The sequence below is a fragment of the Polynucleobacter parvulilacunae genome, from assembly GCF_018881715.1.
Taxonomy (GTDB): Bacteria; Pseudomonadota; Gammaproteobacteria; order Burkholderiales; family Burkholderiaceae; genus Polynucleobacter; species Polynucleobacter parvulilacunae.
On record NZ_JACVPW010000001.1, the window covers coordinates 229,155 to 283,817 of the forward strand.

Genomic DNA, 54,663 nt, shown 5'->3' on the forward strand with positions numbered 1-54,663 from the left:
TTTACCAACCCGAATTTTAGGTCCTTGCAAATCAGCCATGATGCCCACCTCTTTGCCAGCCTCAGCAGAGATGGTGCGCACTAAATCATGGCGTGCTTTATGGTCAGCAACAGTACCGTGAGAGAAATTCATGCGCACTACATCAACACCCGCACGAATCATGTCACGCAACACTTCAGACTTTTCAGAAGCAGGCCCTAAGGTTGCAATGATCTTTGTTGCTCTCAACATATTTAGTCTTTCGCTCTTTCAGCAAGTACTGCAAAGGCTGGCAAGGTTTTGCCTTCTAAGAATTCTAAGAAGGCGCCGCCGCCAGTAGAGATGTAATCCACTTGATTTTCAATACCGTACTTCGCTATCGCTGCCAATGTATCCCCACCACCAGCAATCGAGAATGCAGGTGAGTGCGCAATCGCAGCAGCCAACATCTTGGTGCCACCGCCAAATTGATCAATTTCAAACACGCCCAATGGACCATTCCATACAATCGTGCCAGCGTGAGCAAGCATGATGGATAAACGCGCAGCAGTCTTTGGACCAATATCCAAAATCATATCGTCTTCTGCAACCTGATCAGCAGGTACTCGGTTTGCACGGGCTAATGGAGACAATTCATTGGCAACCACCACGTCTTCAGGGATCGGAACATGGGCGCCACGCTTTTCCATGATCTCCATAATCTCTCTAGCTTCATCAACTAGATCAGGCTCAGCCAGTGATTTACCAATTGGCAATCCTTTGGCCAACATGAAAGTATTGGCAATACCGCCGCCAACGATGAGCTCATCGACTTTCTCAGAGAGCGCTTTCAGAATCGTTAATTTAGAAGAAACTTTAGAGCCAGCAACAATCGCAACTAAAGGACGCTTTGGACTTGCTAATGCACGACTTAGCGCATCCAATTCGGCAGCCATCAAAGGACCGGCGCAAGCTACTGGCGCAAACTTTGCTACTCCATAAGTAGTGGCTTCAGCACGATGTGCAGTTCCAAATGCATCGTTGACATAAACATCACACAAGGCAGCAATCTTTTTTGCCAGTTCGTCGCTATTTTTTTTCTCACCAACATTTAAGCGACAGTTTTCTAACAACACCAGCTCACCTGGATTCACTTCAAAGCCACCATCAACCCAATCACTAATCAAAGGAACTTTGCGATTGAGTAAAGAGGCAATGCGATCAGCCACTGGAGCCAAACTATCTTCAGGTTTAAATTCGCCCTCCGTAGGGCGGCCTAAATGCGAAGTCACCATTACTGCTGCCCCGGCATCCAAACACATCTGTACCGCTGGCATCGATGCCCGAATACGAGTGTCTTCCGTAATATTTCCAGCTTCATCCTGAGGGACGTTGAGGTCAGCACGGATTAATACCCGCTTACCCTTTAATTGACCAGATTGGGCTAATTCGCTTAAACGCTTAACTTTAAATAAGGATTCCGGCATGAGTTTGGGTAAATAAGTAGTTTATGGGGAATGTTCCATTCTAAATGCTCCAGCCTATCCAATCCCGAGGATCCGAGCCGACAGACAGCCTTGCCTGCTCTACAATAAGGACTTAAATACATTCTGGGCCGGAAGACCAAACACTGCCAGCCCAGTACCCTGCTTAAACCGCTTTTACAGATACTTAATAGACACAAAAGGTAAAGAAAATGTCGATGTCCGACCGCGATGGCTTTATTTGGACTGATGGGAAGCTAATTCCTTGGCGCGAGGCCAATGTTCACGTGTTAACCCATAGCCTACACTACGGAATGGGTGTATTTGAGGGCATCCGCGCCTACAAAACCCCCCAGGGAACAGCCATTTTCCGCCTTCCAGAGCACGTAAAGCGCCTTTTTAACGGCACTAAGATCTTTCAAATGAACATGCCCTTCAGTCCTGAAGAGGTCACCAAGGGCATTATTGACACGGTAAATAGCAATAAGCTTGAAGCCTGCTATATCCGCCCAATCATCTTTATTGGCTCCCAAAAGCTTGGAATCTCCCCCAAAGGCAACAGTATTCATACCTCGATCGCCGCCTGGGAATGGGGTGCCTATTTGGGTGAAGATGGCCTAAATAAGGGTATTCGGGTTAAAACATCCTCATTTACACGTCATTTCGTCAATTCTTCACTCGTTCGTGCCAAGGCATCGGGCTACTACATCAACTCCATTTTGGCCAACCAAGAAGTGACCGCCAATGGATATGACGAGGCTTTATTGCTTGATACCGAAGGTTACGTATCTGAAGGCTCAGGCGAAAACCTCTTCATGGTTCGCAACGGCATTGTTTATACGCCAGACTTAGCATCATGCTTAGACGGAATCACACGTGACTCTGTCATTCAGATTGCAAAAGATCTCGGTTACGAAGTTCGCGAAAAACGAATTACCCGTGATGAAGTCTATTCTGCTGATGAAGCGTTCTTTACTGGTACTGCTGCTGAAGTAACTCCTATTCGTGAACTTGATGACCGCACCATTGGTGATGGCAAGCGTGGTCCTATCACCGAGAAAATTCAGAAGACTTATTTTGATGCGGTGTACGGTAGAAACGATAAATACAAATCTTGGCTCACTTACGTTAAGTAATGCATTAAGTAATCTTAGTAATTAGGAAAAGCAAATGACTCAAGCTCAAGCGGTAATGGTGGATGGCAAAGATTTACCTCTGCATTGCCCCACCAATAAAACTCCAGCATGGAATTCGCACCCACGCGTTTTTCTAGACATCACTAAAACCGGTGAAGCTAAGTGCCCTTACTGTGGCGCAGAGTACAAACTCATTCCCGGTACTGAACCACACGGTCACTAAACCCTATCAGCACCTCACCATGAGGTGCTGAGTCGGGATACATTACATGCACAGTATTCTGATCATTGCTCCAAACTGGATTGGGGACGCGGTAATGACCCAGCCTTTACTGGCAGCCCTTAAGAAGCAATATCCAGAATCAAACATTGATGTACTAGCCAGCACTTGGGTAGCACCTATCTATCGCGCTTGTTCTGAAGTCAATCAAGTGATTGAAGCAAAGTTTGAGCACAAACAATTGCAATTGGGATTACGCAAACAGCTTGCTAAAGAACTGGCAGCAAAAAAATATCAGGCCTGCTTTGTATTGCCCAATAGCTTTAAGTCGGCAATCATCCCTTGGCTTGCCAATATTCCCTTTCGAGTTGGCTATCGCGGTGAATTACGCTTTGGCTTGATTAACTTATCGCTAGATAATCCAAGCAAGGTGAATCGTGCGCCTATGGTCGAGCACTATCTTGCATTGAGTCAGCTTCTGAGTGAAGAGAAAATTGCTTCATCATTTAAAAACATCGAGCCCAAGTTAAATATTTCGACTACAGCCAAGCAATCTGTACAGGCTAAGTTACTTAGTAGCAATATTGATCCCACTAACATCTACGTAATGTGCCCTGGTGCCGAATATGGCCCAACCAAACGCTGGCCTACCAGTCACTTTACAGATTTAGCACAAAGACTCATTGCCAGCGACCCAGATACTCAGATCATTCTTTTGGGCAGTAAAGGTGATCACGCGCTTGCTCAAGAAATTACATCCCAAGCTAAACAAGATGCGCATATCCACAACTGGTGCGGCAACACCTCTCTAGATGAAGCCATTGCCTTGATAGGCATGTGCAAAGCGGTTGTCAGCAATGATTCGGGCTTAATGCATATTGCGGCAGCCCTTAAAACACCTCAAGTCGCTATTTTTGGCTCGAGTGACCCAGCGCATACTCCACCACTATCCGATAAAGCTAAAGTTATTTGGCTAAATCTGCCATGTAGTCCTTGTCATAAAAGAGTGTGCCCCCTGGGTCACCTGAATTGCTTAAATGACATCTTGCCAGAACAAGTATTCGCTACACTGAACACATTGCAATAAAACTCAGGAACAGTAAGCTATGCCAAAACTTGCCAGACTCTTTCACAGTGCAGATGATGTAGTTGAAGCATGGCGAGATGCCCTGAGACATCGCGATGTTCAAAGCGCTTTAGATATTTGGCTCGATGATGATTCCATCACCTGCGTTCTTCCCGAAGGTCACCGCCTGAGTGGTCATACAGAAATACGTGAAGGCCTAGAAAGACTGCTTGCTAAGCAGCCGTTATTTCTGGAGCCCATTGCCTGCATCAGTCACTCTGTCCTGGGTGCTGCCGTATACGACACCACTGAAGCGGTTCATCTGAGAGCCGATCAAGTAGAAGCCGAATTTTTTCTCAATATCACTCTCGTTCTATTACAAGATAGCCAGGGCTGGCGCATTGCGCACTTGCATGCCAGCCACTCCACCGAAGAGACCTTCAACGCACCCTCCACCCCACACGGATTACATTAAGCGCTATGGATGATCAAGTACTACGGTCACTTATGAAGTGGCCTAATGTGCCTGATTGTTTTGGTTGGCTTGCTTTAGATCGTCGTGGTCAATGGCGTATGCGGGACGAGTTCACGCAACGAAGTAAACTCCCAGGCCAAGTCATTAAGCACGCCGCCTTAAATGAATATATTGCCCGTAACTATGCATGCGATGAGCTCGGGAGATATTTTTTTCAGAATGGGCCACAACGGGTTTTTATTAACTTAGATGCCACACCTTGGATAGTCAGAATCATTCCGGGCGCAGAGAATCCAGCTCTCATCAACCAATGCCATCAAACCATGGAACCCACTGCTGCATTAAGCGATGAAAAGGGCAATATTTATATTATTGGCACAGTAGATCAAATGATTTATGGAGGCAATAAAAACAATAGCAATCACAATCACAATCAATTTATTAAAAGAGATGGCCAAACAATCGCCTTATTGCATGACCATGATTTAGACCATTTTTCTGAGCTGGCCAAACTGCGAGAAGAGGCCTGCAGCTTTGGAGGGTCATGGGTTTGGCAAGACAAACAATTGCCATTGGATCCCATCCATTCTGAGGAGTTAGCTCCTCGCTTTAAATTCATAGCAAACCCGCTGCCCTTAATTCCCTAACCCGGCATTTGTTTGCCCTGCTCCCTAAGCTCATCTTGATATTGACGCTGCATTTCACGCAAGCGAGCATCAATACTAGAGCCCTGATAAAAATCTGCCCCGCCAGCAGAACGGGCAATACGCAGTTGTTCGATCGCCGAAGGCCAGGCCCCCTCAAGCGCATACTTTTCACCAAGCGCGTAATGACGCATCGGTATATTGCCCGCCTGATCATAAGATTTAGATAACAAATTCCACCACACCACTTCGTTAGGCTGAGCTCTTGTGCGGGCCTTTAACCAAGTGATGGCGTCATTGGTGCGACCAAGCTTTAACTCAGCATTAATCATGGCAGCACCAGCGGCGTATGACTGTGGATAAGCACGTAAAGTAGCTTGTGCAATTTGTAATGCCTCTTCACCTTTTCCTTTTGCTAGTGCAAGTTCAGAAGCGGTGATATCTAAAGATAGACTTTGTCTTTGGATGGGTGAGCCTGGAGCACTCGCCTTCTGGGCTAAGTTGCGAGCTTGCTGTAAATCTGCCTCTGCTTGATCTATTTTTCCTTGACGCTGCGCTATTAAAGCCAAACCATAAAAACCCTCCAACTGTTTTCCAATTGGCTGCTGCTTACTCAAGCTCTCAAAGGTATTTTTTAAGTCGTACATCCCGCTAGAGGTGCCTGATTGCTCCATGCGAGCCCGAGCTTTTATGAAATAGAACTCTACTGCCGTAGGTACATTACGTGATGCAACAGTACGCGCTCTATCTTGCATATCTGCAATACGGTCCGTTGTCAGAGGATGGGTGCGCACATAGGCTGGCACACCTTTATCCATAATGCCAGTGACCTTTTGTAAACGCTGGAAAAATCCAGGTGCGCCATTCACATCGTAACCACTGGCATCCAGGATCTGAAAGCCCACTCGATCTGCCTCACGCTCCGCATCCCTTGAATAGGAAAGTTGATTGTTGATAGCGGCAGCTTGCCCACCCTGCATCAGACCAGCTCCCGCCTGTGGATTGCGAGACATCGCTAAAGCACCCAGCACCATACCGGCAATCGCAATCATCATATTGGTTGTTTGCTTGTCCATTTGACGTGCTAAATGACGCTGTAATACGTGGCCTGTTTCGTGACCCATTACGGAAGCGACTTCCGAATCAGACTCAGCACTCACAATCAAACCCGTATGAAAACCAATAAATCCACCAGGTAATGCAAACGCATTAATACTGCTGTCTTTTACGGCAAAGACTTCGAAGTTATAGGCTCCACTACCTTGCTCATTGGCACCGCCAAGCTGCAATTTTCTTGCGGCTTGCAATAAGCGACGTTCCATTTGATTTAAATAGTCGTAAAGCGGCAAATCATTTGAGTAGTCAGGATCCGGACGAATCTGGCGCATGATCATTTCGCCATACTTGCGCTCATCCACTCGACTTAAGGCATCGCCACCTGGATCACCCATATCCGGCAAAACAATAGTAGGTTGACTCTGCATGGAGCTGCGTGTAGGCGCATTAGCAGGACGCGCATCGGGTGACTGCATTGCCCTACCAATATTCTGAATAGCAGCTGAGTTACCTTCTACTGACACATCACCAGCAGGAGTAGCAGCATACGCAGGAAACCCAGAGCAAGCCAAGCCCAGCATCAGCTGAACAGCCAAAGTACGGCGCAAAAAAGAGGTTTTTGGAACTGCCTTTATGTATTGCATCTCTATATGGTAAAACTTATCCCATGAACAAACTAACTCATTTTGATGCCAGCGGGCAAGCCCACATGGTAAACGTTGGTGACAAGCCTTACACCCATCGTATCGCTATTGCCACCGGCAAGATCACAATGCTTCCTGGGACCTTCGAAATGGTTGAAGGCGGAACCCATAAAAAAGGGGATGTTTTGGGGATTGCTCGTATCGCAGGAATACAGGCATCCAAAAGAACATCAGACCTCATTCCTCTTTGCCATCCATTGGCATTGACCCATGTGAGCCTGGAATTTCAAACCAATTCCAAAGAAAGTAGCATTACCTGCCAAGTCAGAGCAGAAACCACCGGCCCCACCGGAGTTGAAATGGAAGCCCTCACCGCAGTCCAGGTCGCCCTCCTCACAATCTACGATATGTGCAAAGCTGTAGACCGTGGCATGGTGATGGGTGACGTAAAACTACTTGAGAAGAGTGGAGGCAAGAGCGGTACTTGGGCAGCAGATAAGTAAACGCTTACCAAAGTAGCATCCAGAGTGCATCACCTAAACAATGAATCATTAGGATCTTATGAGAACGCGTCTTAATATACTGTTTTATCTGATCCTTGGATTGTTTTTGCTGCCATCTGTATCTCAAGCAGAGCTTGGCGGTAATGCAGCCTCCATTCTTTCCGAACAACAAGAGTTCAACTCCCAGCTCTCCAATACCCAACAGGGTGGGGTTGTTGTTTGCACACAAACACTGCCCTCAGGTATTGTTATTCAAGAGTATCTATCGGGCAATGGCACTGTATTTGCAGTGACTTGGTCTGGTCCGGCACTACCCAATTTACAAATTTTATTGGGTAGCTACTTTAAAGACTATCTAGCAGCCATCAAAGAGGCTCGCAGATCTATTTACCTGAATAATGAAAATGTCATCATTCAATCATCCGGAATGATGGGTGCATTTCAAGGCTTTGCCTTTCTGTCAAAGCAAGCGCCTGCAGGCTTCACACCCAGCAATCTAAGTCAATGAATTTCAATCGCTACACTCGCCCCCTAGTTGCCGGGTTATTACTGTTGCTGATATCTGCATGTGGCGGCGGTGGCAGTAGCGGATCAAGCAGCTCAGATAACGGTACGCCCACAAACACTACACCGGTGCCACAGGATTACTTTAGCCAAAACGTAGCCTCTAATGCCATTAGTTACAGCATCCAAAAAATACCAGGGGGAGGAAATGTAAATGCCCCTTATGTGAGCGTAGAGGTATGTCAGCCTGGAACTTCTACTTGCCAAATTATCAGCAATATATTGCTAGATACCGGATCAACAGGGCTACGTATATTTTCTAGTAATTTAAGCTCCCTGCAACTACCAAATCAAACACAGAATAGCTCTTCAATATTGGAGTGCGCTTCATTTATATCTGGCGTAACCTGGGGACCCGTTAAATTGGCAGATGTCAAACTTAGTGCAGAAACTGCGAGATCAATTCCTATTCAGGTTATTGCTGACCCCTTGTATTCTTCAGTGCCTACATACTGCAGCAATGGATTGCCTACCCTACAAAGTCAATCGTCGTTGAGGGCAAATGGGATCTTGGGGATTGGTTTATATGTTGCGGATGGCCAGAATTACTACACCTGCAGCTCTGGCCAAGCCACCAATTGCACTCCAGCCACCGTTCAAGCAAGTTCACAGGTCCAAAATCCAGTCGCTTCATTTCTCGTAAACAATAACGGGGTAGTTCTTCAAACGGATAAAGTGAGCAGCGCAGGTGCAGTATCTGCATCAGGCATTCTTTATTTTGGCATAGATACACAAGCTAACAATTCCTCCACCGGCACAAACGTGATTCCGACCAATTCTTCCGGTCGATTCACCACGGTTTTTAATGGCACCACCTATAGCAGCAGCTTTATTGATAGCGGCAGTAATGGTCTTTACTTCCCTGCCGGAAATTTAAGTTCAACCCTAAAGTTATGCGTTAGCAACATTAGCTTCTATTGCCCGGCCACTACTCAATCCTACTCTGCGACAGTAAGCCTAAAAAACAGTCAAACTAGCACCATTGCTTTTTCAATTGCTAATGCCGAATCGTTAGCCCTATCGAGTAACTATGCCCAACCCTCTCTCGGCGGAACGCTTCTAGGGCAATTTGACTGGGGTCTTCCATTCTTTTACGGAAGAAATGTATATATCGGTATCACTGGCAAATCGAGCAACGCCGGCACCGGCCCCCTATATGCCTATAAATCAAATTAATTCATGATGAATGAATGGCCTACTTGAGTAAGTAGGCCATTAAAACTGGCCAAGGAAACTACCTTGGCTTTAAAAACTGAATATACAGTTCTGATGCTGCTTTTGGATTCTCAAGCATCAACAAATGACCGGCATCCCGGAGAACAAAATGCCGGCTTTTAGGAAACTTTTGCTGCACCTTGGGCATATCTTCAACCTCAAAAATTGCATCCTCTTTACCCCAGATAATAAGGGTAGGTTTAGGAGAAGGTGGAGTTTTCTCAAACTCATATAGGTACAAATTAACGATGTCCCAAACTTGTTGATACCTTCTATTAGACTTTTGATAATCGGCAATAAGATCTTGCTGTATTGACTCTGGTACTGCGGGTGGCTTATAAAACAGAAGTTGCATTGCTAAATTAAATTGCTCGTTCGAGATGGGAATGAAGGGATTAATTCCCTGATAAAGGGCGCCTCTAACAGCAGCACCCCAAGCACTTGCCCCCATTGGCGCACCAATAAAAGCGAGTGATCGGACCTGCCCTGGGTAAGCATGCGCATACATACTCGCTATTGCACCCCCCATAGAGCTGCCGGCAATATCGAGCTTCTGAATATCTAACGATTTCGTAAATTGATGAAGTATTTCTACCTGCCTTTCCAATTTATGATCTGCGATTGGAAAGTTAATACTCATTGCATATCCAGGTAAATCTGGTGCAATTACCATATAGCCGGCAGCCGATAAATAACATGCCATCTCCGCCCATTGTTCTTTTTGAGCAAACAGACCGTGCAACAAAAGTATCGGGGCGCCCTTACCCACCCGAAAATACTCAATAGATCCACCACCAATCTGAGCTTTTTTTATTTCACTTTTACATAAGTTCGTATTTGTCTGAGCCCCTAAAGGAGCGCTAAACAAGAATAAAGTAGCAATACAAATGATGGGCTTGAGAAATACATTTTTCATAACCCTACTATACAAAAAGCCACCCGTAAGGTGGCTAATTATTTTCTTATTTTCCGATCCTGCATTCTGAAGGAAGTAGCTGTGTAATCAGATTTGTTTCTGTGGATCTGCATGACCAACCGCCTGCCCAAGTCGAGCCCTCAGGCTTTGATAAATCTACTGGCTTAGGCACATTAGCGTCTGGCTCGTTTGTTGGAATAAGATGCAAGGTATTCTTACCCTCTGGCGCAACGCTGATTTGGTAATCGATTGCGATAGCACCTGATGGGGTAATTTCAATTAACTTCACACTACGTGTTGGCGTAAAGGTAAAAGATCCGTTTGTAGCATCATCCATAGGTACTGTGCCGCGACTTGCAAAAGCCTCTGTTACGGCAAGCTTGGCACTTGAAGATAAATTCATACCCTCAACCACACGACTGCGGGCGATGTAATCCTGATATTGCGGTACCGCCACCGCAACTAAGATTCCAATGATTGCCACAACCACCATCACCTCAATCAAGGTAAAGCCGGCCTCTTGATCGACCTCCATATTTTGATGAGCCTGAATATCTTTACTAAGCTTCTGCATATCTTTTATCTCCCCAGGTGAAATACCTGATCATCCAGTCTAGGCCTTTAATCCTCAAGACACTTAGTCGTAAAAAAGCCAGCTTTTATCGCTGGCTTTTCTGATTCATGAGAAGGCTGACGAAGCTTATGCTTTAGCGCGATTCTTTTTCTTCAAGTAAGTGCCTAGCAAGATGACAATTGCTACTCCAATACCCTCAAAAATCATGTGTGCATCTTCAAACGCAGCTTGCATGGATTCTTTGATTGCTGGATCTTCCACCAACATACCGCCAGCCAATAGACCTAATAAACCAGCGCCCAAAGTAATGATGACTGGGAAGCGATCCATTACTTTGAGAAGCATGGTGCTGCCAAAGATGATCAACGGAATAGACAGACCAAGACCAATGATTAAAAGGGCTAAACGAGTTTCTTCAGGACCCTTTTGAGCAGCTGCAGCTACAGCGATAACGTTGTCCAAACTCATCACCAAGTCCGCTACCAATATTGTACGTATTGCACCCCAGATATTGGAGTGGCCATCCATCTCTGCTTCATCATCGCTATCAGCTAATAATTGCACGCCAATGTAGACCAGCAAAATAGCGCCAACGATTTTTAGATAAGGAAGGCTGAGGAGTTGTACTGCAGTGATTGTCAAAACTACACGCAAAATAATAGCTGCTGCACTACCCCAAAAGATTGCTTTCTTTTGTTGATTTGCTGGCAAATTACGTGACGCAAGAGCGATCACCACTGCGTTATCACCAGACAACAAAATGTTAGCAACAATAATTGATAGAAGCGCAGCCCAAAAAGCTGGTCCTGAAAATACTGAAAAATCCATGAGTTGTCTCCCTACGATATTTTTATTTTTTAACTACAGACACTTTAAAAAAGGATGCCGGGTTAACAGCATCCTTTTCCTTATTACCAATTACAACATTGCCTTTAATAAAGCAGCCATTTCTGAAGGGTTCTTCGTTACTTTGAAGCCACACTCTTCCATTACAGCAAGCTTGGCATCAGCAGTATCAGCACCACCAGAGATCAAAGCACCTGCGTGACCCATACGCTTGCCTGGAGGCGCTGTTACGCCGGCAATAAAGCCAACCACTGGCTTTTTCATATTGTCTTTGCACCAGCGAGCAGCTTCAGCTTCGTCTGGACCGCCGATTTCACCAATCATGATCACAGCATCAGTTTCTGGATCTTCATTGAACATTCTCATGATGTCGATGTGCTTCAAACCGTTGATTGGGTCGCCACCAATACCAACCGCTGTGGACTGACCTAAACCAATGGCTGTCAACTGCCCAACCGCTTCATAAGTCAATGTACCGGAACGGCTAACAACCCCGATACGGCCTTTCTTATGAATATGGCCAGGCATGATGCCGATCTTGATTTCGTCAGGAGTAATGATGCCTGGGCAGTTAGGGCCTAGCAATAAAGTCTTCTTGCCGCCAGCAGCTTCTTTAGCATGCATCTTGTTACGCACTTCAAGCATGTCACGGACCGGAATACCTTCAGTAATACAAATTACGAAGTCGAGGTCTGCTTCAACAGCTTCCCAGATTGCAGCAGCTGCGCCTGGAGGCGGGACATAAATCACGGAAGTGGTTGCACCAGTTTGCTGAGCAGCTTCTTTAACAGTTCCGTAAATTGGAATGTTAAAAATGGACTCGCCCGCTTTTTTAGGATTTACGCCAGCAACAAAACAGTTTTTGCCGTTTGCGTATTCCTGACATTTTTCAGTATGGAACTGACCGGTCTTACCAGTAATACCTTGTGTAATGACTTTGGTGTTTTTATTGATCAAAATAGACATATCGAAATTCCTGGATTATTTGTTTTTGGCAACAGCAGCAACTACCTTGGTAGCAGCTTCAGCCATTGAATCGGCGCTAATAATTGGCAAACCAGAGTCCGCAAGAATCTTCTTGCCCAACTCTTCGTTTGTACCCTTCATGCGCACAACCAAAGGTACTGTGAGGTTTACTGCTTTACATGCAGTAACAACACCATCAGCGATCACGTCGCAACGCATAATGCCGCCGAAAATGTTAACCAAAATCGCTTCAACACTCTTGTTCTTCAACATGATCTTGAATGCTTCAGTTACTTTTTCTGCTGTAGCGCCGCCACCTACGTCCAAGAAGTTCGCAGGCTCGCCACCGAACAACTTAATAGTGTCCATAGTCGCCATCGCCAAGCCCGCACCGTTTACTAAACAGCCGATATTGCCGTCCAATGAGATATAAGCTAGATCAAATTTTGACGCTTCAATTTCAGCAGCATCTTCTTCATCGATATCGCGGTAAGCAACGATTTCTGGATGACGATACAAGGCATTTGGATCGAAATTGAACTTAGCATCTAATGCCTTGATCTTGCCGTTGCCTTCAAGAATTAATGGGTTGATTTCAACCAATGAGGCATCGGTATCCCAATAAGTCTTGTACAAGTTTTTAAATACGTCACGCGCCATTGGAATAGACGCTTCTGGAACGCCGATACCTTTAGCAACGATGTCGCAATCTGCATCTGTCAAACCAACCATTGGATCAACAAATACTTTGATAATTTTTTCTGGGTGAGATTCTGCAACTTCCTCAATATCCATACCGCCTTCGCTAGAAGCCATGATCACATTCTTCTGTGTTCCGCGGTCTGTAACGATACTGAAGTAGTACTCTTTTTTAATATCAGCGCCATCTTCAATGAGGAGGCGATTAACTTTTTGACCTTCTGGTCCAGTTTGATGCGTCTTGAGCTGCATGCCCAAAATTTCTGAAGCATATTTCTTCACTTCGTCCATGCTTCTTGCTAATTTTACGCCGCCGCCTTTACCGCGACCACCAGCATGAATCTGCGCCTTCACAACCCACACCGGGCCACCGAGTTTTTCAGCAGCTTTCACTGCCTCATCAACACTAAATGCAGGAATGCCATTAGGAACTGGCACATTAAATTGGCGAAGAAGTTCTTTGCCTTGGTACTCGTGAATTTTCATAATTACTCCGAAACGGTATCTTTTTTAGCAAGCGATGAGGATTAGTAAAACCGATGTCGCCACAATCTCATACTTACTCTAGAACTGGCTATAAATGCCAAATTTGAATAAATGCGAACGGCTTGACCGACTCCATAAGTCTATCATGCTGCAATGCCGCAAATAGCGTTTAGGCATCCGTAATTGCCCTAATCAGGGCTTTGACCACCCAGCACTTTACCCACAACTTCTGAACTAAAACCCTTGGAAGCTAAAAACCGATATTGCCTGGCTTTCTCTTTTTGGTCCTGAGCTCGGACACCATATTTTCTTGTCCAGAGGTCAAAAGCCCGCTGAAATTCAGTTTCCTTGAGGGCACCAAGAAGTTTGGCTGACTGCTTGGAATCCACGCCTGCCCGCTCGAGCTCATCAGCAATCTTTCGCATGCCGTAGCGCTCACTGCGTCGACGGACCAAGGATTCAGCAAAACGTTCGTCCGAGAGCCAGCCCCTGGACTCAAAATCATCCAAAACTGCCTCAATCTGAGAATTTCTGGATTCCGGAGTCTGTTCCGCCTGATCGCCTCCTAGCTTGCTCCACCTAGCCTCGGATTCAGCCAGTTTTGCAGCCAGGCCTTTGCGGCTATATTCCCGCAGCGACAAAAGGCGCAAAGCCCGAGCTTTGAGACTCGGGCTTTGTTTGACCTTCTTATTGCTACTTAATTCTGACATTGAGTTATTCAACGCGCTTATTCGACTTCCTCTTCGCTCAGCACATCAGTCACTACCGCTGAACCAGACTTGACGCCCAACTTTTGACGAATTTTTGCTTCGATATCTTTAGCAATGGCTGGATTCTCTTTCAAGAACTCACGCACATTATCTTTACCCTGACCAATACGATCGCCGTTATAGCTGTACCAAGAGCCAGACTTTTCAACGAGGTCAGCTTCAACACCCATATCAATGATTTCGCCTTCTCTAGAAATACCAGCGCCATACATAATGTCAAAGATGGCTTCGCGGAAAGGAGGAGACACTTTGTTCTTCACAACCTTCACGCGGGTTTCATTACCAACAACCTCATCACCTTTTTTGATGCTGCCGATACGGCGGATATCTAAACGCATAGAAGCGTAGAACTTCAGCGCATTGCCGCCAGTAGTGGTTTCTGGGGAACCAAACATCACACCAATCTTCATACGAATCTGGTTAATGAAGATCACGGTAGTGTTCGTACGCTTGATCGCGCCAGTTAACTTACGCAAGGCTTGGCTCATCAAACGCGCCTGCAAGCCAGGCAATGAATCCCCCATATCGCCTTCGATCTCTGCACGTGGAACCAATGCGGCCACTGAGTCGATTACGATCAAATCAATAGAGCCAGAGCGCACCAATGCGTCTGCAATTTCTAAAGCTTGTTCGCCGGTATCGGGCTGAGAGATTAAAAGATTATTTACATCTACACCGAGACGTGATGCGTACTGCACATCTAAAGCATGCTCCGCATCAATAAATGCGCAAGTGCCGCCAAGCTTTTGCATTTCTGCAATCGCGTGCAAGGTTAAGGTTGTTTTACCTGAAGATTCTGGGCCGTAGATCTCAATCACACGACCACGTGCAAGACCACCAACTCCAAGTGCGATATCTAATCCGAGTGAACCGCTAGAAACCACTCCAATATCTTCGCTAATTTCAGCATCGCCCAATCTCATGATTGAACCTTTGCCAAACTGTTTCTCAATTTGCGCCAGTGCTGCAGTTAATGCTTTTTGCTTGTCTCCGCTCATTCCTTCAAATTCTGAAGAGGCTGATTGCTTTTTGTTATCCAAGGCCATTTTTTAATTCCTTTTCGCTATGTACTGGGCTTTTTCCCGAAGTTTTATCTACTGTGTAACAACTTAGGAGCTACTGTATATAAAAACAGTGGTCTTTGCAAGCGACTTTTAAACTGAATTTACAGATTCTTTACTAGGCTGGGCTTGATTAGCTCGGTCCCAATAGAAAAAGAGGGGTATAGCCACAGCCCAAACCACCCCTACCAAGATAAATCCAGTGATTTGACCGCCCGGAGCCCATCCGCCAGCCCCCATCCGAATACCAGCCTCGTAGGACATTGGACCAGCAATACCTCCCAAAACGGTCCCTAAAACAGGCCTACCACGCAACCAAGTCAATGAGCCATTAATCGTGGTTGCCACCAATACCCATAAAACCCACATCCAGAGAGGAGATAAATAAGGCGATGGCCAATCATCCCCAAAATTTAGGTATCCCAAATGCATGATGAGGGTGTCAGCGACCAAGCCAAAGATAAAGGCTTTCAATAAAAGGCTTATTTCTGTTTTAGGAGAAGGTGAACGCCAGGCATGGAAGGCGATATAAGCCAGAGTAGCAATCACCGCCCAAAGCACGTTCTGATTGGCTGCGCCCAGGACACAGGCAAACCAACCAAGCTGGAAAATTACAAAGTTCCAAAATTTAGCCATTACCAAGCACCCTAAGAAAAAGGCCACTGCCGAGGGGCAATGGCCTTTAGATTTGGTGGCGAATCAGGGATTTGAACCCCGGACCTGCGGATTATGATTCCGTCGCTCTAACCAGCTGAGCTAATTCGCCGAACTCGTTATTTTAGCGTAATTTAGCCTAGAGAGCTATTTCGAGCCGCCTAAACTCTTCTTCTCTTAAAAAACGGTGTTTTTACGGTAAATCTACGGTACACACCTTGTTTACAGAATTTGTCGTTTTAAACGACAGTTTTACCCTTGAAATCTATAAACGAAACTAGCTAGAATGAAAGCGCCCATTTCGGGTTAATTAGAAAGGTGATTTATGTCACAGTTTTTGTTAGCCCCATCTCAATACACATCCACTAGTGTGAGAGCTTAACTAAAAGGGGTAACGAGGAAACAACGCAAAAAGTTGGCGCTTTGTAATAAAGCGAGCTACTTCCAGTGCTTGATAGTGGTCATAACTGGGACCGAAAGGTGTAATGCGGGAAGTTGTTAGTTAAGCCTGCCAACCTTCATACCACTTAGGTGGAGACTATGAAGCAGAAGTTGATATTGAGGCAGCTTCCGTTTCCGCCTACCGCAGCATTCTTTTAAAAAATATGAAATGCAAAAAAATTCATGGCCAAACCAACTTTAGCTGCTGATCAAATTCAAGCTGAACTCCAACAGCAAGTAAACAACATACAAGAAATTCGCGAAGATAATGCCACCGCTATTGTTCCACTTCCCTACCTGCATGAAAGAGATGAATTAGGATGCAACTGGAATATATCTTCCATTAGAGGTGGCAATGGATACATGGGCGCAATTGGCAGAATAGTTTCCAACTATAGGATGCAGGTTGACCTAGCCCATGACTAGTTACTGGTGGATTCTGATTCCCATTGCGGGATTACTTGGCTACTCGGCCAAAACTTATCGCGCCTATCAATTTCAAAATCTTGGTGAAACCCTAGTTCGCAGAGCTTTAACTGGATACCTACCATCACATTCATGGCATCTTTTAAATAATGTCACATTACAAACTCCTGACGGAACTACCCAAATTGACCATGTTTTAGTTTCACGCTTTGGGGTTTTTGTAATTGAGACCAAACATTACAGGGGTTGGATTTTTGGTGACGGCAAATCTAAAGAGTGGACGCAGGTTGTATGGGGTCGAAAGTATCGATTCCAAAACCCTCTTCACCAAAACTACAGACACCTTAAAGCAATAACTTCCACGCTCGATTTCTTAACCCCAGAGCAGATTTTTGGCGTTGTAGTATTTACTGGTGCAGCTGAATTTAAAACAGAACAGCCTTCGAACGTTTATTCGCTTGAAGGCCTCTTATCTCACCTAAAAAATCTAAATCAGGAACTTATCACCGAAAATAGAATGCAGTTTTGCGTAGGAAGGTTAGAGTGCATACGTCTCGCCTTGACCCAAGAGACGGACATTGAACATCGAATCAATCTAGCCAAGAAATATCGATAGGTCTATAAGTTTTTTGTAGCAATATCAACTTCACTACAAAATCTATTTTTCTCTTCAAAACCCCACTGACATTGCCATACCCGCCCATCAAGGCTGTCAGTTAAAAGAAAATTCCACATATTATCTGTAGCAGTCAAATAGAAACGGCCATCTACTTCTTTATCTGTCAGAATTTTTGAGGAAAGCACGGTTGGCCCACTATACCCATCTTTAATTGAATATTGCTCTTGCCATATACGCCCATTGCGGGAATCGAGAAGCAAGAAATTCCACATGTTCTGCGTTTTATACAAAACAAATCTTTTAACCTCAATCTTTGAAGAGGCAAAGGGGGATCCGTCACATCCAACTAAGAATAAGCAAAGAATAAAACCAATCAAAATACTCTTTTTCATCTTTCCTCCGAATATTGATATTTAAATTTCTTCAATTCCACAGCCTTTAAGGAATCGATAGGTTTGGTCATAAAAATCTTTTTGTCGTGTTGGATCAGAATCATCACCCTCTGGAACAAATATCACAACCCCCTGTCTTCCACGAGTTAGCAGTACCCGATAAGAGTTAGCAATATATTTTTGTTTTTCTAAGCCATGTACTGTTTGCCACTTAGAGCCGGAGAAGTTATAGGTGACCCACTTACCATCTTCAATTCTGAAGTTCGCATCCCAGCAAACGCCAACCCAATCAATTTCCAGGCCCTGCACATCAAACTCTGTTGCCACATCCTCTAAATAGTGTGATGAGCGAATATCACTCTTGCCCTTAAGGAACCAAAGTGTCGGGTCTATTTCACCCTTCACAAATATTCCCGATGGTTTAAGCCTTATTGCATTTGATGAAGCAACGAGTCCAATGCGCTCAGTCCCTCTAGCCCAGTCCTTCAATCTATCTTTTGCCCTATCTAGTTTGCGTGTCAAATAAATTGGATAGCTATTTATATGCTGCTTTATCTCTCTTGCCTTATTTGAATCCCCAGAAATTAGAGCGCCAACAAAAGCTGATAATTTCTCCGCCCTAAACGAGCGCAGGGAAACAGACAGATTTAGATCTGGCTCAATATGCAAATTGAGTGGACCTTGATCCTCAAGCCACTCTTTACTCAAAGCGTAATCAGACTTAAATATTTCGTCTGAGAAATGTATTTCCCAGTCTTGATAGTGCTCTTTTAATGCTGTGATCCACTCTGTAATTCCAGCTTCACCAGTATTAATTTCTTGACCGCCTCCAATCAAACAAACGACCACACACCAATCCTTGTGACGGTTCATTACAGAAAGCAAGAAATCAGGTTCGGACATGGAAAAGTTATCTTGTCCACGCTTACGCTTCATAAATGATGAAGCCTGCTCCTTATTCCAAGCTCGCTGCGCTTCATCAAATATCACGACTTTTTCAACAGGTGGCGCATCGGACGCTAAATTGTCATCCCGGAAGTGGTGAATATTTTGAATGAAAGCTGCAGCCTTTTGTTCGGCTGGCTTTCTTTTAATTCTTTCTTCTTTTGGCAAAAAATCATTCTCAGCCAATTGATCCTGCACTAATGCTTCGCGCAATACGGCCACCAATGGTCCATTGCCCGATAAGAAGACAGCATGTTCATTTTCAAGATATCGCATACGTTCAATAGCAATATTCAGCCCAGCCAAACTTTTCCCAGCGCCAGGTGCGCCCGTGATTAGGCAAATTACTTTTTTGTTATTTGCTTTTGCGTCATCAATAACTTTTGATACATGGCCGCATGTCTTGGTTAGATTTATTGCTCCAGCATCAGATCGCGATATTTCATCTACTTTATGGCCTTTATACAAAGCCTGAGCAGCTTCAACAATAGTAGGGGTTGGATGATAGGTAGAGCTTATCCAAATACCAGGATCTAAGTCTACCTTTGGTAAAGAGATTGATACAAGATTAAGAGCATCCAATAAATTATTAGAGTTTGCCAGGACGGGGCTTGCTACACCATCATTCCCAATCACTAATTTCTGCGCTTTTCCTGGAGCATCTGTAGCCACCAAAATTGGAATGATGTTTAAGTGATGGCTAGCCTTATGAAAATTCTTTAAATCCAAAGCGTAGTCATGGGCTTGATCTATTGAGATGGTGTCATACGACTTGGCGCCAACCTTGTACTCCAAAACTACAATAGAGCCATCTAATATGAGAATGGCATCAACACGCTTGCCAATCCTGGGTATCTCAAATTCAAGCAATAAGGTTGCCTTTGGAAATCCAACCAAGATCTGCTTAAGTTCAATAATTTGCCTACGCCAAGCATTAATTTGCTGTTGCTCTAATTGCCTGAATTTATGTTGATTTGTTAGCTGACCCAAGATTTCATCATCTTGAGTGGTACGGAAGCTACTTACTTCCGCTTTATAGGCAAAACGATTAGATAAATTCATTTATACATTTTGACATGAGTTCGTGAGATCAAATCATTTTTCGTTTTAAACGACATTTTCAGGTTGCCCAAAGCTACACACCGAAATTAAGCTATGTTTTTCAGCTAGAGAAACATGCCCAAAGAAACAGAAGTGCTTGCCCTTTTCTTTCAAAGCACCTCTACCCCTGAAAAATCACCCCAACTTAAATATCTAGAAAACCTTGCTACTGGCAAGCTAGTGCATATGAGAGATGGCAACATTACCTTATATAAGCGTGAGCGTAGCAAGCAATGGCAAATGCGCTTTAGGCTTTATGACAAGAAGTGGCACAGAGTCAGTACTGGCTACGAGGATCTGGAATATGCCAAAAAGAAAGCGGGTGATATTTACGATAGAGCCCGCTTTATGGAGGAGCTGGGATTACCGCCCTTAAACAAACGCTTTGATTCAGCGGCAGAAGCAACCAAAGTAGAACTACAAAGCGATTTAGATAATGGCGTGGGCAAGAAAATCTATGTGGATTACATAGCTGTACTTGATAACTACCTGATTCCATTCTTTGGCAAGAAATTCCTAACCAATATCAATCACCAAGATATTGCCGAGTACGAACTATGGCGAGCAGAGAAGATGAAACGCAAACTCATGCACTCAACCATGATGACGCACTTCTCTGCCTACAACAGGGTATTTGATTCAGCAATCAAGCGAGGATGGCTAAGCGATAAACACCCAGTTCCAAGGCTAGGCACTAAAGGCGAAAAGAGTACGCCAAGACCCGCATTTACTAGAAAAGAGATTGATTACCTATTTGTCTTTATGAAAACTTGGAGTGAAGGCGGCAAAACAGAGGAAGCACATAACGGCAGATTGCTACTTAGGGACTACATAGAGATACTCATGGCAACAGGTATGCGCCATGGCACTGAAGCAAAGAACATTCAGTGGAAACACTTGGAGTGGCATACAGACAAGAGCATTCGATATCTACGCATATGGGTAAGTGGCAAAACCGGTCCACGCTGGCTAATTGCAAGGCATGAAGCAGTACCCGTCATTGAGCGCCTCAAACAACGCTTTACTGAATGGGATCACTTAACGCTAGATCAACTCATAGAAGAAAAGCATGAAGAGTATTTGTGGCGGCATCCTAATGGCGAGCGCCCTTATGATTTTGTCAGTAGCTTTAAGTGGCTTATGAAGGATTCGGGCTTACTGCTATCAACTAACGGCTTAAAACGCACTTTGTACAGCTTTAGACACACCTACGCTACGTTTAGCTTAGTGGAGTGGAATATGGACATTCATACGCTAGCAAAGCAAATGGGCACGTCTGTACAAATGCTAGAACGCTTTTATAGCAAGCTCACAGCTACGCTAGCTGCAGAGAAATTAGCGGGATGAATATGTGTCGTTTTAAACGACTCGCTCATGGGTTGATGTAATGAACGCAAAGAAACTAAAAACTACCTCGGTTGATTCCAAGCTGCCTGCACAAGTTAGATTTGAGCAAAGCCTACAAAATGCCATTCATTGTCAGGAGTCCATCTTAAGCATTGGCTATTTGCAATACGTAGCTGAATATAAAACCCATAACCCCATTAGTCATTCACGCATCACCTACAAAGTGATCCATAGAAATACAGGATGCTCTGTACTCATCAAATTAACCAGGGTTTTAAATGCTGGCTCAGGACTACGCAAACGCCAAAGAATCAACAGAACTACAAAACGAATATCAGTGAAATGGATGCCAAGACTCAAGACGAGGTATTGATTTACGCATTACCTGTCAGCCAGACAATCTGTCAACCTATTAAAAGAGTAATCACCAGATCAAACCGCGATTTTGAATCGTTAGAGCGGTTTGGGCGTTTCGCCTCTTAAGTAGTCCCGAAACATTTTTAAGTCTTGAGGCGATTTAGTGGTGATTGTGGGTCCTGTTGTAGCCGGCGACTTAGGTTGCAAAGGCGCAATCGTTTTAGCTTGAGCAACGGGCTTAGCTACTTTTTGCTGTGCAGCCTGTACTGGCCTAGCAACCGGGACAGGTATTGCTCTTTGCGGCAAACTCACCGCCTTGGGTTTAAGTGTCTTTGGGGCTTTGGGTGTCTTACTCTTGGGCTTACTGGCTTGCGCCGCCTTTTGTTTAGCCTGTGCGCTTGCTTGCTGGCTAATGGCACTCCAGGTGTTATTCATAATGACTCGCAATAATCCTAGCTGATCTTCTGCATTGGCAATCTCATACATTCTCATGGCCTTCTCCTTTCCTTATATTTATCGAATCGTCTAGGATTTAGACGATCCCCACCTAAACTTCTGTCGGCAAATGCACCACATTGTTTGCACCATACTGCCCTTGCAATAGGAAATAAGCGGCTTGACTGTTATCGGCTACTACTTGAGTTTGTACTACCCAGCCCTGCGGCTGTATGCGTACATAGGCTACATATGTTTTCATCTAATCTATCCATAGAAGAAGCACTAATACTATGATCAGTATTAGTGCTTGGCTGTTCACTTACCAAACCCAGCACGTACAGCGCCGCTAGCTTGCTCTATTTGGGTGTCTAACTCTCCCGCCTCCACCGCACCCTTAATGATCTCTAAGGCTTTGATAAGCTCATCTGCAGTAGCAACTTCAACAGCCGTTTTGCCTTTTGCAAACTCAATTACGCGACTTCCATAGCGCACGTTTAAACAAACCTTGCCGTCACTAGACACAAACCACCACTGACGTACACGCTTTTGATGCTCTACGGTTTTACGTGACCCGTCATAGTCTTTCACTGATTTAAATTTCTTCACAGTAAAAGTATTGCCTTCGCGCTGGGCTTTAGCTAACTGGATCTGTTCCCATACTTTTGTAGAGAGCTTATTGCGTCGCTGCAAAATGGGTGGAATAGACGTTGGCTTTTTGGAATTAACCATTTTCAAACTGTTTAATGTGCTCATTTCATTTCTCCTTTGTAGTTAATGGGCACACTTAATTTATGGTCAGAGTTTTTGGTTGGACAACCTCTTTTTGCCAATATCTGCCAGAACCAAAGGATTTATGCCAGATCTACTCTTCTTTTATTAGGTTTTGCTAAATACTTTCATGAACTACAAGAAGAAACGATTAACTGACGCACAATTTAAGATTAATAACGATCAAAAATATGACTCGAAAATCACTGATAACTTCTTAAGGGAGTGCGGACTAAACCCGCAAACCTTTACAACCATGGCAAAAGAGTTAGTTCAGGCTCGCTTAGCGGCAGTGGATTTACTCAAAAATTACTCTAATTTTTTAAACAAACATCAAACCAAGGCACTCAATAAATTCAAAGGCAAAACCGCTAACAAAAAGAAATGCAATCAACTTAGCCCTACTTTGGCTTATCCAATACTAAATCTAGCTACCAAAATCAAAAGACAGGCTCATAAACAAGAACTGCAAGCAAGGCAAACTATTCAGGAACTAAGGTACAACCAACCTTAACAAACAGGTACAAACGCGGGTTGTAATACGTCGGCTAATGAGCCCGCACTTGGCATAACTGCTCTAAAGGTTATGCGCTACAAGTAGGCCGCAGGATTCCTAGGTTTTCTAGGTTTGAAGTTTTAATTCATCTGTCTTCAATAAATCTTTTTAGAGTCGTGTTGCTGGGGAATACTTAGTACCAATCTACACGTAGCGGCGGCTATAGTACTTTTATAGTGCTATAGCCGTCGTTTGACAGAAGAATCTATTGCCCAATCAGCTAAAAGACAAAATGTGTGAGCGAAAGCGAAACACAGGACGAATGCAGTTCGTCCTTATATGTGCTCTAGCAATATGGGGTATAGACGCAAAATCACCACCATGAATCTGTAAGTACTTCATATAAATTTTCCGCAGCTCTATTTTTACAGGGCACAGGACCCATTCGGATATCAAATCATTCGTTTAAGCAGCGATCTACTTCACTCGCATACATGGGTAGTCGAGTGCTAAATATATGTGCTTATACGAAGGATTTAGCCGTGGCATTTAAGCCACGAAATGTAATAGAAGTATGAAACTATTACATTTAGAGCTAAGTCATTGATTAATGGAAAGATATTTGTAGGCAGATTTCGGTTGCTCAAACCAAACCTAAGAAAACATACTGTAGTTGCTTATTTATTACATTTTGGGAGCTACATATGTCACAAGCAAAAACATTAAACACAATAGAACTACGTAGAGTGCTAGATCACATCGCTACACGCAAGCATTCAGCCCGCAATCGATGTGCCCTGCTTTTAACTCATCTCTCGGGGATGCGTGTCGGCGAGGTTGCCGCCCTACGTATTTGTGACGTTTTAAACGACAGCGGAACGATTAAAGATGAAATCCGCTTAAAGCCAGAGCAAACTAAAGGCAAATATGCCAGGACTGTTTATATCAATGCCCGTATGCAAAAAGAAATAGCTCAGTACATCAAGCTAATCCGCATTACAGATACCAATAAGCCCTTGTTCTACACCCAAAAACGAGCTGGGTTTTCAGCAAATACACTTACACAGTACTTTCACTTCTTATATAGACGAGCTGGACTTGAGGGTTGTAGCTCACATTCGGGAAGAAGATCGTTCTTAACTTCGTTGGCGAATAAAGGTACAGCTATACATATATTGAAATCCCTCGCGGGACATCGCAACATTAGTACGACCGCTGGATATCTGTACTCCAGCCCAGATCAGATGAAAGCTGCCGTAGAGTTAGTTTAATAACTCCCTTGCTTCTGGAAGATAGTCGCTAGTGTCTGGAAATCTACCAACTGTTGCATTAGCGATTAACTTTTTTGTATTTTCTAGGCTATACATCAACGCACCATGCAACTTAGATCTATCGGCATCTGTCACTCTATTTGTTACCTCAGGGCTACCCAACAGCCCATGCTTCTGAGCAAACTGATAGGCAATAAAATCCTCTTCAACTGATTCGGTTTGATAATCAGAATAAATTTCAAGGTCTTTTTTAATAACCTCATATCCAAACTTTTGTCCCAGTTGGAATATCTTTGCATTGGCAGTAGTGTTATCAAAGATGCTAAATTTTCTACGCTCCTGGTAAGCCTCTTGCATTCTTAATACTTCATCAAACTGTCTTCTCAATATTTTGATATCCAAGTGCAATGGCACCTCGAGTAAAAGTGTTGGTGGCTCATTAGGATCTTTGGACTGTTTTAATTTGTAATCCAAGGTAACTGGCTTAATTTCAGTAAAGGGAATTCTCTCCTTGAAAATTTTGTAGCCAGTAGCCTTCCACCACTTCTCAAAAGTCAAGTTACTTAGATCACCAAACAGTTTAAAAGTATCGGCAATTGCCTGATTCTTGAACTCTTTAGTCTTCTGAGCTTCAACATACCAAGGCGATGCTTTAAGCACATCAAACCATGACTCATATATGGAGTGCTTGGCCTTAGAAGCCGCTACTTCAAGGCTAAAGCCGTAGATATCGTCTTCTACTGGAAAGCCTTTATAAAAGTGTAACTCGTCCATAAATCCCTTCAGAAATTGCTTATTGAGGCGAATTCTGAAGTCGATTGCCTTGAATAACCCACCTCAAAAATTCGAAACTGTCGTTAGGCGATACAACCGCATTACAACTTTTTAATCCGTATCGCTACAACGAAAGGAAATAACATGGAAATTCTAGCAAACGAAGCAATCGAAGTAAAAATTTCATCCATTGCATCTAATGATGACAATACGGTTGGTAATGCTGTAGAGCATAAGCCAGCTACTACATTGCATTATTCAGTAGCAGCACTTAAGGATATGGAAGCAGCTCGCATTAACTGGGAGCAAGGCTCATTCCGCAAAAGCAATGAAGAGCTCTATGCAGTCTTGCAACAATGCAAAGCATTCTGTGGCGACTTACTACCAGCCGATGCAAAACAACGTTCAGCCGCTTTAGAGAAGTTCTACAAAGAGCGTGGCTGGCGCTACAACAAAGAAACACCGATCGAGACTCGCGTTCTTCGCGCTGTCTTTGGCATGGAAAACCGCCGTCGCGTGAGCAGCTACTCCTTGGTGCTACGTGAAGCAAAGAAACAACGTGTTGGTATTTCAAGCCTAGCGACATGGATTGAGGACCAAGGAGGCATCCAAGAGATTCGTCTTAGCCAAAGCAAGACGTTTATTTCGCCAGCTGAGAAAGCTGAAATTATGAAAGAGCGTTTTGCTTCACGTAAGTTTTTTATTGGCTACGCTAAATCCGAGCTTCTCTCGCATTGTGCAGATGCAGAGTATATGGATGATGACTGCGTACTACTAAGTAAGCAACTCTCAGATGGCTCGTTTGGCATCTACACAATCCTTCGCTCCTCAGGCGTTATGAACGCATCTTATGTTGCAGCTTATGCCAAAGCTGAGGAGATCGAAGCGCAAGCCAAGAAGGAAATTGAGGCTGCTAATGATGCGGATGGACAGCCTGTAGCGGCATAACCAACCTGGTGGCAACTGCTACAGGTTGCCACCAACTATTACAAGGAAAAGACATGTTTAATGAAGATCAAATCAAGCCAAAAACTGTAAACGACTTTATTTACAGCAACAAAGAATCACGTTTACGTATAGAAGATGTCGTAACCGGTGCACAACCTTTGCCATATGCTGGCAAGAGTGGTGTTTTACTATACGGCGTCTATGGCACAGGCAAAACCACTCTAGCCAATATCTTGCCAAACGCAATTGAAGTAGGCACCACAGGCCATGTTCAGGCACTACCTGAGTACTACATTGGATGTCGCCAAGGTTTAAATGGGGTTCAAGTATCGCAAACGATCGATAAGATTCTTGCCACACAAGCACTAAATGCTAGCGGTAAGCACTACATCATTCTTGATGAGGTTGATGTACTTACAAAGCAAGCGCAGGAAAGCCTTAAGTCATCACTTAATACCACTCGTGGTGTATTTGTTTTAACGACCAACAGCGTATCTAAGTTAGACAAGGGCTTACTTGATCGTTGCGTACTCGTTGAGATGAATGCAGCTGATCCAGAAGCCTATCTACCACTAGCTCACAAGATCACTGCGGCTCATGATGTCGTTTTAAACGACGAAGATCTAATCCCAACCATCAAAGGGGCCAATGGATCACTACGTAATGTCATTAATAACGTGGCTCGCCAAGCTCGTCGTTCTAAATCAACCCAATCAGCCATCTAAGGAGAAAACCATGCCATCACCACACACACGTAATACAGCCACTGCAACTGAGCATATTCAGGTTGCCAACGCTTACGCTATTCGCGTGGCCAATGCGAAGTACCGCTCAGCAACTATCAACGGCGTTTTGCAGCTTGCCAATGGCAAGAACTCATTCCACGTACTTGGACAAGAACTATGTGCCAAAGCAAAACTCGCCTGGTTTGATATGGAATTTAAGAATGGATTCCGCTCAATTAACTTGAGCGATGCACAAGTTCAAATTTTGCCTAATTACACAGGCGAAGTTATTTCTAAATATGGTTGAGGGAATGACCATGAAAAATCAATCCAACGTTGAGCAAGATGCCAACTTTGAAAATCTTGTATTGGTTAAGGGTTTTGATCTATTTTTTGATGGTATTTGCGAAGATGACCTTAAAAAAGTTGCTTTAGACCTTGGTGGCAATTCTAGCTTTGACTTTGAAAGCCAGAAGGCAACTTATATGTTTAGCAAAGCCATCTACATTAACTTAGATAAGATTCATGAAGGCCATCGCATTGCTGATGCTACAGGGAAATATTACTCCTGTATGTATGACTGTAATTATGTGGTAAGTGAGTTATATCTGAACGTGTCTGCAAAACAATTCAATTTACTTAAAAAAGGATGGTCTTGATTATGCGACTATCTTAGAAATACTCCACTTCACAATGGAGTATTTCTATATATCGTTTAAAACGACACTTCATTACACACTTACCAAACATTGCTCTAGCCTTTTGAATTTTCTACAGAAAATATTAGTGCGATCTATTACCACTCCGAGCAGGTTAATTCAAGATTCTGCCCAGTAACTAAAGATTCCAAGGCTAACGAGCTATCTTTGAAATTGCTGGCTTTGGTAAGCTACAAGCAGTCTTACCGATTAAATCTGCTCTAGAACTGCCACTTACCACCCAAGTCTGAGCCTCTTGCTCAAAATCCTTAATCTGAATTGAGCCTCCAAAGTCACCGCAAGTCGCAATAAATTGAGCCATGCTGTTCTTAATTCCATTATCAAAACCATAGACAACGCCCTGAACTACTTTTTTACCACTCCGAGATTTAATTTCAATGGAGTCAGTTGACAGCGCAAGATCACCCACATCATCAATCATGATTAGGTCGGCCTTGACTGGAAATGAAAGTACAAATACCGCCAAAAAAATGGCTTGCTTAAACATATTAATCAAAGTCCCAAATTTCATGAAGATCTAGGCGCATACGGTAGTAAGACTCCAGGGCATCCAAACGCATTAAATCAGCTGATAGCTGGTTCTCATTAGCAGCCTTTCTTGCGGCAATTAAGTCCGAAATAGTGCCTTCGCCTAGTACATAGGCCTTTTCAGCTGCCTGCGCCGCATCATTCTGGCTTTTTGCAGAACTCAACAATGTTTCTGCTGCCGCTTTTCTGCTCATCATCTGCGACCATAAGCGCTCAAACTCAACACTGATGCGTTGCTCTGTTTCGATCACTCTTTGGCGACTAATTTCCGCTTCAGATGCTGCCGCAGAAGCATTAGAAAAACGAGCGCTACCGGATATTGGAAACGATAAACTGACGCCATTAATCCTTTCGGCACCACCAAACTCATTGGCGGTATATAGGCCAACCGTTGGATCCGGGAACCTGTCTAAGCTACTGCGTTTAGCTTGCAAATCAAATCGATCGGCATCTGATTTGGCTAGCTTTAATTCATGACTGCGCTCTAGAAATTGTTGACGTAGTAATTCTTTCCTGGTTTGAAGATTAGGAATTGCATCCCATTTAAAGTTCTTGATTAATGCGATGCCTTGATATCTCTGCGTGACCGATTCACCGCTTGCGCTTTCTTGGGCCTTAGCTAGTTCCAAGAAGGCCTTGAGCCTACCTTGCTCCGCTGTTGCTAATTGAGCATCTAATCTAGCTACATCCCCAACCTTGTAGCGCACTTGGGCAATACGGCCAATCTGATCACCTAGTTGGCTATTTTTCTCGGCAACAATTCTTGATTGAAGCGCCTTTAGGTAAGCAAACCAGGTTGCTAATAAATCCTTGCTAGTTTCATGCATAGTATCGGCATACTCAATTCCAGCAAATGACTTGGTGGCATCAGAAATCCTCTCATCAACACCCCCTTTACCCCAAAAGCGAATTGGACGCTCAATGCCCGCCCAGTATTCTTGATAATTTGTGGCTCCCGGTATATTTGTTACCTTTCGACTTTGTCTAGAGCCCCTGACAACAAACTCTTGCGAACCCGAGGCGATGGCATCAGCCCTGTAATTTAAGGAGTCCTTTCTCGCATCCGCAGCTCCAATCTTAGGGTTGGAATACAGAGCATTTTTTACCTGGTCATCAGTTGGCAATAAATTATTAGCTAATGCTGAAGAACAAACTCCAATAAATGCAGCAAATAGAATCAATTTTTTCATTTCTTGATCCTCTTAATAAGTTCAATTAAACGATCAAAGTGAATTTCTTCTTTAAGCTCACCCCAATTATTTAATGCCCCGAACCGCTCATAGAGTTTGGGCAAAAGTAGCAAGGTTAATAAAGTTGATGTAATCAATCCACCAATCACCACAATCGCTAAGGGACGCTGAATTTCAGAACCTGGCCCCGTGGCAAAAAGAAGTGGAATCATTCCAAGGGCGGTAATAACTGCCGTCATCAGTACGGGGCGTAAACGCCTTTCAGTACCAAAGTGAATGACATCAGACATAGAGTCGCCTTTAACCAGACGCTCATTAAAGTGAGTGACCATCACCACCCCATTAAGGACGGCAATACCAAGTAATGCAATAAATCCGACCGATGCTGGCACAGAGAGGTATTGACCAGTTATGGTTAAAGCAACCACACCGCCAACCAATGCAAATGGGATATTAAGGAATATGATCCCAGCCTGTATTGCCGAGCCAAAGGTCACCATCAGTATGGCGAAGATTAATCCCAATGCAATTGGGATCACAATAGCTAGCCTTGCAGCAGCCCTTTGTTGATTTTCAAACTGCCCTCCCCAAACCACATTGATAGTTTTAGGCAAGCTCAACGCAATCACTGCCGCCTGAGCATCCTTTACAAATCCTGCTAGATCTCTGCCATCAACTGACACTTGAATGCTAGCAAAGCGACTTGATTGCTCATGGTCAATCCGAATAGGTCCATCGATTTGCTTAATTTCAGCTAGTGATGCTAATGGCCATGATTTGCCATCAGGCGCAGATATTAGCAAGTCGCTAAATGCTTCTGGGCTTGTACGAATGTAATCATTACCTCGAAGCACCAATGGCGTTCTGATGACACCATCTAAAACCACTCCAAGATTTTCACCCTCAATTTGATTACGTAATCGCTGCTGCAAGTCTTCAATCGAGAATCCAGCCTGCCCAGCCACGGTACGGTTAATCTTTAGGCTTAAGTACTGCATTCCTTCAGCACGAGGTGCAATTACCTCAGCCGCACCCTTAACATTCCGAACTGAGCCAGCTATAGCTTGTGCAGCCTTATTAATTTCAACCAAATCACCGCCGAAAATTTTGATTGCCACATCACCGCGGGTTCCCGTAAGCATCTCGGAGACACGCATTTCAATGGGTTGGGTGAATCCATATACTAATCCAGGGAAATTCTCTAAGGTAGTCCTTAGCTTATTGGCAATATCGTCCTTGTTGCCAGACCATTCACTTTTAGGCTTGAGCACTAAAAACATATCCGTTTCATTTAAGCCCATAGGATCTAAACCCAAATCATCTGAACCTGCTCTGGCAACAATGGATTTGATCTCAGGAACTTCTTTTAAAAATAACTGCTCCACCTGAGAATCAATGATGAGTGATTCATTTAAGGATATTGATGGGAGCTTTTGCAGCTGAACCAAGATGTCTCCTTCATCTAGAGTAGGCATAAAGGTTTTTCCCACAATCATATAAAGAATTACCATCACACCCAACCCAATGCCAGAAGCCCTGTAAAGCCACTTGGTATTGCCCCAAACCTGATTGCGCCACTCAACATATTTCTCTGAAATCTTGCGCATGAACTTTGTCTCTTCATCTGCTTTACGCTCTAAAACAAATGAGGCTAAAGCGGGAATGACAGTAAATGCAATTAATAAGGATGAGGCGAGCGCCATAACAATTGTTAGCGCTACAGGTGAAAAGAGCTTGCCCTCCAAACCTTCAAGACTGAGCAATGGAAGAAAAACTACAGCAATAATCAATACACCAGCTACGACCGGCTTAACAACCTCATGAGTAGCAATGGAAATGATTTCCGTCTTACTTAATGCTTTTGATGTATTGGGATCAGCAAAGGCTGTTTCTACATTTTCAACCACCACCACCGCAGCATCAACCAACATACCAATAGCAATGGCTAATCCGCCCAAGCTCATCAAGTTGGCCGTTAGGCCGAATGCCTTCATTAAGATGAATGTAGAAAGTATTGAGAGCGGAAGGACAGCGGCAACCACCAGAGCGGCACGATACCCCCCTAAAAATAGATACAAAGTGATGCATACCAAAACGGTAGCTTCAAGCAAAGCCTTTGTTACAGTACCTGCTGCACGGGACACTAATTCACCACGGTTATAGAAAGTATTTACGGTCATGCCTTTTGGCAACCTTGGTGCAATCTCAACTAGTTTTTGCTCAACCGAATCAACTAGAAGGCGAGCATTAGCGCCGCGCAAACCTAAGACCAAACCTTCTACTGCCTCTCCTTTTCCATCTTTAGTAACGGCGCCATAGCGAGTGGCCGACCCTAGGTGGACTGTAGCCACCTCATCGAGCATGACTGAGCCACCATTTGCTTTAGGGATCTGGATCTTTTTGACATCGTCCAGTTTTTTAACCGCTCCCTCAACACGAACTACTAACGTCTCCTCGCCTTGATCAATACGCCCAGCACCATCATTACTATTGTTAGTCATTACCGCTTTACGAAGATCTACCATCGTAATTCCACGAGCAGCCAATCGGGATGGATCCGGTATCACCTCATAAGTCAAAATCTCTCCGCCCAAGACATTGACTTCAGCCACACCAGGAATGGTTCGGAGCTCAGGCCGAATGATCCAGTCCAACACGGTGCGTTTATCTCTTAAGCTAAAGCCCTCACCCTCAAGAGTGAACATATAAATTTCACTTAAAGGGGTGGTAATTGGCGCCAGCCCACCAGTAGCGCCAGGCGGAAGGTCTTTTGTAAATGCATTCAAACGTTCCGAGATTTGCTGACGAGCCCAATAAATATCAGTACCATCGTCAAAATCAATCGTGATATCAGCAATGCCGTATTTAGATACCGATCTTACAATCCGCTTCTTAGGAATACTAAGCATTTCAATTTCAATCGGACGAACTACCCTCTGCTCAACCTCTTCAGGCGTCATTCCCGGAATTTTCAGAATAATTTTGACTTGGGTTGGCGAGATATCCGGGAAGGCATCAATTGGCAGCGTCATCCATGCATGGATACCAAAAAGCACTAATGCAATAGCCATTGCCAATACGAGCTTGCGAAAATGCAAACTCGCATCAATTAATTTAGTAAACATTACTCGTCCTTCTGCGCAAGGGCTTTCAGAGAGGCAATACCCGTTACGGCGACTTTGACTCCATTTGAAAGTGGAGCTTGAATTGAGGCTAAGTCGTCGTCGCTTGAGATAACTGATACAGGCTGAAGAACAACGCCAGTACTAGATAGAATAAAAATAGCACTTTGACCTTTCCAACTAGTGATTGCTCTAGAAGGAACTTGCCATAAGGTTTTATCCTGCACTTTAGGCTTCATCTTGGTCTGGATAGTTGCAGTAACAACCTCACCCATTTGCAATGTTCCGCGGTCCTCAACAACCGCCCTAACTCTAGCGGATTGAGATGCACTCACCGCCTGAGATACCCCAGTAACTTTTGCCTTTGCATTACGCGAAGCAATTACGATCTCGTCACCAGGCTGAATACCCATAGCTTTAAAGCCAGATGTATTAATTTCTAAATTGAGAGTTGAGATGTCGGCAATTCTAAATAGCAAGGTTCCAGTATCAACACGTTGACCGATTAAATTGTGAGCCTCTATTACAGTACCTGGGATAGGAGACTTCAGAGCGCCGGTAGCATAAGAGTTAAAGGCCTCTTTGTTCTTAGGATCATCAAAGTTAATGCCTGCTGCCTTCAATTCAGATTGCCTTGCCATCAACATTGCATTAGCGTTCTCTGACTTTGCCTTAGTTATATTAAGACGAGACTGAGGAATAATGCCCTCTTTAAATAGCTCGTTGTCACGTACCAAAGCCTCTTTAGCCAAACGTGCATCAGATGTCGCCTCTAACAACATCCTTCTAGAATCACCCATCTGAGGACTTGTGAAATAAGCCAGTGGTGATCCCAACTTCACGATATCACCAATGCCCACAACCATTTGACTTAGTTGTCCAGGATAAGGGGCGGACAGGATTGCCTGCTTTTCGGGAGGCACTGTAACGGATGCGCTAACCAATACAGATCCAGCATCAACCGAAATTGCTGAGTAGAAATTAACGCCCATGGCAGCCTGTTGGCTAGCAGTTAGTTTTAATGCCTTGGGGGTAAATTCTTGAGCAGAGAGATTTCCGCTCAATACAAGTGAACAAAGGAAAAGGGTAACAATACGAAATCGAAACATAACAACCTCTAGAAACAGTACTAACTAAATCCAAGAAACGTGAGCAAGTCACGCCAGAGAAATTTAGAGGTCTAGAGGCGGAGCCAAAGAAAGGGGTGGTGAACTTTGGGCGTGCCTTTGAAAAGCGAATCTATCAACGCTACAAAAATAGTAAATTTGTTTTAGACAACTGACTGCATAAACCAAGGCAAACAGGGTTAAAGCATAAAAACTTAGGATGAGGAGATCAAATTTTTCACTTTGACGAGAAGCGGGAACGCCTACCTCAGGAGATTCTTCCGTGGTACTCGTGAAAAAAACTTTGGCAGACTCAGATGCGGCGGAAGATTCAAAACCAGTACTGGCTACATGAAGGTGAAGACCGAACTGACTTGAGGCACCAGTATGAGCATGTAGAAATGGTGTCAATACCTGCAAAACTACTGCCAGCAGAAATATGACAACAAGAAGAGGCTTAGACCGCAATAAAGACATACTTTAATTCTACACCCCTAACATTTCACTTTAAAGACCAATCAACAAATAAAAGCGGTCCTTAATTTTATAGATAAATCAATAATGAGAACCATTCGTAAAAAGATATTAGGCTCATCATTATTTTTTACCCCATGCAAGAATAGACACTTCGGATTGAATGGAAACAACACTTAATTTATACGAGGAAAAATAATTATGATGACTTCCTTTGCACTTCTTCTATTTTCGCTTGCTATCTTAGCGCTGGTTTCATTGTTTGGTGGGTGCAGATCCAGAAGGCGTTACCTTATTGATTCTTATGGATTAGATATCATCAAACTTAAAGCATTAAGCTGCTTAGAGCTAAAAGAGCTTCACGACAAAGTTCATGCTCTTCAAAAACATGAAGATGCAATTGCGATTAGTACATTATTAAAATTTTATAGGGCATAACTTTAATTAAAAAAGTAAACGAACAATCAATTCCTAAATGTCCTACCCTTGTACACCCAAGTAGCCATCAATAGGAAAGCCACCAAGGCGCAGCTACCTGAAAATAAGAATGCATATAACGGAGAAATAGATTCGTATACCCAACCAAAGATAAATGAAGCTGGAAATAACATTAATCCAGTAATTAAATTGAACCAACCAAAGGCTGTGCCAGCCAACCCTTTAGGAGCCATGTCTGCCACCAAGGCTTTCTCAACACCTTCAGTAGCTGCTTTAAATAATCCATAGATTCCAAAGAGCGCAAATATTTGATAGACAGATATACCAGGCAAACCCATCGCGATATAGAAAAAAGCAAAAGCAATCCAAGCAATCAAAATAAACCGCTTACGGCCAAAGGTGTCTGATAGTGCCGACAAGGGGGTACCGAACAAGGTCGTAATTAAGGAGATTGCCGCCCATAAGAGTGGAATTTGTTCTTGTGGAACTCCCGCTTCTCTTGCCCTTAATAACAAAAACATGTCGGATGAATTAGCCAAAGCAAAAATGCCCGCCACCACAAGATATCTTTTAAATTGATCTGGCATACCTTCAAGCGACCAGCTAAATTTACTTGCTTGTGGGGCCGCCTCTCGCTTTGGCTCTTTGATACACAAAGCAAGGGTAATAGTGATTACAGCTGGAACAATGGCCCATAGAAAGATATCTTTGAGGGGTACACCCATAGATAAAAACATAGCGGCCAGCAGTGGGCCGATGACTGCTCCGGCGTTATCCATTGACCTATGTAGGCCATAGGTAACACCTCGTTGATTCTCATTTACGCTCTCAGCCAAAAGAGCGTCACGGGGAGAGCTTCGAAGACCTTTACCCATGCGATCAGTAAAGCGAATTGCTAACACCCATAGCCATGAATTCGCAATAGCAATAAGCGGTCGCCCAATGCCCGCTAATGTGTAGCCCAACACAATCCAAGGCTTGGCTTTCTTAGTGCGATCAACAATGACGCCCGAAACTAATTTGAAAATACTTGAAGTAGCTTCAGCAATGCCCTCAATAATGCCTAGTGCTTTGGGTCCGGCCATCAAGACTGAGGCTAGATATAAAGGCATTAATGGATACAGCATTTCGCTGGCCGAATCATTTACCAGGCTAATGAGACCAATGAGCCAAACGGTGCGAGGAAGAGCAAGAATTGTTTTAAACATTACAAGCTCAATTTACTCTTGTTTTGTCGTTTTAAACGACATGGACTGCGTAGGGACGGAGAATTGATTTTGCCCTTTTAAAGAGCAACTCTTGATGAGTTCCGCCTAACTCCCTTTTATTGCTTTTTCCAAGCAAACCGATAATTGCTCGTAATATTTGAATGCTTTTGCTGTGGGAGCTACGCACTTCTTTCGGCCATCGGTTTTATCTTCAGTTAACTTCACATAACCCATCGCAACGAGATTCTTTAGGCGACCATGGAGTGTAGCTTGAGAGCCAAATTGGCTCAGCTGAATTAAGTCACCTACTAAAAGCTCTTTATCCCGCGAAGCTGATAAAGAGATGTGATTTAAGAGTTGCTCTTCGGTAGAATCCAGTTTCTTACCTGGGTTCATGCAATCTAGAGCATTCAAGCAATTCAAAAAACGAATATAAGGAGATGATTTGATAGATTTCATCTATAGATTTTAATCGCACGAGTATTGCTTTTGCATTTCTAAGATGGCTCAGGCCAGAATCGACCCGCCACAGGCACTTTCAATTCCCGCCTCTGCCAACAGTAATTTGCCGATAGCCGCCATACGATGTCGTTCAAAACGACACTTCATTACACGCTCATTTAAATCATTTGCAACCGCTTAAATTACTTGCTGAAATTATTAGTGCGATCTATTACTACTCCTAGGCTCTATTTAACGGCCGCTTAAGACCCAAAGAGCGGCCATAACAAGAAAAACCGCCCGAAGGCGGTTTAGATTCGACGCAAATTTGATTAATGGTTATGCCCTGAATTACCCATAGGCATATTTTGTTGCATCTGCTGGGGCATTTGTCCGCTGCCCATTGGCATATTCCCACCATTCATAGGCATTTGCTTTTGCATCTGCTTAATTTGTGCAGGAGTCATGTTGCCCATCATCTGTTGGTGCATTTGCATCATTTGTGAATGCATTGAAGGATCGCATTGCTCATACCTTGAATTGCCACTCATTTGATGGGTATCAGCACCTTTATAGCCAAGTAATGATGGGTCCAGCATTCCTGAAATCATAGCGATATGCCCAAATACTAGGAATAAGGCAACGCAGATTGCATGAATCTTTAACTTACCTATTTGGTCTAGCTTTTGATTCACAAAACCAAACTCTTGCAAGGCAATCCAAATTAATGGCAAGCCACCAATGAGGTAACTGCCAACGGCAACTACATCAATTACCGTTCTCCATTCACCACCCTTAGTAATAGGAACAACTGCGGTAGTCATCAAATAGGCAATGATGCCAATAAAGTACAGTCCAACCGTTGTGCCTGAAAAGCGGTTGAGGTGATACACAAAGCCATCAAACTTACGAGTAAAGAGGATATACAGCTCAGTGATTGCCAATGTCTCAGCAAGTACTATCGGTATAGCCATAAAGATGAGCAGATTCCAGGGCTGGTTGTCTGCCAATAACTGCATATAGTGAGTCATATTCATTACTAAATCTCCAAAACATAAATTATCAAAACGACAAAAGTCGTCCAATCAGAAGTGATTACAGATATTGTTTTGGTGGCTTGTAGATCGATTCAGTAATATTGGAAATAGACTTGGGTGTTTCACCAAGCAAATAGACGTCAGATGATTCGTTAAGTGCAAAAGTAACTGGGTTATTTAAAACCGCAATAGATGAACAGCAATAGTGGCTAACACTTAACTTGCTAACTGGCTGAGATTCATCATGAGATGCAGAAGCAACAGCCTCCTCGCAGTGACTATGAGAAGCAGTCTGCATGGCATGGGAAGATTCTCCTGATGCAATAGGCATTGTGCTGGCATTAACCATGCCAACTATGAAACTCAGAAAGAGCATTACTGCAATCTTCTTCATATACCTATTTTAAGCCCTTATAGCCAATTAAGCTTGGGGATCAGCCACAGCAGCAGCCACCACTGTTTTTCTGGGCGGGAGCAGCAGATTGTTCATCCAAGTCTAAGCTAGATGGGTAGCCCTCTTCATCCAAGGCATGGATAAGGTCACCAGATTGATCTGTCGTTCTACCAACTTGCACACGACCAGACTGTAAATCCACATGAACACTTTCAACACCATCCAACACTTCAAGAGCTTTGGTTACATGCTTTACACATGAACCACAAGTCATACCCTGCACACTTAAATTGATTTGAGGCATAGCACTCTCCCTTACTTTATCTATACCTATATATGGTTACTTTTTTGTAAAAAACAAGTACTTACATAGGGCTGCTATCGAAAGAATGAGGGCAATTAAGACCAAAACCCCGACCAATCCCATTCCACCCATCATTGAGCCATCCATGAATTGATTCATATCAACCTCCATTAGGCTAAGTGCCTAGTTTCATCCTATGCCTATCTAGGCAGCATGTCTAGGTTTCATTTAAGTGAGTTTGCGAAAATCAGGGGTTATGCGAAACCTGAAGTTCTTATCAGAAGATTGGCTAAACGATCAACCACTTCACACCAGTCAGAATCCTCTGCTTTTGCCTCAATCAAAAAAGTCCTTTGGTCAGGAGCCCAAAAAATTGCATCTTCTAAGATTGAACCTGGCTTCATTTGATGTTTTTCAATGAACCGCCCCATATGAATCTTTTGAGAGGACAGTCCAAGTTGCTCAAACAATTCTTCAAGGGTTCTAGTGTTGGCATTCATGAAAGCCTCCTTTTTGAGCTTTTATTCCATCCTACAAAAGCAATATAAGAATTGTTGGGTAGTGCCCATTGGTGTTTTATGGGTTTCAGTTGAACTATTAATGAGCTTAAAAGTCTTGCCAAACTGTCCATGGAGATTCTCTGAGTCATAGCGAACGACATCCAACCCACTACATTTCTCAGGGCCATCTGGACCAAAAGTGGACATAATCACATAACCACCATGCTTAACAGAGCGCATCACTTGCTCTACATATCTGGCTCGCTGAGCTTCTTCCGTTAAAAAGTGAAATACAGCTCTGTCGTGCCAAACATCAAAATAATTCTGAGGAAGCGTTGCCTGAGTAATATCAGCACAATACCAATGTACTTCTTCTGCTGACTTTCCCAGCCTTTCTCTAGCGACATCAATTGCTTTCTGAGAAATATCTAAAACACTGATGTCTTGGTAACCCTCAAATAAAAGGTCGTCAACTAAAGTAGCTTCGCCGCCACCGATGTCAATAATCGCGGCATCTTTATTGGCTGTTGCTTTATGAATGAGATTTAAGGAAGTTTCAAGATGGGGCGTATACCAACTGACAGCATCTGGTGCCTTAGTGCCGTAGACTTTTTCCCAGTGTTCTTTGTTATCCATAATTACCTTTCACATAATTATTTGATTCATTCTATGCTCATTAGAGCAGTTTGTCGTTTTAAACGACACTTCATTGCACACCCACTTTAATCATTCTTAAGCACTTGAATTGACTAAAGAAATTATTAGTGCGATCTATTACCGCTCCGTGAACTCGCTAGGACTGAAATTTTTATTTGCTAATTTTTACGATTCTTACTACCTATCTCGTCCATGCCATCAAGATAGTCTGAGAGCAGGTTTCGATCTGCAAGTACTCTAAATATATTACGTTGAGCAGCATGCTCTCTATGCGAGTCCTCTATTCGACACCATGAACACAGCTCTAAACCTGATACAAGTGGCTCCTTGCATGATCTACAAGTCTTCGAAGATTTAATAATTTCGACATCATTGAAACTTAGGATATTACCCTCTAGATCAGAAAAAAATGGTTCTACAGACCCTTTTCCGATTTTCATTTCGTAATAATTACACCCGAGTTCTTGTGCATTTTTTCGCACTTTTTTAATGGTCTCTGTATTGGCCTTTGGTCCACATATAAGAGCTTTTATGCAATCTTTTGGCACATCTATCAACATAGAACTCTCATCAGACAACCTTATTGCAGAGTCATTTACCACCATTCTACGTTCATGCTCATAACTCCAAGATGTTGCTTTTGAAAAATACGCAGCACTAAAAACTGAATTTTGAAGAAAATAAATGTATCTAGGCTTTCCTATTACAGATGCGTGATGGAGCCATTCAAATGTATCTTCATTTGGCGTATCTCGGTATTCAATATCATTGAATATACTGTTAGGAAAGTGCTCCGATAAACAGTTTTCATCAAACTCTATTACGAACCCTTGCATAGACTGGGCATAATGGGCCCACATGGGAATAACCGTCGGAGAGCGTGAAAAACAAGTAGTAGGTCGTTGAGGCAACTCGCCAATTACATCACTGTAAAAAGCCAAGTGATTTGGCTCAATCTTTGAATCAACTGCCAAGAAGAGCTCATATGGATCATTGAAATCTTTGGGATAAGAGCATTTCAACGTGACAAGATTCGCACTAGCAAATACATCATTAATATATTCAGGACTTACATACTTATATAGATTTCTTCCCATAGCTTCCGCACCAATCTGAATGCATTAAATATTGATTAATACTAACAAGATAAGGAGCTACTTATTTGCTTGACCTATAATCAAAATAACCAATTGCCCAATTTGGAGCGTTTAGATGTCCATAGAAGTTCTCGACTCATCAGCTTGGCGTGAATTTCGCGGCACACTAAGTAACTCGGGCATCAATAAAACAACTCATTTAGCAAAAATTGCTGACATCTCAGGGAAACTTCGAGATTGCGTAGTAAAGCTACTACCCTTGAATTACCCCTCTCTTCTCGGAGAAGCAATTGGCTGGGAACTAGCCCAATCATCCGGGCTCTCTTGTGCACCATTTGCTGCAATAGTTATGGTTCCGATTTCCAGCCTACGCGAGTGCATGGACCTTCCTTCTGAATTTGATGGTATGAATGAATGCCCTGCTTGGTGCTGCGAACTTGTCGCAGGTAAGTCTGTTCGACAAGTTCACAAATGGCTGTTTTGGCTGGCCCGCCAGCAATGTCTTATGAGCAAAGATGCACGAAAAATAGCATCATTTGATTTATGGACTGACCTAATGGATCGAAATTATGGAAACGTAATTCGAGTATCAAATAGCACCTACATCTCTATTGATCACGAGACAATTCTTCACGATTTGCTTTGGAAACCAACTGGGAAAACTTTTGAACAAAGAAGTTTGCTTTTAGAAGCCAAACAGAAACTGTCGCCAAGTAACCTTCTTCGCTTTCAAATGGATATGGCCAATGCATCAACAAAACACGCAGATGCAATATCAACCAAACAAAATGAGCTTTCTCAAATTATCGCAATGATTTATCCTCATATGGCGAGCACACTAATACCTTTGACTATGAGCACATTAACTCAGCGATCCCAATCTGGATGGCTTGCAAATACCTTAGGGGTCATAGCATGAGCAAAAATAAAATTCAGTTTGATGAGGATTTCTCTCATCTACAACGTCTCGCCAAAAAACCCCCTAAAGCCCTATTTAATGGGGCTTGGAGCACTTTAGAGCTCCAACCAGATGCATTTTCTCCACAACGCTTCACAATTGGAGTTGTCGTTCAGACTCCAGGCGAACGTTTGCATTTTAAATTACTAGATGATTTCAAAAAATTTGAATGCATATACAGAGATAGCTTTCCTCAAAAATCAATCCGAGAAATAATGACTTATGCTGAGGAGCTTTTAAGAAAATGTGTACATAACAAAACTAGCATTCCAGAAATTGAATTTAGTACTAATTGCCTTAGTCTCTCTAAACCACTCTTCATATCTGGAGATAATTGGGAAACAACTATAGAGCGACTATTTAAAGAGGTTGTAGCTATGGCTCCAAGTACTGCCTCAAAATCCTATGGATTCGAGTCTATTGACACGCCACATGCAAGAAAAATCGTTAACGATGAATTAAAACGTATAGCAAACTTGGACTACGATCGGATTGTTAATCAAAATAGTCAAGGGGTTTTGCTCGAAGAAGCTGGGGAGTTCCATCATTTAGACCTAAACCTCATCACTACACGAGCATGTGGAAGCGTGATTTCTGCCGTCTATAAGTCAACCCAAAGCGTTGAGCTAAACCTTCTTAAATCCAGCCGAGATCTGACTACCTATTCCCGAGTTAAGGATCTTAAACATGTTGGCCTCTTTCTCCTCACTCCAGACCCTGATTCCATAGACTCAAAAGATTTCAAAAAAATTGAAAATGTTATTGATGAGTATGAGTGGAAGTTAGAACAAGATGGCTTTCAAGTTGTAAGCCTTCCATCACCCATAGATTTGGCAACAGAGATTTACAACTGGGCTAAGCCCACTTTTGCATAAAGCTAAAGCGATGGCGCCCAACAAGCAATTAAAAATCCTTCAAAAGGCCTTAAACGGGCCTTTACGAGCATATCCAATATCACCTAAGACAAACCCTCTGTCGTTTTAAACGACACCTTTGAATGCCCGTTAATGGCAGGCTGATCTGCACAGCTAGAAAATCATCCGTTCCCCGACCACTACCCTCCGCTCCAAGCCATATGCTAGAACGCTTTTGTCCAGCAAAACCTTATTCTTTAGTACTTTGCGGGTGGTGTGTCACACGGTGTGTGCTACGGTGAAAACCTTGGGTTTGTAAGTCGTTGAATTTATTGACTTTTAGGGTCGGACAACCTGGACGCTGTGCTTTATGATTCCGTCGCTCTAACCAGCTGAGCTAATTCGCCGAACTCGCTATTGTAAATGATCAGAGCCTATCTGTCTAAAGGAAGCGGGGATCCTAACCTTAGACCCCCACTTCGGCCCCTATTTAATCTGGAATGTGCTCATAGCCTCGTCTCGGCCATAAAGGACGTTAAATTCAATTTTCTTGGCTAAAAAGAGCTTTTTCAGCACTTCATCCTTATTTTCAAAAACAATGGCTGTTTGCTCAGGGTAGCGAGAAAAGGGGTCGCTATTCACATCTACCACCACCCCATCAATCTTGATCTGCTTAATGGAGCGCTTATAAAACTTATCAGGACGTATAAAAATGAGACGCTTTACATACTTATCGAGCACGAGCTTCTGACCCTGCTCATTAGTCTTGTAGTAATAGACCAGCTCTTCTTTGCCGTTGGTAGTCATGTCACGCTCTTCATCCCACTTGGCATAAACGCTTTGACTCACCATGGCAGAAAAAATGAGCAGAGCCAGCTGACTAAGTGTGACAACTATTTTCATTTGAGGAAAATTCATCATAGGTTCATATTAGCTTAAGGTGCATACAAAAATCAGAAAGCGTAATATTCCCGAATGAATCTATTCCTTTCTCGACTTCGCAGCGCCCTTATATTAAGCCTCTGCTTTCCGGTATGCGCATCTGCAGCACAAATCTTCGTTACCAATTACCCCTCTGAGGCCAATGCCAAAGTCTTTGTCACCAAATACCAATCAGAGGCGAACTGTATTGTCTATGACACCCAATACTCTAGCGACAATGAACCTGGCGTTTGGTTCTACACAAAGTACAAAAGCGATGCACGCGCAGTGATTTATTACACCCAATACAAGTCCGACGCTGATCTTATTGTTTACTTCACTAAGTACAAGAGTGATGCCCGCTGCCGTTACTAATCAATACCCCTTAACAAATATCCTTTAAGCACCCCTCTCCCATGAGACTTCTCTCCATATCGGCCGGCAAAGTGGTTTCTTTGTTTGGCAATCATCATCCGAATTACAAGTCCGTTGCTTCGGCGATTCATAAGAGGAGTATCAGCAATTTAGAAAGTCCTGCACCGATTGAAATCACTTCGCTTGGTGTTAAAGGCGATGAGCAGGCCGATCTGTCTGTACATGGTGGCATGGAAAAGGCGATTTATGTTTATCCAGCAGAACACTACACTTTCTGGAATGAATTACTCAGTAGAGAGACCAAGCGCACTGTTAATTTAAAGCATGGCGCCATCGGCGAAAACTTTACCATCGAGGGCTTATTGGAAACTGAAGTGTTTGTTGGGGATAAATTGATTATTGACGAGCTCGAGTTCGCTGTCGTAAAACTCCGTGAACCTTGTTTCAAATTCAACGCCGCTGTTGGCTACAAAGGCGCAAGCAAGGCAATGCTGCAATCTGGCTTTAGTGGCTGGTATTTACGAGTACTAAAAACTGGGGCCCTTAGTGCTGGCGCTGAAATTACCCTAGTTCCTGGATCACGCAATATTTCTATCGCCCAGCAAAATCAAAAACTCTTAAACAATCGCAATCAAAAAGATTTGTGGGAATAAAAAAACCCGACCATTTCTGATCGGGCTTCTTATTTGAAGCTAACTAAAGAAGCTTATTGAATCTTCTTAGTCACGTGCGTAGATATCTACGTCTTTGGTTTCTTTAACAAACAGTGTACCGATTACCAATGTCATCGCAGCGATGATGATTGGGTACCAGAGACCGTAGTAAATGTTACCGTTTTGCGCTACCAAGGCGAAGGAGATCGTTGGCAACAAGCCACCGAACCAACCGTTACCAATATGGTATGGCAAGGACATAGAGGTGTAACGAATACGAGTTGGGAACATCTCAACTAACATCGCAGCGATTGGGCCATAGACCATGGTTACCAAGAGCACTAAGTACACCAATAAGCACAACACAGCAAAGTAGTTAATCTGTGCTGGATCAGCTTTAACAGGATAGCCTTCCTTGTTCAAAGCCTCACGAATTGCCTTCTTAAACTCAGCATCTTTCGCTTTTGCTTCAGCAGGATCAATGCCCTTCGATGTATATCCAGGGATTTCGATATCGCCAATTTTTACAACAGCAGTAGTTCCTGCTGGAGCCGGAACTGTAGTGTAGCTAGCAGAGTTAGAAGCCATCACTTGTTTTGCGATATCGCAAGAGCTTGTGAACTTCGCTGTACCTGTTGGATTGAACTGGAATGTACATTCAGCTGGGTCAGCAGTAATAGTTGCTGGCGCTGTTGCCATTGCCTTCTCCAACGCTGGGTTAGCAAAGTGTGTCAAAGCATTGAACACGGAAACTGGAGTGTTAGGGATGTAAGTAATTACAGCCAATAACAAACCGCCCATGATGATCACTTTACGGCCGATCTTGTCAGACAAGCTACCGAAGATCACAAAGAATGGTGTACCGATTACCAATGAAGCAGCAATCAACAAGTTCGCAGTCTTAGCATCTACCTTCAACACTTGGGTGAGGTAGAACAAAGCGTAGAACTGACCGGTGTACCAAACCACCGCTTGACCTGCAACCAGACCAAACAATGCCAAGATCACAATCTTCAAGTTCTTCCATTGACCAAATGACTCTGTCAAAGGCGCTTTAGACAATTTGCCTTCTTCTTTCATCTTCTTGAAAGCAGGCGATTCATTCATGGACAAACGAATCCATACAGAAACTGCCAACAATCCAATAGAAACGATGAAAGGAACGCGCCAGCCCCAAACGTCAAAGTCTGGACCAGTAAATTCACGTGTGAACAAAATCACAAGCAAGGAGAGGAACAAGCCAAGAGTGGCTGTTGTCTGAATCCAAGCTGTGTAAGCACCACGACGACCATGAGGAGCATGTTCTGCAACATAAGTAGCAGCACCACCGTACTCACCACCCAAAGCCAAACCTTGAAGCATACGTAATGCGATCAAGATCACTGGAGCAGCAACACCGATAGTTGCATAGTTAGGCAGAATACCTACGATGAAGGTTGCGCCACCCATCAACAGAATGGTCACCAAGAAGGTGTATTTGCGACCAATCAAATCGCCTAAACGACCAAACACCAACGCGCCGAATGGACGTACGATGAAACCAGCAGCAAACGCTAACAAAGCGAAAATGAAGGCAGAACCAGCATCTAAGCCAGAGAAGAATTGCTTAGCAATAATTGCCGCAAGTGAACCGTACAAATAAAAGTCGTACCACTCAAAAACCGTACCTAAAGATGATGCAAAGATAACTTTGCGTTCTTCAGCGGTCATTGGGGCTGCTTTAGTTGATGTTGACATCAGTAGCTCCTAACTATTTTTATTAAATAAAAAACAACGGATCGATTATGCTTTGAAAAAATTCAAAGAAATCCACTAGTTAGGGTAATTCCCCATCAAATAAGATCGGGGTTTTCCCGAGAAATTGGGAAACTAGCAGCAATTACACAACAAGTACTAGCCCAGCGTCTAATAAGAAGGGGCTACTTTCCCAAGCCAGAGCCACAAAAACCATACTATGAAAATAGAAAATTTGGGATTTGGTTCCGACATCCCCGAATCATTGAAGCAATATTGCCGTTAGCGCGTTTTAGTAATGAACATTTTGGGTACGCGCAGATCCCAGTGAATAGCTGCTGCGCGCAGTCCAAAAATTCCCAGCATACAAATCACAGAGCCCTCGACCACATACTGAGGCAGAAAGTTCAGCACCAGGACATATGCACAACATCCCAGTGTTACTGGAATCGCATAAAGCTCATGCGACATGATGAGTGTTTTTCTACCGGCCAACACATCGCGCAATAAGCCGCCGCCAATTGCAGTAACAACACCCAGAATGACTGGCGCCACCGGCAGACCATACCCCATAGTCCAGGCCTTATCTGCCCCCTGAATACCAAACAGTGCGGCACCAAAACCATCGATGTAAAGCATCCAGCGATAAATTTGCGGCTGCGTAAAAAAAGATTCTGCAAAGAAGGTGATGACACTAGCTCCAAGTGCAAGCCAGACATAGATTTGATTCTCGGACCAAAAAATAGGGGCTTCCAAAATGATGTCACGAATGGTGCCACCGCCAATTGCAGTAATTAAGCCCAACACTAAAACGCCAAAGAGATCGACACCACGATCTGCAATAGCCAAGACCCCGGTTACAGCAAAAGCCATAGTTGCAATGATGCCAATCCAAAAATTTATATCTTCCATAGCAATGAGTCTAATGCACTTTATCCGCGCAATGACTTGAATCGTCTTCCTCAATATACTGTTAACCATGAGTACAAATAAGGCGTTGATATGACCCCCAAGCTTTACAGCTTTTGGCGAAGCTCTGCCGCGTTTCGCGTCCGTATTGCCCTCAATCTCAAGGACATGGATTACGAAATCATTCCTGTGCATCTGGGCAAACATGGTGGTGAGCAATCAAGCGATGCCTATAGCAACAAGAACCCGAATCGCCTGGTGCCGCTATATGAGTTTGGTGAAACAAAGATTCATCAATCTGTAGCGATCATTGAATATCTTGAAGAAATTAAGCCTGAGCCTGCTCTCTTGCCAAAGTCGGCAATAGATCGCGCTTGGGTACGCTCTATTGCCATGGATATTTCAAGCGATATTCATCCTATTAATAATTTACGTGTGCTGCGCTACCTCATCAAAAAACTTGGTCTTAGCAATGAGGCAAAAGATGAGTGGTACGAACACTGGGTCAAAGTGGGGCTTGCTAGTCTTGAAAAACAATTAAGCAGTGACTCTAGGGTTGGCAAATTTGCTTATGGCGATCAACCCGGCTTAATTGATGTTTGCCTGGTACCTCAACTATTTAATGCGCTGAGTGCAAAAGTAGATGTGAGCCCCTACCCCACACTGATGAGAATCTTTGATCAGTGCATACAATTACCTGCGTTTATCAATGCGTCTTGGGAAAAGCAAATAGATGCCGAAGGATTAAACCCCGTTGCTCCACCACAAAAATAATGAGAGCGTAAGCAAAGAACTCACGGTAGTAATCAAAACTACTCTAGAAATAACACTGCCGTCTGCTTTGTAATACTGAGCCAACATAAACGGTCCCGTACCTGTGGGTAGCGCGCTGAGTATGACGATGGCACTCACCCATAATGCCGGCAGCTCTAAGATGGGGCCCGCAATCATCCAAGCACTCAAGGGTTGCAGAATCAACTTTGCCAAACTGATACCCCACGCTTGCGCCGGAGCAGCAGTACTTTTTTGCATGAGGAATAAACCAATTGAAACAAGAGCGCAGGGCGTTGAAGCAGCGGCCAAAAATGCAATCACTTGTGCAACGGGGTCATATAAATCTAAGCCGCTAGCAGCCCATGCCAAACCAGCAACTGGCGCGATTAATAATGGATTAGTACAAAGAGATTTGATGACGCTCCAGACAATCTCGTGGGACTTCTTGTGTGACAAGATGCCAATTTCAATCAGGACTGTCGCCAAAGCAAACATCACAAACACAATGAAGGTAGAAATAATTGCAGGCGCCAAACCATCTTGACCAAGGGCGAGGGCGCACAAGGGTATGCCCATATACCCAGTATTTGAATAAGAAGCGCTAAGTCCATCAAAGCTGGCTGCCGCCAAATCTCGATTGCGTTCCCAGCTAATAAGAAACACTAGAACAAAAACAATTAAACAACTGAGAAAAAATGCAGTGATGAAACCGGGCTGCCAAAGTGTCTGCCAACCACTATTCGCAGCGAAGTTAAAGAGTTGTGCGGGCAATGCCAACCAAACAACAAAACGATTGAGCTCAGTTGATGCATTGATACCTAGCTTGCCTGCTCGTCCGCCAACATACCCAATCAGAATGAGTAAAAAGACTGGCAGAACTACATTAAAAACGTAGAGCAAAATATTTAACGGGTGAAGGTTGGGTAATTAGGAAATCTTTTTCAGCGTCTTGACATAACGCTGAGCATTTTTGACATAGCGTCCGGCAATATCATGAATACCAGCAATTTGTTCTGAGGTCAGCTCTTTAACAGCCTTAGCAGGAGTTCCCAAAATCATCGAACCGTCCGGAAATTCTTTGCCTTCTGTAACGAGCGCGCCCGCACCAACCAAACAGTTTTTGCCGATCTTGGCGCCATTCAAAATGACTGCGCCAATACCGATCAGACTGCCGTCTCCAATATGGCATCCATGCAACATCACTTGATGTCCAACAGTGACGTGCTTACCAATGATGAGTGGGTAACCTGGGTCAGTGTGCAAAACAGAAGCGTCTTGCACATTACTGCCTTCACCGATTTGAATCAGATCGTTATCGCCACGGATAACGACTTTGGGCCAGATGTTTGCATCTTGATGAAGCTCTACTTTGCCGATCACTTCTGCGCTCTCGGCAACCCAAGCGCCCGCAGCCAATTGTGGGGCGTTTCCGTCTAGTTCAAATATAGCCATGACTCATTATAGGTATGAATCAGGCTATAGATAAACGACTACTAATAAATAGCGAATTACCAGTTTGGCTCGCGATCAGGCGTAGAAGAAATGCGGTGCACACTTAAATCAGCGCCTTCATATTCTTCTTCCTGCGACATGCGGATACCTAAGACAGCTTTTAGAGCGCCATAAACAACAAAGCCGCCGATCAATGCAATGCCAACTCCTAAAGCACTGCCAATCAATTGGCCCGTAAAGGTGATACCGCCAATTCCGCCCAGAGCCTTAGTTCCAAATATGCCTGCTGCTAATCCGCCCCAAAGTCCGCATAAGCCGTGCAAAGGCCAAACACCGAGAACGTCATCAAGCTTCCAACGGTTTTGAACCAAAGTGAACATATAAACAAATAATCCACCAGCAACCAGACCAACAAATAAAGCACCAAGGGGATGCATCAAGTCTGAGCCAGCGCATACCGCCACTAAACCAGCAAGAGGTCCGTTGTATGTAAAGCCGGGATCGTTACGACCAACTACCCATGCTGCCAGTGTTCCGCCTACCATTGCCATCAATGAATTCATCGCAACCAAACCACTGATCTTGTCGATCGTTTGCGCACTCATGACATTAAAGCCAAACCAACCTACCGCAAGAATCCAAGCACCTAAAGCTAAGAAAGGAATGCTTGAAGGCGGATGAGCGGAAATTTGACCTTCTTTTGTATAGCGGCCACGACGTGCGCCCAACAGAATCACTGCTGGCAAAGCAATCCAGCCGCCTACTGCATGCACTACAACCGATCCGGCAAAGTCATGAAATTCTTCGCCAGTGAGACCTTTGATCCATGCTTGAATGCCGTAGTGCTGATTCCAAGCAATACCCTCAAAGAAGGGATACACAAACCCTACCAATACAAATGTAGCAATTAACTGTGGATTAAATTTGGCGCGCTCTGCAATACCCCCTGAAATAATTGCAGGGATCGCAGCAGCAAAAGTGAGTAAGAAGAAAAACTTCACCAACTCATAACCATTCTTCTCCGCCAACAACTCTGCGCCAGAGAAAAAGTTCACGCCATAAGCAATGCTGTAACCAATAAAGAAATACGCAATCGTTGAAACCGCGAAGTCCACCAAGATTTTGACCAAAGCATTGACTTGGTTTTTCTTGCGTACCGTTCCCAATTCCAAGAACGCAAAACCTGCATGCATTGCCAGAACCATGATGGCACCAAGCAAAATGAATAAAGCATCACTACCTGTCTTCAATGTTTCCATGAAATTTCCCCTCTTATTTTTTGCATCATTATGGGGAATTAACAAACCCAAAAAAGGGCATTCTGCACTTATTTAGTGCATTTATAAGAAATTTTATGGTTTATCATTGTTTTTACATACACCTAAGGGAGAACCCATGAAAAAATTCCTCGTTGCATTGGCCGCTTTAGCTGCATTTTCCGGCCTTGCTCAAGCACAAGAAACCATCAAAGTATTGAGCACGCAAGAACTTGCTAATACCTGCAAACTCCCTGCAAGCCCAGAATCTCGTAGTTTTTGTGTTGGCTTCACTACTGCTGTTTATGAAACCTATTTAGCAACCCGTCACCCACAACGTGCAAAGCCGTTTATCTGCGTTAAGCAACCAGCTCCAGCACGTGATGAAGTCATTGGTGATTTCGTAAAGTTTGCAGCAAGCAATCCACAAGTTGCTGACAAACCAGCGTCAGGTGTTTTCTTGGGTTTCTTAGCAACACGTTTTCCTTGCGCCAGAAAATAATCCAAGCAACTTAGCCAAACTAATACACATTCAAAGGATCTGTTGAGATGAAAAAAATTATCGCAATTACTGCAGCAACTTTAGCAATCGCTGGTTGCTCGAACATGAGCAATACAGAGCAACGCACACTTTCAGGCGCAGGCATTGGCGCAGCAGCTGGTGCCGTTGGCACCGCAATCTTCCACGGCAATCCAATCTGGGGTGCAGTTGGTGGTGCAGCAGTTGGCGCAGCATCAGGTTATGTTTACGATGCTTACAAGAAAAATGAAGGCGCTAATTACAACGCTGGTTACAACGCAGGTAAAAATAATCAGCCAGCGCAAGCACCGAACTAAGCTATGTCACACGGTCTAATAAGGCCATAGTTCAGCATTACGAACCCAGCTCGTATTAATTTACCAGCTGGGTTTTTATTTGGATCTGACCAGCCAAGGCTTTATGAATAGGGCACTTGTCTGCAATCTCAAGTAGACGATCCTTTTCTTCTGCGCTTAAGTTTCCTAGCAATTGAATCTCACGCGAGAATGTTTCAACATCATTAGTGCGCTCGATATCCACAGTCACAATCGCATTGTCTAAATTCATTTCTTTGCGTGCAGCGTACATCTTTAAAGTCATGGATGTACATGCAGCTAAAGCCGCACCCAGATACTCATGTGGACTTGGTCCAGTTCCGGTGCCACCTTTAGATACCTCTGCATCTGCTAAAAAATATAAATCACCAGCACTGAGTTTTTGCTGCAGTGGCCCTTCACCAAATTGCGAAATTACTTTTCTCATGTAGGTTCTCCAAAATATTCATTAGTTTTATTTTTAGACTTTAACTTGATTAAGGTTTGCTTGCCTTATTTTCCTTGTTTGTTTTTTCAACTACCGGCATTTGTGCTTTCTTCCAAGCGCTAAAACCACCCTCCAAATGACAGACATTAGGCACACCCATGATCTGCAGTGTTTGCGTCGCTAATGCAGAGCGCCATGCAGAAGCGCAATACAACACCAACCTCTTGCCCTCACCAAAGACGGGTTTGTAATAGGGGCTATCAGGATCCACCCAAAACTCCAGCATCCCTCTTGGAGCGTGCAGCGCATTCGGAATCATGCCCTCTCGCTCTAACTCACGAATATCACGAATGTCCACAAACAGCGTATTAGGATCACTCAATATTTCCTGCGCCTTTTGCAAAGGAAGTGTCTCAGTTTCATCCATTGCCTTCTGAATGAGCCCTTGATATCCAATCTTTAATTTCACCAAAACCTCCTAAATTAACAATGCCTGAATCCCTTCAAGCACCTGCTACCATTCTGCTATGAACTTTACCCCCATAGAACTTGGCGCAAGCGTTATTTTTGCAATTGCCGTTTTGCATACCTTTTGCACCGGCTATTTTGAATCCATTGCCAAAAAATCACCGCGACATGCTGGCCTGTGGCATCTCCTTGGCGAGGTAGAAATTGTTTTTGGTTTTTGGGCGGCCATCTTAGTAATTTTTGTTTCACTGCAAGCCGACTTAAATACTGCCAAAGGCTTTCTTAATAAGCGCAACTTCACAGAACCTCTTTTTGTCTTTGCCATCATGATCGTGGCGGGCACAAAACCTATTCTGTATTTCTCTACCCAAATTTTGCATGGGTTAGCTAAAGTGCTGCAATCTTTATTCCGAATCCGAAGCGCTCCTGCTTTGTATTTTTTAACCCTGGGTGCTACCCCGCTTCTGGGCTCATTGATCACAGAGCCTGCAGCAATGACCCTAGCAGCCTTCTTATTGCGTGATCTGGTCTATCGACACCAATGCTCTAAATCACTTTTGTTTGGAACGCTTGGTGTTCTCTTTGTGAACATTTCGATTGGGGGTACGCTCACCAACTTTGCAGCACCGCCCGTTCTCATGGTGGCTTCCACCTGGGGCTGGAGTTCGGCATTTATGTTTAGCAACTTTGGTTTAGAGTCTTGCATTGCGATTTTCATTAACTCGCTTGCAGCCACCCTTATCTTTCATCGCCAACTTATTGAACCAAACGATAATAAAAAAGAGGTGAAGATTCCATTCGCAGTGATCGTGATGCACCTATTATTTTTGTTTGGCGTAGTGTTCTTTGCGCATGACCCCATTATTTTCATGTGGATTCTGCTGTTTTTTATTGGCTACACCACAGCCTACCCAAAACATCAAAGCCCACTCATTCTGAAAGAGGCGCTCTTAGTAGGATTCTTCCTGGGTGGCCTGGTGGTATTGGGTGCGCTACAGGGCTGGTGGCTCCAACCAATTCTGGAAATGATGAGTCCTACCGCAGTGTTCTATGGCAGCCTTGTTCTCACTGCTTTTACAGATAATGCGGCACTTACTTATCTTGGATCATTGGTCACGGGTACCTCTCCAGAATTCAAGCTCGCTTTAGTAGGTGGAGCGGTGGCTGGTGGCGGTCTCACCGTGATTGCGAACGCCCCTAATCCTGCAGGCATAGCCATCTTGCGCAGCCACTTTCCGAATGGTGCAGTCTCAGCCCTCTTTTTGCTATTGGCGGCCATTCCACCAACAATTGTGGCAATTCTGGCTTATCGACTTATTTAACAATCCAAGCCCCTAGGCTTTAAGCAGTAAAATCTGAGCTTCGCCCCCAGCTATAAACCTGAGAACGGCATATGAAAAAGCTCTATATCAAAACCTTTGGCTGTCAAATGAACGAGTATGACTCGGGAAAAATGGCAGACCTTCTACATGCCGATGAAGGCATGGTCATGACAGATCGGCCTGAAGATGCCGATGTCGTCCTTCTGAATACTTGCTCTATCCGCGAAAAAGCGGAAGACAAAGTCTTTTCAGACTTAGGTCGTCTACGTGAACTTAAAAAAACGAAACCAAACTTACTCATTGGTGTTGGTGGTTGCGTCGCCAGCCAAGAGGGCCAGCAGATTGTTAGTCGCGCTCCTTACGTTGACGTTGTGTTTGGACCGCAAACACTTCATCGCTTATCCGATCTTCTTGAGCAACGACGTAAGACAGGCATCTCTCAGGTAGATATTTCTTTTCCAGAAATTGAAAAGTTTGACCATCTTCCTGCCTCGCGCCAAACACGAGGCTCAGCCTATGTCTCCATCATGGAGGGTTGCTCCAAATATTGCAGCTACTGTGTTGTTCCCTATACGCGTGGCGAAGAAGTCTCAAGACCGTTTGATGATGTACTTACCGAAGTAGCTGGCCTGGCTAGTAAGGGTGTAAAAGAAATTGTGCTGCTTGGTCAAAACGTGAATGCCTATCTGGGTAAGATGGGCGGCACTGAAGAGATTGCGGACTTTGCCCTGCTCATTGAATACATCGCAGAAATTCCGGGAGTGGAACGTATTCGCTTTACTACTAGCCACCCAAAAGAATTTACACAACGTCTTATCGATGTATATGCCAAAGTACCCAAGCTTGTGAGTCACCTGCACCTACCAGTTCAACATGGTTCAGATGCCATGCTCTCAGCAATGAAGCGCGGCTATACAGCACTGGAGTTCAAGAGCATCATTCGTAAGATGCGCGCAGTTCGTCCCGACCTGACGCTCTCTAGCGACTTCATTGTGGGCTTTCCAGGCGAGACTGAGGCTGACTTTGAGAAGTTGCTCAAGATGGTGAAAGAGCTCAATTTTGATAATAGCTTTTGCTTTATCTTTAGCCCACGTCCAGGCACTCCAGCAGCGAATCTTCACGACGACACGCCTTACGAAGTCAAACTCAAGCGTCTACAGACACTATTGGCATTAGTTGAAGGGCAAGCAAATGAAATTAGCCAAAAGATGCTGGGTAATATCGAAAGAGTGCTGATTGAGGGTCTTGCTAAAGACGGCGTTAACTTACAAGGTCGCGCCGAAAATAACCGTGTGATTCATTTCACAGCACCCGATCAAGACATTGAGAGTCTCATCGGCCAAATGGTTGATATTCGCATTACTGAAGTTCTTAACTACACCCTTAGAGGTGAATTGGTGGAGGCGCATGTCAACTAGCAACAAAACAAGCTCTTCCAAACTAACGATTGAGCTGCAATACGCTAGTCCGGCAATTGAGTCCACCGTTAGTAAAACTGCTTCCTC

Annotated in this window: 67 protein-coding genes and 1 tRNA gene (2 of these 68 running past the window's edge); 28 read left to right on the plus strand and 40 right to left on the minus strand. The window is 43.8% G+C overall.

Annotated elements, in window-relative coordinates; genetic code table 11:
* Together pyk and ICN18_RS01125 are read right to left on the minus strand one after the other, a co-directional pair.
* A protein-coding gene (pyk, locus tag ICN18_RS01120) for a pyruvate kinase (RefSeq protein ID WP_216188714.1) crosses the window boundary here: on the minus strand, positions 1-231 show its beginning. The gene continues 1,206 nt to the left of window position 1, outside the view; the window shows 231 of its 1,437 coding nt (coding positions 1-231); its start codon is at positions 229-231; its stop codon lies off the left edge, out of view.
* A gap of 2 nt (positions 232-233) precedes the next feature.
* Positions 234-1,445: a phosphoglycerate kinase gene (locus ICN18_RS01125; protein ID WP_216188715.1), complete on the minus strand. Its 1,212-nt coding sequence runs from the start codon at positions 1,443-1,445 to the stop codon at positions 234-236.
* Between the two features lie 209 nt (positions 1,446-1,654).
* On the opposite strand from ICN18_RS01125, the gene ICN18_RS01130 reads away from it, so the two are divergent.
* The 5 genes from ICN18_RS01130 to ICN18_RS01150 are packed head-to-tail and all read left to right on the plus strand — an operon-like array spanning position 1,655 to position 4,986.
* Positions 1,655-2,578 carry a branched-chain amino acid transaminase gene (locus ICN18_RS01130; RefSeq protein ID WP_216188716.1) on the plus strand — a complete coding sequence of 308 codons (924 nt, stop codon included), beginning with the start codon at positions 1,655-1,657 and terminating at the stop codon, positions 2,576-2,578.
* A 34-nt stretch (positions 2,579-2,612) separates the two neighbouring features.
* Positions 2,613-2,801 (plus strand): zinc-finger domain-containing protein, encoded by a 189-nt coding sequence (locus ICN18_RS01135; RefSeq protein WP_216188717.1) that lies wholly within the window; start codon positions 2,613-2,615, stop codon positions 2,799-2,801.
* Between the two features lie 46 nt (positions 2,802-2,847).
* Positions 2,848-3,885 (plus strand): lipopolysaccharide heptosyltransferase II, encoded by a 1,038-nt coding sequence (gene waaF, locus ICN18_RS01140; RefSeq protein ID WP_216188718.1) that lies wholly within the window; start codon positions 2,848-2,850, stop codon positions 3,883-3,885.
* 19 nt (positions 3,886-3,904) lie between these two features.
* Positions 3,905-4,339, plus strand: coding sequence for a nuclear transport factor 2 family protein (locus tag ICN18_RS01145; protein ID WP_216188719.1), 435 nt, complete (start codon positions 3,905-3,907; stop codon positions 4,337-4,339).
* Between the two features lie 5 nt (positions 4,340-4,344).
* On the plus strand, positions 4,345-4,986 hold the full coding sequence (locus ICN18_RS01150; protein ID WP_216188720.1) for a DUF2946 family protein: 642 nt from the start codon (positions 4,345-4,347) through the stop codon (positions 4,984-4,986).
* Here ICN18_RS01150 and ICN18_RS01155 read toward each other — a convergent pair.
* A complete protein-coding gene (locus ICN18_RS01155) occupies positions 4,983-6,683 on the minus strand; it encodes a M48 family metalloprotease (RefSeq protein ID WP_216188721.1) in 1,701 nt (566 codons plus the stop codon). The two genes, ICN18_RS01150 and ICN18_RS01155, sit on opposite strands and share 4 nt — an antisense overlap.
* 23 nt (positions 6,684-6,706) lie before the next feature.
* Here ICN18_RS01155 and moaC point away from each other — a divergent pair, with 23 nt between their 5' ends.
* The 3 genes from moaC to ICN18_RS01170 all read left to right on the plus strand — a co-directional run bounded on the left by moaC (position 6,707) and on the right by ICN18_RS01170 (position 8,926).
* Complete coding sequence (gene moaC / locus ICN18_RS01160) at positions 6,707-7,186, plus strand: cyclic pyranopterin monophosphate synthase MoaC (RefSeq protein ID WP_216188722.1); 480 nt, start codon at positions 6,707-6,709, stop codon at positions 7,184-7,186.
* A gap of 106 nt (positions 7,187-7,292) precedes the next feature.
* Positions 7,293-7,694 (plus strand): DUF2844 domain-containing protein, encoded by a 402-nt coding sequence (locus ICN18_RS01165; RefSeq protein ID WP_216188723.1) that lies wholly within the window; start codon positions 7,293-7,295, stop codon positions 7,692-7,694.
* Positions 7,691-8,926 carry a DUF3443 family protein gene (locus tag ICN18_RS01170; RefSeq protein ID WP_216188724.1) on the plus strand — a complete coding sequence of 412 codons (1,236 nt, stop codon included), beginning with the start codon at positions 7,691-7,693 and terminating at the stop codon, positions 8,924-8,926. The genes ICN18_RS01165 and ICN18_RS01170 overlap by 4 nt, the downstream gene beginning before the upstream one ends.
* 58 nt (positions 8,927-8,984) lie before the next feature.
* Here the strand turns inward: ICN18_RS01170 and ICN18_RS01175 are convergent, their stop codons facing one another.
* The 9 genes from ICN18_RS01175 to ICN18_RS01215 form a co-directional block, all read right to left on the minus strand.
* Positions 8,985-9,881 carry an alpha/beta fold hydrolase gene (locus ICN18_RS01175; RefSeq protein WP_216188725.1) on the minus strand — a complete coding sequence of 299 codons (897 nt, stop codon included), beginning with the start codon at positions 9,879-9,881 and terminating at the stop codon, positions 8,985-8,987.
* 46 nt (positions 9,882-9,927) lie between these two features.
* On the minus strand, positions 9,928-10,455 hold the full coding sequence (locus tag ICN18_RS01180) for a pilin (RefSeq protein ID WP_304609849.1): 528 nt from the start codon (positions 10,453-10,455) through the stop codon (positions 9,928-9,930).
* A 126-nt stretch (positions 10,456-10,581) separates the two neighbouring features.
* Entirely contained in the window at positions 10,582-11,283 is a 702-nt protein-coding gene (locus tag ICN18_RS01185) for a TerC family protein (RefSeq protein ID WP_216188726.1), read from the minus strand.
* 90 nt (positions 11,284-11,373) lie between these two features.
* Positions 11,374-12,267: a succinate--CoA ligase subunit alpha gene (gene sucD, locus ICN18_RS01190; protein WP_068319459.1), complete on the minus strand. Its 894-nt coding sequence runs from the start codon at positions 12,265-12,267 to the stop codon at positions 11,374-11,376.
* A 15-nt stretch (positions 12,268-12,282) separates the two neighbouring features.
* Positions 12,283-13,452, minus strand: a complete 1,170-nt coding sequence (gene sucC, locus ICN18_RS01195; protein ID WP_216188727.1) for an ADP-forming succinate--CoA ligase subunit beta — start codon at positions 13,450-13,452, stop codon at positions 12,283-12,285.
* A gap of 188 nt (positions 13,453-13,640) precedes the next feature.
* Positions 13,641-14,162 carry a recombination regulator RecX gene (gene recX, locus ICN18_RS01200; RefSeq protein WP_216188728.1) on the minus strand — a complete coding sequence of 174 codons (522 nt, stop codon included), beginning with the start codon at positions 14,160-14,162 and terminating at the stop codon, positions 13,641-13,643.
* 17 nt (positions 14,163-14,179) lie between these two features.
* Positions 14,180-15,262, minus strand: coding sequence for a recombinase RecA (recA, locus tag ICN18_RS01205; RefSeq protein ID WP_439650812.1), 1,083 nt, complete (start codon positions 15,260-15,262; stop codon positions 14,180-14,182).
* Positions 15,263-15,376: 114 nt separating this feature from the next.
* Positions 15,377-15,919 (minus strand): DUF2878 domain-containing protein, encoded by a 543-nt coding sequence (locus tag ICN18_RS01210; protein WP_216188730.1) that lies wholly within the window; start codon positions 15,917-15,919, stop codon positions 15,377-15,379.
* Between the two features lie 53 nt (positions 15,920-15,972).
* Positions 15,973-16,049, minus strand: a tRNA-Met gene (locus tag ICN18_RS01215).
* Positions 16,050-16,561: 512 nt separating this feature from the next.
* On the opposite strand from ICN18_RS01215, the gene ICN18_RS01220 reads away from it, so the two are divergent.
* Positions 16,562-16,804, plus strand: a complete 243-nt coding sequence (locus ICN18_RS01220) for a hypothetical protein (protein ID WP_216188731.1) — start codon at positions 16,562-16,564, stop codon at positions 16,802-16,804.
* A complete protein-coding gene (locus tag ICN18_RS01225) occupies positions 16,797-17,420 on the plus strand; it encodes a nuclease-related domain-containing protein (protein WP_216188732.1) in 624 nt (207 codons plus the stop codon). Before ICN18_RS01220 ends, ICN18_RS01225 begins: the two co-directional genes overlap by 8 nt.
* Before the next feature lie 2 nt (positions 17,421-17,422).
* Here ICN18_RS01225 and ICN18_RS01230 read toward each other — a convergent pair whose 3' ends face one another.
* Together ICN18_RS01230 and ICN18_RS01235 are read right to left on the minus strand one after the other, a co-directional pair.
* A complete protein-coding gene (locus tag ICN18_RS01230) occupies positions 17,423-17,815 on the minus strand; it encodes a hypothetical protein (RefSeq protein ID WP_216188733.1) in 393 nt (130 codons plus the stop codon).
* Between the two features lie 21 nt (positions 17,816-17,836).
* Positions 17,837-19,822, minus strand: coding sequence for a DUF2075 domain-containing protein (locus ICN18_RS01235; protein ID WP_216188734.1), 1,986 nt, complete (start codon positions 19,820-19,822; stop codon positions 17,837-17,839).
* A gap of 114 nt (positions 19,823-19,936) precedes the next feature.
* Between ICN18_RS01235 and ICN18_RS01240 the strand changes: the two genes are divergently transcribed.
* The gene (locus tag ICN18_RS01240; protein ID WP_216188735.1) at positions 19,937-21,208 is read left to right on the plus strand and encodes a tyrosine-type recombinase/integrase; all 1,272 of its coding nucleotides are present in this window, start codon (positions 19,937-19,939) and stop codon (positions 21,206-21,208) included.
* Between the two features lie 216 nt (positions 21,209-21,424).
* Here ICN18_RS01240 and ICN18_RS01245 read toward each other — a convergent pair whose 3' ends face one another.
* The 4 genes from ICN18_RS01245 to ICN18_RS01260 all read right to left on the minus strand — a co-directional run bounded on the left by ICN18_RS01245 (position 21,425) and on the right by ICN18_RS01260 (position 22,756).
* Entirely contained in the window at positions 21,425-21,568 is a 144-nt protein-coding gene (locus ICN18_RS01245; RefSeq protein WP_161484834.1) for a hypothetical protein, read from the minus strand.
* A 93-nt stretch (positions 21,569-21,661) separates the two neighbouring features.
* Positions 21,662-22,057, minus strand: a complete 396-nt coding sequence (locus ICN18_RS01250; RefSeq protein WP_216188736.1) for a hypothetical protein — start codon at positions 22,055-22,057, stop codon at positions 21,662-21,664.
* 55 nt (positions 22,058-22,112) lie between these two features.
* Positions 22,113-22,262 carry a hypothetical protein gene (locus ICN18_RS01255; protein ID WP_161484694.1) on the minus strand — a complete coding sequence of 50 codons (150 nt, stop codon included), beginning with the start codon at positions 22,260-22,262 and terminating at the stop codon, positions 22,113-22,115.
* Positions 22,263-22,318: 56 nt separating this feature from the next.
* Positions 22,319-22,756, minus strand: a complete 438-nt coding sequence (locus ICN18_RS01260; protein WP_068319951.1) for a DUF6641 family protein — start codon at positions 22,754-22,756, stop codon at positions 22,319-22,321.
* 271 nt (positions 22,757-23,027) lie between these two features.
* On the opposite strand from ICN18_RS01260, the gene ICN18_RS01265 reads away from it, so the two are divergent.
* Both ICN18_RS01265 and ICN18_RS01270 read left to right on the plus strand, forming a co-directional pair.
* Entirely contained in the window at positions 23,028-23,285 is a 258-nt protein-coding gene (locus tag ICN18_RS01265) for a hypothetical protein (protein WP_216188737.1), read from the plus strand.
* A gap of 686 nt (positions 23,286-23,971) precedes the next feature.
* The gene (locus tag ICN18_RS01270) at positions 23,972-24,538 is read left to right on the plus strand and encodes a tyrosine-type recombinase/integrase (RefSeq protein WP_216188738.1); all 567 of its coding nucleotides are present in this window, start codon (positions 23,972-23,974) and stop codon (positions 24,536-24,538) included.
* Here ICN18_RS01270 and ICN18_RS01275 read toward each other — a convergent pair.
* Complete coding sequence (locus ICN18_RS01275; protein ID WP_216188739.1) at positions 24,530-25,312, minus strand: hypothetical protein; 783 nt, start codon at positions 25,310-25,312, stop codon at positions 24,530-24,532. The two genes, ICN18_RS01270 and ICN18_RS01275, sit on opposite strands and share 9 nt — an antisense overlap.
* Before the next feature lie 144 nt (positions 25,313-25,456).
* Between ICN18_RS01275 and ICN18_RS01280 the strand changes: the two genes are divergently transcribed.
* Genes ICN18_RS01280 through ICN18_RS01295 form a run of 4 tightly spaced genes read left to right on the plus strand, consistent with a single transcriptional unit; the run spans position 25,457 to position 27,644 of the window.
* Positions 25,457-26,260 carry a hypothetical protein gene (locus tag ICN18_RS01280; protein ID WP_216188740.1) on the plus strand — a complete coding sequence of 268 codons (804 nt, stop codon included), beginning with the start codon at positions 25,457-25,459 and terminating at the stop codon, positions 26,258-26,260.
* Between the two features lie 53 nt (positions 26,261-26,313).
* Positions 26,314-26,985: an AAA family ATPase gene (locus ICN18_RS01285; RefSeq protein ID WP_216188741.1), complete on the plus strand. Its 672-nt coding sequence runs from the start codon at positions 26,314-26,316 to the stop codon at positions 26,983-26,985.
* A gap of 10 nt (positions 26,986-26,995) precedes the next feature.
* Positions 26,996-27,292: a hypothetical protein gene (locus ICN18_RS01290; RefSeq protein ID WP_216188742.1), complete on the plus strand. Its 297-nt coding sequence runs from the start codon at positions 26,996-26,998 to the stop codon at positions 27,290-27,292.
* Positions 27,293-27,302: 10 nt separating this feature from the next.
* Complete coding sequence (locus ICN18_RS01295; RefSeq protein ID WP_216188743.1) at positions 27,303-27,644, plus strand: hypothetical protein; 342 nt, start codon at positions 27,303-27,305, stop codon at positions 27,642-27,644.
* Positions 27,645-27,837: 193 nt separating this feature from the next.
* On the opposite strand, the gene ICN18_RS01300 is transcribed toward ICN18_RS01295, so the two are convergent.
* From ICN18_RS01300 to ICN18_RS01315, 4 genes are read right to left on the minus strand one after another with little or no spacing between them, the layout of a single operon-like run.
* A complete protein-coding gene (locus ICN18_RS01300) occupies positions 27,838-28,191 on the minus strand; it encodes a hypothetical protein (protein WP_216188744.1) in 354 nt (117 codons plus the stop codon).
* Position 28,192: 1 nt separating this feature from the next.
* On the minus strand, positions 28,193-29,422 hold the full coding sequence (locus ICN18_RS01305) for a TolC family protein (RefSeq protein WP_216188745.1): 1,230 nt from the start codon (positions 29,420-29,422) through the stop codon (positions 28,193-28,195).
* On the minus strand, positions 29,419-32,547 hold the full coding sequence (locus ICN18_RS01310; protein ID WP_216188746.1) for an efflux RND transporter permease subunit: 3,129 nt from the start codon (positions 32,545-32,547) through the stop codon (positions 29,419-29,421). The genes ICN18_RS01305 and ICN18_RS01310 overlap by 4 nt, the downstream gene beginning before the upstream one ends.
* Positions 32,547-33,653, minus strand: coding sequence for an efflux RND transporter periplasmic adaptor subunit (locus ICN18_RS01315; protein WP_216188747.1), 1,107 nt, complete (start codon positions 33,651-33,653; stop codon positions 32,547-32,549). The genes ICN18_RS01310 and ICN18_RS01315 overlap by 1 nt, the downstream gene beginning before the upstream one ends.
* A 672-nt stretch (positions 33,654-34,325) precedes the next feature.
* Between ICN18_RS01315 and ICN18_RS01320 the strand changes: the two genes are divergently transcribed.
* The gene (locus ICN18_RS01320; RefSeq protein ID WP_216188748.1) at positions 34,326-34,562 is read left to right on the plus strand and encodes a hypothetical protein; all 237 of its coding nucleotides are present in this window, start codon (positions 34,326-34,328) and stop codon (positions 34,560-34,562) included.
* 26 nt (positions 34,563-34,588) lie between these two features.
* Here the strand turns inward: ICN18_RS01320 and ICN18_RS01325 are convergent, their stop codons facing one another.
* From ICN18_RS01325 to ICN18_RS01360, 9 genes are all read right to left on the minus strand, one after another.
* Positions 34,589-35,770: an MFS transporter gene (locus tag ICN18_RS01325; RefSeq protein WP_216188749.1), complete on the minus strand. Its 1,182-nt coding sequence runs from the start codon at positions 35,768-35,770 to the stop codon at positions 34,589-34,591.
* A 105-nt stretch (positions 35,771-35,875) separates the two neighbouring features.
* Positions 35,876-36,229, minus strand: a complete 354-nt coding sequence (locus ICN18_RS01330) for a winged helix DNA-binding protein (RefSeq protein WP_216188750.1) — start codon at positions 36,227-36,229, stop codon at positions 35,876-35,878.
* Between the two features lie 314 nt (positions 36,230-36,543).
* Complete coding sequence (locus ICN18_RS01335) at positions 36,544-37,248, minus strand: DUF6803 family protein (RefSeq protein WP_216188751.1); 705 nt, start codon at positions 37,246-37,248, stop codon at positions 36,544-36,546.
* A gap of 58 nt (positions 37,249-37,306) precedes the next feature.
* Positions 37,307-37,642, minus strand: coding sequence for a hypothetical protein (locus ICN18_RS01340; protein ID WP_216188752.1), 336 nt, complete (start codon positions 37,640-37,642; stop codon positions 37,307-37,309).
* Between the two features lie 40 nt (positions 37,643-37,682).
* Entirely contained in the window at positions 37,683-37,946 is a 264-nt protein-coding gene (locus ICN18_RS01345) for a heavy-metal-associated domain-containing protein (protein WP_216188753.1), read from the minus strand.
* Between the two features lie 36 nt (positions 37,947-37,982).
* A complete protein-coding gene (locus tag ICN18_RS10410) occupies positions 37,983-38,105 on the minus strand; it encodes a hypothetical protein (protein WP_255532032.1) in 123 nt (40 codons plus the stop codon).
* Positions 38,106-38,200: 95 nt separating this feature from the next.
* On the minus strand, positions 38,201-38,446 hold the full coding sequence (locus ICN18_RS01350) for a DUF2789 family protein (protein WP_216188754.1): 246 nt from the start codon (positions 38,444-38,446) through the stop codon (positions 38,201-38,203).
* Positions 38,447-38,467: 21 nt separating this feature from the next.
* Positions 38,468-39,082: a class I SAM-dependent methyltransferase gene (locus tag ICN18_RS01355; protein ID WP_216188755.1), complete on the minus strand. Its 615-nt coding sequence runs from the start codon at positions 39,080-39,082 to the stop codon at positions 38,468-38,470.
* A 179-nt stretch (positions 39,083-39,261) separates the two neighbouring features.
* Complete coding sequence (locus tag ICN18_RS01360; RefSeq protein WP_216188756.1) at positions 39,262-40,200, minus strand: DUF2971 domain-containing protein; 939 nt, start codon at positions 40,198-40,200, stop codon at positions 39,262-39,264.
* Between the two features lie 115 nt (positions 40,201-40,315).
* Between ICN18_RS01360 and ICN18_RS01365 the strand changes: the two genes are divergently transcribed.
* Both ICN18_RS01365 and ICN18_RS01370 read left to right on the plus strand, forming a co-directional pair.
* Positions 40,316-41,119 carry a hypothetical protein gene (locus ICN18_RS01365; RefSeq protein ID WP_216188757.1) on the plus strand — a complete coding sequence of 268 codons (804 nt, stop codon included), beginning with the start codon at positions 40,316-40,318 and terminating at the stop codon, positions 41,117-41,119.
* Positions 41,116-42,033 carry a hypothetical protein gene (locus ICN18_RS01370; RefSeq protein WP_216188758.1) on the plus strand — a complete coding sequence of 306 codons (918 nt, stop codon included), beginning with the start codon at positions 41,116-41,118 and terminating at the stop codon, positions 42,031-42,033. Before ICN18_RS01365 ends, ICN18_RS01370 begins: the two co-directional genes overlap by 4 nt.
* A gap of 465 nt (positions 42,034-42,498) precedes the next feature.
* Here the strand turns inward: ICN18_RS01370 and ICN18_RS01375 are convergent, their stop codons facing one another.
* The gene (locus ICN18_RS01375; protein ID WP_255532033.1) at positions 42,499-42,915 is read right to left on the minus strand and encodes a hypothetical protein; all 417 of its coding nucleotides are present in this window, start codon (positions 42,913-42,915) and stop codon (positions 42,499-42,501) included.
* Positions 42,916-42,987: 72 nt separating this feature from the next.
* Between ICN18_RS01375 and ICN18_RS01380 the strand changes: the two genes are divergently transcribed.
* Both ICN18_RS01380 and ICN18_RS01385 read left to right on the plus strand, forming a co-directional pair.
* On the plus strand, positions 42,988-43,308 hold the full coding sequence (locus ICN18_RS01380; RefSeq protein WP_216188760.1) for a 7(1) septoil knot domain-containing protein: 321 nt from the start codon (positions 42,988-42,990) through the stop codon (positions 43,306-43,308).
* A 41-nt stretch (positions 43,309-43,349) separates the two neighbouring features.
* Positions 43,350-43,961 (plus strand): MOSC domain-containing protein, encoded by a 612-nt coding sequence (locus tag ICN18_RS01385; protein ID WP_216188761.1) that lies wholly within the window; start codon positions 43,350-43,352, stop codon positions 43,959-43,961.
* Positions 43,962-44,027: 66 nt separating this feature from the next.
* Here the strand turns inward: ICN18_RS01385 and ICN18_RS01390 are convergent, their stop codons facing one another.
* Together ICN18_RS01390 and ICN18_RS01395 are read right to left on the minus strand one after the other, a co-directional pair.
* Positions 44,028-45,698: an MFS transporter gene (locus tag ICN18_RS01390; protein ID WP_216188762.1), complete on the minus strand. Its 1,671-nt coding sequence runs from the start codon at positions 45,696-45,698 to the stop codon at positions 44,028-44,030.
* Between the two features lie 279 nt (positions 45,699-45,977).
* Positions 45,978-46,607, minus strand: coding sequence for a trimeric intracellular cation channel family protein (locus tag ICN18_RS01395; RefSeq protein WP_216188763.1), 630 nt, complete (start codon positions 46,605-46,607; stop codon positions 45,978-45,980).
* Positions 46,608-46,697: 90 nt separating this feature from the next.
* Between ICN18_RS01395 and maiA the strand changes: the two genes are divergently transcribed.
* Complete coding sequence (maiA, locus tag ICN18_RS01400; protein WP_216188764.1) at positions 46,698-47,378, plus strand: maleylacetoacetate isomerase; 681 nt, start codon at positions 46,698-46,700, stop codon at positions 47,376-47,378.
* Here maiA and ICN18_RS01405 read toward each other — a convergent pair.
* The 3 genes from ICN18_RS01405 to ICN18_RS01415 are packed head-to-tail and all read right to left on the minus strand — an operon-like array spanning position 47,349 to position 50,089.
* On the minus strand, positions 47,349-48,278 hold the full coding sequence (locus ICN18_RS01405; protein ID WP_216188765.1) for an AEC family transporter: 930 nt from the start codon (positions 48,276-48,278) through the stop codon (positions 47,349-47,351). The two genes, maiA and ICN18_RS01405, sit on opposite strands and share 30 nt — an antisense overlap.
* A 27-nt stretch (positions 48,279-48,305) precedes the next feature.
* A complete protein-coding gene (locus ICN18_RS01410; protein ID WP_216188766.1) occupies positions 48,306-48,830 on the minus strand; it encodes a gamma carbonic anhydrase family protein in 525 nt (174 codons plus the stop codon).
* A 56-nt stretch (positions 48,831-48,886) separates the two neighbouring features.
* Positions 48,887-50,089 (minus strand): ammonium transporter, encoded by a 1,203-nt coding sequence (locus tag ICN18_RS01415; RefSeq protein WP_216188767.1) that lies wholly within the window; start codon positions 50,087-50,089, stop codon positions 48,887-48,889.
* A 136-nt stretch (positions 50,090-50,225) separates the two neighbouring features.
* Here ICN18_RS01415 and ICN18_RS01420 point away from each other — a divergent pair, with 136 nt between their 5' ends.
* Together ICN18_RS01420 and ICN18_RS01425 are read left to right on the plus strand one after the other, a co-directional pair.
* A complete protein-coding gene (locus tag ICN18_RS01420; protein ID WP_216188768.1) occupies positions 50,226-50,588 on the plus strand; it encodes a Rap1a/Tai family immunity protein in 363 nt (120 codons plus the stop codon).
* 47 nt (positions 50,589-50,635) lie between these two features.
* Positions 50,636-50,923 (plus strand): YMGG-like glycine zipper-containing protein, encoded by a 288-nt coding sequence (locus ICN18_RS01425; RefSeq protein WP_215360261.1) that lies wholly within the window; start codon positions 50,636-50,638, stop codon positions 50,921-50,923.
* A 55-nt stretch (positions 50,924-50,978) separates the two neighbouring features.
* Here ICN18_RS01425 and ICN18_RS01430 read toward each other — a convergent pair whose 3' ends face one another.
* A complete protein-coding gene (locus ICN18_RS01430) occupies positions 50,979-51,368 on the minus strand; it encodes an OsmC family protein (RefSeq protein ID WP_216188769.1) in 390 nt (129 codons plus the stop codon).
* Positions 51,369-51,417: 49 nt separating this feature from the next.
* On the minus strand, positions 51,418-51,837 hold the full coding sequence (locus ICN18_RS01435; RefSeq protein WP_216188770.1) for a rhodanese-like domain-containing protein: 420 nt from the start codon (positions 51,835-51,837) through the stop codon (positions 51,418-51,420).
* Between the two features lie 58 nt (positions 51,838-51,895).
* On the opposite strand from ICN18_RS01435, the gene ICN18_RS01440 reads away from it, so the two are divergent.
* The 3 genes from ICN18_RS01440 to ybeY all read left to right on the plus strand — a co-directional run.
* Positions 51,896-53,158 (plus strand): putative Na+/H+ antiporter, encoded by a 1,263-nt coding sequence (locus tag ICN18_RS01440; protein ID WP_216188771.1) that lies wholly within the window; start codon positions 51,896-51,898, stop codon positions 53,156-53,158.
* A gap of 71 nt (positions 53,159-53,229) precedes the next feature.
* Positions 53,230-54,576 (plus strand): tRNA (N6-isopentenyl adenosine(37)-C2)-methylthiotransferase MiaB, encoded by a 1,347-nt coding sequence (gene miaB / locus ICN18_RS01445; protein ID WP_216188772.1) that lies wholly within the window; start codon positions 53,230-53,232, stop codon positions 54,574-54,576.
* Positions 54,566-54,663: the 5' end (the start) of an rRNA maturation RNase YbeY gene (gene ybeY / locus ICN18_RS01450; protein ID WP_216188773.1), read on the plus strand. Its footprint extends 376 nt past the window's final position; the window shows 98 of its 474 coding nt (coding positions 1-98); its start codon is at positions 54,566-54,568; its stop codon lies off the right edge, out of view. The genes miaB and ybeY overlap by 11 nt, the downstream gene beginning before the upstream one ends.

What these genes read in the sequence shown, in the direction of transcription:
- ICN18_RS01220 (WP_216188731.1), top strand. Translation starts at nt 16,562, where the DNA reads ATGGCCAAACCAACTTTAGCTGCTGATCAAATTCAAGCTGAACTCCAA.
- ICN18_RS01180 (WP_304609849.1), bottom strand. Translation starts at nt 10,455, where the DNA reads ATGCAGAAGCTTAGTAAAGATATTCAGGCTCATCAAAATATGGAGGTC.
- ICN18_RS01300 (WP_216188744.1), bottom strand. Translation starts at nt 28,191, where the DNA reads ATGTTTAAGCAAGCCATTTTTTTGGCGGTATTTGTACTTTCATTTCCA.
- ICN18_RS01325 (WP_216188749.1), bottom strand. Translation starts at nt 35,770, where the DNA reads ATGTTTAAAACAATTCTTGCTCTTCCTCGCACCGTTTGGCTCATTGGT.
- ICN18_RS10410 (WP_255532032.1), bottom strand. Translation starts at nt 38,105, where the DNA reads ATGAATCAATTCATGGATGGCTCAATGATGGGTGGAATGGGATTGGTC.
- ICN18_RS01310 (WP_216188746.1), bottom strand. Translation starts at nt 32,547, where the DNA reads ATGTTTACTAAATTAATTGATGCGAGTTTGCATTTTCGCAAGCTCGTA.
- ICN18_RS01330 (WP_216188750.1), bottom strand. Translation starts at nt 36,229, where the DNA reads ATGAAATCTATCAAATCATCTCCTTATATTCGTTTTTTGAATTGCTTG.
- ICN18_RS01320 (WP_216188748.1), top strand. Translation starts at nt 34,326, where the DNA reads ATGATGACTTCCTTTGCACTTCTTCTATTTTCGCTTGCTATCTTAGCG.
- ICN18_RS01175 (WP_216188725.1), bottom strand. Translation starts at nt 9,881, where the DNA reads ATGAAAAATGTATTTCTCAAGCCCATCATTTGTATTGCTACTTTATTC.
- ICN18_RS01230 (WP_216188733.1), bottom strand. Translation starts at nt 17,815, where the DNA reads ATGAAAAAGAGTATTTTGATTGGTTTTATTCTTTGCTTATTCTTAGTT.
- ICN18_RS01315 (WP_216188747.1), bottom strand. Translation starts at nt 33,653, where the DNA reads ATGTTTCGATTTCGTATTGTTACCCTTTTCCTTTGTTCACTTGTATTG.
- waaF (WP_216188718.1), top strand. Translation starts at nt 2,848, where the DNA reads ATGCACAGTATTCTGATCATTGCTCCAAACTGGATTGGGGACGCGGTA.
- recX (WP_216188728.1), bottom strand. Translation starts at nt 14,162, where the DNA reads ATGTCAGAATTAAGTAGCAATAAGAAGGTCAAACAAAGCCCGAGTCTC.
- ICN18_RS01265 (WP_216188737.1), top strand. Translation starts at nt 23,028, where the DNA reads ATGGCAAAAGAGTTAGTTCAGGCTCGCTTAGCGGCAGTGGATTTACTC.
- ICN18_RS01295 (WP_216188743.1), top strand. Translation starts at nt 27,303, where the DNA reads ATGAAAAATCAATCCAACGTTGAGCAAGATGCCAACTTTGAAAATCTT.
- ICN18_RS01350 (WP_216188754.1), bottom strand. Translation starts at nt 38,446, where the DNA reads ATGAATGCCAACACTAGAACCCTTGAAGAATTGTTTGAGCAACTTGGA.
- sucD (WP_068319459.1), bottom strand. Translation starts at nt 12,267, where the DNA reads ATGTCTATTTTGATCAATAAAAACACCAAAGTCATTACACAAGGTATT.
- ICN18_RS01130 (WP_216188716.1), top strand. Translation starts at nt 1,655, where the DNA reads ATGTCGATGTCCGACCGCGATGGCTTTATTTGGACTGATGGGAAGCTA.
- ICN18_RS01395 (WP_216188763.1), bottom strand. Translation starts at nt 46,607, where the DNA reads ATGGAAGATATAAATTTTTGGATTGGCATCATTGCAACTATGGCTTTT.
- ICN18_RS01335 (WP_216188751.1), bottom strand. Translation starts at nt 37,248, where the DNA reads ATGAATATGACTCACTATATGCAGTTATTGGCAGACAACCAGCCCTGG.
- ICN18_RS01385 (WP_216188761.1), top strand. Translation starts at nt 43,350, where the DNA reads ATGAGACTTCTCTCCATATCGGCCGGCAAAGTGGTTTCTTTGTTTGGC.
- ICN18_RS01235 (WP_216188734.1), bottom strand. Translation starts at nt 19,822, where the DNA reads ATGAATTTATCTAATCGTTTTGCCTATAAAGCGGAAGTAAGTAGCTTC.
- sucC (WP_216188727.1), bottom strand. Translation starts at nt 13,452, where the DNA reads ATGAAAATTCACGAGTACCAAGGCAAAGAACTTCTTCGCCAATTTAAT.
- ICN18_RS01185 (WP_216188726.1), bottom strand. Translation starts at nt 11,283, where the DNA reads ATGGATTTTTCAGTATTTTCAGGACCAGCTTTTTGGGCTGCGCTTCTA.
- ICN18_RS01345 (WP_216188753.1), bottom strand. Translation starts at nt 37,946, where the DNA reads ATGCCTCAAATCAATTTAAGTGTGCAGGGTATGACTTGTGGTTCATGT.
- ICN18_RS01305 (WP_216188745.1), bottom strand. Translation starts at nt 29,422, where the DNA reads ATGAAAAAATTGATTCTATTTGCTGCATTTATTGGAGTTTGTTCTTCA.
- ICN18_RS01415 (WP_216188767.1), bottom strand. Translation starts at nt 50,089, where the DNA reads ATGGAAACATTGAAGACAGGTAGTGATGCTTTATTCATTTTGCTTGGT.
- ICN18_RS01365 (WP_216188757.1), top strand. Translation starts at nt 40,316, where the DNA reads ATGTCCATAGAAGTTCTCGACTCATCAGCTTGGCGTGAATTTCGCGGC.
- moaC (WP_216188722.1), top strand. Translation starts at nt 6,707, where the DNA reads ATGAACAAACTAACTCATTTTGATGCCAGCGGGCAAGCCCACATGGTA.
- ICN18_RS01425 (WP_215360261.1), top strand. Translation starts at nt 50,636, where the DNA reads ATGAAAAAAATTATCGCAATTACTGCAGCAACTTTAGCAATCGCTGGT.
- ICN18_RS01270 (WP_216188738.1), top strand. Translation starts at nt 23,972, where the DNA reads ATGTCACAAGCAAAAACATTAAACACAATAGAACTACGTAGAGTGCTA.
- ICN18_RS01355 (WP_216188755.1), bottom strand. Translation starts at nt 39,082, where the DNA reads ATGGATAACAAAGAACACTGGGAAAAAGTCTACGGCACTAAGGCACCA.
- maiA (WP_216188764.1), top strand. Translation starts at nt 46,698, where the DNA reads ATGACCCCCAAGCTTTACAGCTTTTGGCGAAGCTCTGCCGCGTTTCGC.
- ICN18_RS01145 (WP_216188719.1), top strand. Translation starts at nt 3,905, where the DNA reads ATGCCAAAACTTGCCAGACTCTTTCACAGTGCAGATGATGTAGTTGAA.
- ICN18_RS01375 (WP_255532033.1), bottom strand. Translation starts at nt 42,915, where the DNA reads ATGAAAATAGTTGTCACACTTAGTCAGCTGGCTCTGCTCATTTTTTCT.
- ICN18_RS01150 (WP_216188720.1), top strand. Translation starts at nt 4,345, where the DNA reads ATGGATGATCAAGTACTACGGTCACTTATGAAGTGGCCTAATGTGCCT.
- ICN18_RS01225 (WP_216188732.1), top strand. Translation starts at nt 16,797, where the DNA reads ATGACTAGTTACTGGTGGATTCTGATTCCCATTGCGGGATTACTTGGC.
- ICN18_RS01430 (WP_216188769.1), bottom strand. Translation starts at nt 51,368, where the DNA reads ATGAGAAAAGTAATTTCGCAATTTGGTGAAGGGCCACTGCAGCAAAAA.
- ICN18_RS01275 (WP_216188739.1), bottom strand. Translation starts at nt 25,312, where the DNA reads ATGGACGAGTTACACTTTTATAAAGGCTTTCCAGTAGAAGACGATATC.
- ICN18_RS01390 (WP_216188762.1), bottom strand. Translation starts at nt 45,698, where the DNA reads ATGTCAACATCAACTAAAGCAGCCCCAATGACCGCTGAAGAACGCAAA.
- ICN18_RS01210 (WP_216188730.1), bottom strand. Translation starts at nt 15,919, where the DNA reads ATGGCTAAATTTTGGAACTTTGTAATTTTCCAGCTTGGTTGGTTTGCC.
- ICN18_RS01280 (WP_216188740.1), top strand. Translation starts at nt 25,457, where the DNA reads ATGGAAATTCTAGCAAACGAAGCAATCGAAGTAAAAATTTCATCCATT.
- ICN18_RS01410 (WP_216188766.1), bottom strand. Translation starts at nt 48,830, where the DNA reads ATGGCTATATTTGAACTAGACGGAAACGCCCCACAATTGGCTGCGGGC.
- ICN18_RS01170 (WP_216188724.1), top strand. Translation starts at nt 7,691, where the DNA reads ATGAATTTCAATCGCTACACTCGCCCCCTAGTTGCCGGGTTATTACTG.
- ICN18_RS01370 (WP_216188758.1), top strand. Translation starts at nt 41,116, where the DNA reads ATGAGCAAAAATAAAATTCAGTTTGATGAGGATTTCTCTCATCTACAA.
- ICN18_RS01420 (WP_216188768.1), top strand. Translation starts at nt 50,226, where the DNA reads ATGAAAAAATTCCTCGTTGCATTGGCCGCTTTAGCTGCATTTTCCGGC.
- ICN18_RS01240 (WP_216188735.1), top strand. Translation starts at nt 19,937, where the DNA reads ATGCCCAAAGAAACAGAAGTGCTTGCCCTTTTCTTTCAAAGCACCTCT.
- ICN18_RS01125 (WP_216188715.1), bottom strand. Translation starts at nt 1,445, where the DNA reads ATGCCGGAATCCTTATTTAAAGTTAAGCGTTTAAGCGAATTAGCCCAA.
- ICN18_RS01155 (WP_216188721.1), bottom strand. Translation starts at nt 6,683, where the DNA reads ATGCAATACATAAAGGCAGTTCCAAAAACCTCTTTTTTGCGCCGTACT.
- ICN18_RS01260 (WP_068319951.1), bottom strand. Translation starts at nt 22,756, where the DNA reads ATGAGCACATTAAACAGTTTGAAAATGGTTAATTCCAAAAAGCCAACG.
- ICN18_RS01135 (WP_216188717.1), top strand. Translation starts at nt 2,613, where the DNA reads ATGACTCAAGCTCAAGCGGTAATGGTGGATGGCAAAGATTTACCTCTG.
- ICN18_RS01380 (WP_216188760.1), top strand. Translation starts at nt 42,988, where the DNA reads ATGAATCTATTCCTTTCTCGACTTCGCAGCGCCCTTATATTAAGCCTC.
- miaB (WP_216188772.1), top strand. Translation starts at nt 53,230, where the DNA reads ATGAAAAAGCTCTATATCAAAACCTTTGGCTGTCAAATGAACGAGTAT.
- ICN18_RS01255 (WP_161484694.1), bottom strand. Translation starts at nt 22,262, where the DNA reads ATGAAAACATATGTAGCCTATGTACGCATACAGCCGCAGGGCTGGGTA.
- ICN18_RS01340 (WP_216188752.1), bottom strand. Translation starts at nt 37,642, where the DNA reads ATGAAGAAGATTGCAGTAATGCTCTTTCTGAGTTTCATAGTTGGCATG.
- ICN18_RS01290 (WP_216188742.1), top strand. Translation starts at nt 26,996, where the DNA reads ATGCCATCACCACACACACGTAATACAGCCACTGCAACTGAGCATATT.
- ICN18_RS01285 (WP_216188741.1), top strand. Translation starts at nt 26,314, where the DNA reads ATGTTTAATGAAGATCAAATCAAGCCAAAAACTGTAAACGACTTTATT.
- ICN18_RS01360 (WP_216188756.1), bottom strand. Translation starts at nt 40,200, where the DNA reads ATGGGAAGAAATCTATATAAGTATGTAAGTCCTGAATATATTAATGAT.
- ICN18_RS01440 (WP_216188771.1), top strand. Translation starts at nt 51,896, where the DNA reads ATGAACTTTACCCCCATAGAACTTGGCGCAAGCGTTATTTTTGCAATT.
- ICN18_RS01250 (WP_216188736.1), bottom strand. Translation starts at nt 22,057, where the DNA reads ATGAGAATGTATGAGATTGCCAATGCAGAAGATCAGCTAGGATTATTG.